The sequence below is a fragment of the Halomonas caseinilytica genome, assembly GCF_001662305.1.
Taxonomy (GTDB): domain Bacteria; phylum Pseudomonadota; class Gammaproteobacteria; order Pseudomonadales; family Halomonadaceae; genus Halomonas; species Halomonas caseinilytica.
Map to the genome: position 1 here is coordinate 171,882 of NZ_BDEP01000016.1, position 57,671 is coordinate 229,552.

Sequence of the window (57,671 nt, forward strand, 5' to 3'; positions counted from 1 at the left end):
CCTTTGAGCTTAGAGCTTATGGCTCGTCGGCCGCATCCGCGTCGCGCTTTCGCTTGATCAGCCGGCCGAACAGCAGCCCCACTTCGTAGAGCAGATACATCGGTATCGCCAACAGGCTTTGCGAAACGACGTCAGGTGGGGTCAGCAGCATGCCGATGACGAAGCAGCCGAGCACGACGTAGGGGCGTTTGCGGGACAGGCTCTCCACGGTGGTGGCGCCAGAGAGGATCAGCAGGAAGGTGGCGATGGGAATCTCGAAGGCCACGCCGAAGGCGAAGAACAGCTTGAGGACAAAGTTGAGGTACTGCTGGATGTCGGTCATCACCGCGACGTTCTCGGGCCCGGCCTGGGTAAAGAACTGGAACAGCAGCGGGAAGACCACGTAGTAGGCGAAGGCGGCGCCGGCGTAGAAAAGCGCGATGCTCGAGGCCAGCAGCGGGAGGGCCAGCTTCTTTTCGTTGTCGTACAGGCCCGGGGCGATGAAGGCCCAGGCCTGGTGGAGCACGAAAGGTACGGCAATGAAGACCGCCACCATCAGGGTCAGCTTGAACGGCGCGAGGAAGGGCGAGGCCACTTCGGTGGCGATCATCTGCGAGCCTTCCGGCAGCAGCGCCATCAAGGGGGTGGCAACGAAGGTGTAGATGTCGTTGGCGAAGGCGTAGAGCCCGAGGAATATCACCAGGATGACCACCACGGCGCGCATCAGTCGTGAGCGCAGCTCGATCAGGTGCTCGATCAGCGGGGCGTGCTTTTGCTCCTGTTGGCTCATCGGGAGGCGGCGTCCTTGTCGGCATCTTTAGAAGTGGATTCGTCGGAGCGACGCTCGATGCCTGTGTCGTGGGAGGGCTCATGGCCCGTGGAAGGGGCGTCATCGGTGCTGGGGGTGTCGGTCTTGGCGAGGCCTTCCACATCGCGCTTGACGCGATCGACACTCTCGTCGAGCTTTTTCTGCTGCTCGTCGAGCTTGCGGCGCAGCTCTTCTGCCTCGAGCTGGCTGTTGATCTCCCGCTGCATGTCGGAGACGGAACGCTTGATGCGGCCGATCCAGAGTCCAGCGGTACGGGCCGCGCGAGGCAGGCGCTCGGGACCCAGCACCAGCAGGCCGACGACGGCGAGGATCAGGAGTTCGAGAAAGCCGATGTCGAACATGGCGGCTTACTTGCGCTCGTCCTGTTCCTCTGCCTTGCGCTCGGCCTTGACGTCGTAGGTCGTGCCTTCGTCGTCGTGGCTGACGCGCGCCTGAGGATCGTCCGTGCTCTTGTCGTTGCCCTTTTCGTCCTCGTTCATCGCCTTCTTGAAGCCTTTCACGGCACCGCCCAGGTCGCCGCCCACATTGCGCAGTTTCTTGGTGCCGAAGATCAGGATGATGATGCCGAGCACGATCAGCAGTTGCCAGATACTGATACCACCTAACATGGAGACTTCCTCAGGTTTTGGCTTCGGAGCTGCCGAAGCGAAAGTGCGAATCGGGAGCGTCGATACGGCGACGGTGTCGGCGTTATCGAGCGGCCTTCTCATCGTGCCCGGAAACGCCCAAGCGCCGGGCCAGTTCGTCGAGCACCTGGCGATGATCCAGGTCCAGGTGCGAGAGCATCACCAAGCTATGAAACCACAGGTCGGCGGTCTCGGCGACCAATGCCTGGCGCTGGTCGTCCCCGCCTCCCTCGGCGTCCTTGGCCGCCAGCAGTGTCTCGGTGGCTTCCTCGCCGACTTTCTCGAGTATCTTGTTCAAGCCCTTGTGATGCAAGGCGGCCACGTAGGAGTCTTCCGGGTCTGCATGGCGACGCTGTTCGAGCACGTCATGAAGGCGTTCGAGAATATCGCTCATTGTTTAAGATTCCGTTACAGGGTGATCAGTTCCAGGCCAACAGCAAGGCGCCCAGCAGGGCGGCGCCGAGCACCGGCCAGGGCTGTCCGTCGGCCCATTCGGCCAGTGGTTGCCAGGCCAGGGCCACGGCCACCAGCAATATGCCCAGGCGCAAGCGCCGATGACGGCGGCTCTGCCGCCCGAGGCGTTGGCGGATATCATCCACGGCCTCGGACTGGCGGCGTTGATGCTGATGGCCGCGCTCGGCCCGGGCCAGCGCCTGGTGGGCCAGTACGGGAAGTTCCGGTAGCTGGCGGGAGAGCTCCGGGGCCTGGCGCTTGAGAGATTCCCAGAACCCGCGTGCGCCGGCACGCTCGCGCATCCACTGCTCGAGGAAGGGCTTGGCCGTGGCCCACAAGTCCAGGTCTGGATAAAGCTGGCGCCCGAGGCCCTCGATATTGAGCAGGGTCTTCTGCAACAGCACCAGTTGCGGCTGGACTTCCATGTTGAAGCGCCGTGCGGTCTGGAACAGGCCGAGCAGTACCTGGCCGAAGGAGATGTCCTTCAGCGGTTTCTCGAGAATCGGCTCGCAGACGGTACGCACGGCGGCGGCGAATTCGTTGGCCCGGGTGTCCTCGCCGACCCAGCCGGACTCGATGTGCAGAGCGGCGACCTCGTAGTAGTCCTGGTGGAAGAAGGCCAGCAGGTTGCGAGCCAGATAGTCCTGGTCCTCGCGGGTCAGGCTGCCGACGATGCCGCAGTCGATGGCGATGTACTGCGGATCCCGGGGTGTCTCGCGGGCCACGAAGATGTTGCCCGGGTGCATGTCGGCATGGAAGAAGTTGTCGCGAAAGACCTGGGTGAAGAAGATTTCCACACCGCGTTCGGCGAGTTTCTTGAGGTCGGTGCCCTGGGCCTCGAGTGCGGCCGTATCGGCCACGGGGACGCCGTGGATGCGTTCCTGGACCATGACCCGATGGCGGGTCAGGTCCCAGTGGATTGCCGGTACGTACAGCAGCGGCGAGTACTGGAAGTTGCGCTTGAGCTGGGAAGTATTGGCGGCTTCCTTGGTCAGGTCGAGCTCGTCGAACAGCGTCGATTCGTAGTCGCGCACCACCTCGACCGGTCGCAGGCGGCGGGCCTCGGGAATCCGTGCCAGGATGCCGGCGAGCCGGTACAGCAGCGCCATGTCCTGGCGCATGACTCTTTCGATGCCGGGGCGGATAATCTTGACTACCACATCCTCGCCGCTGTGAAGGGTCGCGGCGTGAACCTGCGCGATGGAGGCCGATGCCAGGGGCTCGGTGGCGAAGCGGGCAAAGGCCTCGTCGAGTGACATGCCGAGTTCCTGCTCGACCAGCGCGCTGGCCTGTTCGCCGGGGAAGGGCGGGACCTGGTCCTGGAGACGCTTGAGCTCATCGGCGATATCCGGCGGCAACAGGTCACGACGCGTCGACAGCACCTGGCCGAACTTGATGAAGATCGGCCCGAGGGTCTCCAGGGCCAGACGCAACCGCTCGCCGCGGCAGCGCGGGCCGGTGGGGATCAGGCGCAGCGGCGACACCAGGAAGAGCCCGCGCAGCCACCAGGGCATGCGCGTCAACGGCAGCAGGGTATCCAGCCGATAGCGGCTGATGACCCAGGTGATGCGCAGCAGGCGCGAGATCATGCCGAGGTCTCCGGGGCGGTCAGCCGACGGCGCAGCCGTTCGAGGCGCGCCTCAAGGCGATCGGTGGCGAGTTCCAGTTCGGTGAGGTGGTCTCGCATCACCTCGAACTGATGCTGTCCCGGCAACCACCTGGCCTCTTCGAAGACATACTCGGCCACGTCGGCGCGTAACTCGCGCTGGGTGCGAAGCCCCCAGCGACCGACGCTGCGCATACCCTCGGCCAGGCTATGGGCGGGCACGTCGCCGAGCCAGCGTGCCAGTTCGCCTTCCCAATCCAGGTCGAGGTCCAGCAGCAGGTCGCGGACTTCTTCCAGCAGGTGGACGCGGCCTCTGACCGAGAGCTTGCCCTGAAACATCAGGCGCTCGATGGAGGCGCCGCCGAGCAGCTCGCCGAGGGTCTCGGTGTCGAGCTCGACGATGGCATCGAAGGAGGCTTCATCGGGCTCGTCCGGGCGCAACAGGTCGATGCCGCCGGAGTGGAAGTGGGCGCTCAGCGCCAGGGAGGGAGCTTCCAGGCGCAGCAGGATGCATTTTCCGGCCAGTCGCGCCAACCGTGAGGGCGCGGCGGGGTCGCGGGCGAGCAAGGCATTGAGGGTGCGTTCGAGGCCGGCCAGCAAGAGGGTCGATGTCATCTCGGCCTCACAGTTTGATGCCGCGATGCAGGGCGACGATGCCGCCGGTGAGGTTGGTGTACTCGACGCGCTCCAGGCCGGCGGTTTCCATCATTCCCTTGAGGGTCTCCTGGTCGGGGTGCATGCGAATCGACTCGGCCAGATAGCGATAGCTGTCGGCGTCGCCGGCGACGCATTCGCCCATGCGGGGCAACAGGCGGAAGGAATACTCGTCGTAGGCTCGGTTGAGCAAGGCGCTGCGGGGCTTGGAGAACTCCAGGACCAGCAGTCGGCCACCGGGCTTGAGCACTCGTGTCATGGAACGCAGGGCGGCGTTCTGGTCGGTGACGTTGCGCAGGCCGAAGGCGATGGTGATGCAGTCGAAGCTGTTGTCGGGAAAGGGCAGGGTCTCGGCGTTGGCCTGCACGTACTCGACATTGCCGCCCACGCCGCGATCAATCAGCTTGTCACGGCCGACCCGCAGCATGGATTCGTTGATGTCGGCCAGAACCACGCGGCCACGTGGGCCGACCAGTCGCGAGAACCTGAAGGTCAAATCGCCCGTGCCGCCGGCGATATCGAGCACGTTGTGGCCGGGTCGTACGCCGGCTCGCTCGATGGTCAGGCGTTTCCAGACCCGGTGGATGCCAAAGGACATCAGGTCGTTCATCACATCATAGCGGGATGCCACCGAATGGAAGACGTCTGCCACGCGGGAGGCCTTCTCCGTGACCGGGACTTCCTGGTAGCCGAAATGCGTGGTGTGCTTGTCGCTGGTCATGCGAGGGGCTCCCGAATCAGCTGCACTGAAGGAGGCGAGGCCAGGCCTCGCTCGATGGGGCGATATTGTAGCGCCCCGTGACCGCCCTTGTCTTGACGCCGATGCCGGTCACCCAGCCGGGGAAGCGGAAGAGTTCTGGGGGCGGCAAGAACATCCTCGCTTGTCCCTACAGTTGCTTGATCTCGATGCCCATCGGCTCTCGCGAGGCGCCGGCTTCCTCCAGGCGTTTCAGGTAATCGGCCCAGTTGGCGTCACGGTGCTGGATGAGGTCGTGCAGATAGTCCCAGCTGTACAGGCCGCTGTCGTGGCCATCGTCGAAGTGCAGCTTGATCGCGTAGCGGCCGACCCGCGAAATGTTGGCCAGACCGACGTCCTTCTTGCCGACCTGCAGGGTGGCGGACTCGGGGCCACCGTGGCCCCGCACCTCGGCGGACGGCGAGAAGACGCGCAGATATTCCACCGACAGACGCTGGCTCGTGCCGTCGGCGTAGCCGAGTTCGAGCTCACGGGCCTGCTTGTGGTAGTGGATCTTGGTGGGGATCGGAGCGGACATGGGCACCTCCGGTGAGAGGAAAGACGGAAGAGGGAAGGAAGAAGAAGGGCTCCTCTTCTTCCTTCAAGGCGCGAAGCGCCGATCTTCCTTCTCTAAGCGGCGCGGCCGCAGCTTAGAGGATATACCGCGAGAGGTCTTCGTCGACGGCGAGTTCGCCGAGTTGCGAGTCGACGTAGGCGGCGTCGATGGTCAGTGTCTCACCGAGGTCGGAACCCTTGAAAGAGGCGTCCTCGAGGAGTCGCTCCATCACCGTGTGCAGGCGGCGGGCGCCGATGTTCTCGGTGCCTTCGTTGACCTTCCAGGCGATCTCGGCAATGCGCTCGATGCCGTCGTCGGTGAATGCCACCTTGAGGCCCTCGGTGGCGAGCAGTGCCTCGTACTGGCGAGTCAGGGCTGCCGAGGGTTCGGTCAGGATGCGCTTGAAGTCGTCCGGCGTCAGGGCGTTGAGCTCGACGCGGATCGGCAGTCGGCCCTGGAGTTCGGGGATCAGGTCCGAAGGACGCGACAGGTGAAAGGCGCCGGAGGCAATGAACAGGATATGGTCGGTCTTCACCATGCCGTGCTTGGTGGAGACGCTGGAGCCTTCGATAAGCGGTAGCAGGTCGCGCTGCACGCCTTCGCGGGAGACCTCACCGCCGCTGGATTGACCGCTTCCCTTGGCGACCTTGTCGAGCTCGTCGAGGAAGACGATGCCATGCTGCTCCACCGCCTCGATGGCGCGCTGCTTGATGTCGTCCTCGTTGACCAGCTTGGCGGCTTCCTCGTCGCGCAGCAGGGCGAAGGCGTCCTTGACCGCGACGCGGCGGGTCTCGGTCTTCTGCTTGCCCATGTTGGAGAACAGGCTCTGCAGCTGACTGGTCATTTCCTCCATGCCGGGCGGCGTCATGATGTCGATGCCCTGCCCCTGAGGCGTGACCTCGATATCGATTTCCTTGTCGTCGAGCTGGCCTTCACGAAGCTTCTTGCGGAAGGTCTGACGGGTCGCGTTGTCGGTGCGTGGTTGATCTTCCTGGCCGCGCGGTGGCGGCAGAAGGGCGTCGAGAATGCGATCCTCGGCGGCGTCCTCGGCCCGATGGCGCACTTCATCCTTGGCCTGTTCGCGGACCAGCTTGATGGCCGCCTCGGTGAGGTCGCGAATGATCGATTCCACGTCGCGGCCCACATAGCCCACCTCGGTGAACTTGGTCGCCTCGATCTTGATGAAGGGGGCGCCGGAGAGCTTGGCCAGGCGGCGGGCGATCTCGGTCTTGCCCACGCCGGTGGGGCCGATCATCAGGATGTTCTTGGGCGTGACTTCCTGACGCAGCTCTTCGTCGAGCTGCATGCGGCGCCAGCGGTTGCGCAGGGCGCTGGCCACGGCACGCTTGGCGTCCTGCTGGCCGATGATGTACTGGTCCAGGGCGTGGACGATCTCGCGGGGGGTCATCTGGGTCATGATCAGAGCTCTTCCAGCGTGACGTGGTGGTTGGTGAACACGCAGATGTCGCCGGCGATCTCCAGCGACTTCTCGGTGATCTCGCGGGCCGGCAGGTCGGTGTTGTCGAGCAGGGCGCGCGCCGAGGCCAGGGCATAGTTGCCGCCCGAGCCGATGGCGATGATGCCGCGCTCGGGTTCGACCACATCACCGTTGCCGGTAATGATCAGCGAGGCGTGCTTGTCGGCCACCGCCAGCAGCGCCTCGAGGCGGCGCAGGGCGCGGTCGGTTCGCCAGTCCTTGGCCAGCTCGACGGCGGACTTGACCAGATTGCCCTGATACTTCTCGAGCTGGGCCTCGAAGCGCTCGAACAGGGTGAAGGCATCGGCGGTGCCGCCGGCAAAGCCGGCCAGTACCTGGCCACGGTAGAGGCGACGCACCTTGCTGGCGTTGCCCTTCATCACGGTGTTGCCCAGAGAAACCTGGCCATCGCCGGCCAGGGCCACCTGGTCGCCGCGACGCACGGAAACGATCGTGGTCATGGAGGGGACTCCTTAGGGGAGCAGGGCTCCCGATGACTTGCGGCGCCAGCTGGCTGGCGCCGTGAGAATGCGTTGTCCGAGTAGGTGCGGGCGGGGGAGAGGAAATTCAACCGCCTGGCGGGGCGGCAGAGCCGCCGCCACTCAGTTCTGCAGTTGGATCAGCAAGGGCTCGATGCCCTGGGTGACCATCAGGTCCTGGGCTCGGGTGAGCTCGTTGCGATCAGTATAGGGACCGGCCTGGACGCGGTGCCAGGTGGTGCCGTCGCCGGTCTTGACCTCGGTGATATTGGCCAGCAGGCCGAAGTTCTTGAGGCGATCGGCGAGCTGCCTGGCGTCGGCGGTCGAGCGGAAGGAGGCGGCCTGAAGCATGTAGCGTCCATCGGCCTCGATCTCCGGTTCGTCGGCCGAGGCTTCCGAGGATTGGGTAGTATTGGCGGCGATGACCTGGGCGATGGGATCGTCCGCCGAGGCCTGTGACTCGGAGGCCTCGTCCTGCGACGTCGACTCTTTACGTTTCGGCCGTGACGGCGGTGAGTCGGGCACCTGCCCGCCCGGCGCGACCACTTCGGATTCCGGCAGCAGGGTATAGAATTCGAAGGTCGGCATGGGCGACTCGTCCGATTTTGCGTCCTGTTCCTTGGACGTGTCGTCCTCCGGCGGCGTCTCGGATGACGGGGACTCCGACCTGGCCAGGGGCGTCTCCGGCGCCTCCTGCCAGGGCGCGGTGCCATGCTGGTGCTGGGAGATCAGAAAGCCGGCCACCAGACCGGCCAGCCCCCATAGCCATCCCGGCAGGCCACGACGTGGCGCCTTGCCCTTGGACGAGCGGCGTTGGCTGGTGGCGCCGCGCTTGCGTGGCGGGGTCTTCTTGCGGGTCGCCATGGATTACATCTCCTCGGGGGCGCTGACGCCCAGCAAGTCGAGTCCGTTGCGCAGTACCTGGCGCGCGGCCAGGCCCAGAGCCAGGCGGGCGTTGCGTTGAGCATCGTCCTCGACCATCACCTTCACCGCGTTGTAGCAGGTGTGGAATTCGGCAGCGAGATCCTGGAGGTACTGGGCGATCTGCTGGGGTTCCCGGGAAAGGGCGGCGCGCTCGACGACCTCGGGGTAGCGGGCCAGCCGGTTGAGCAGGGTCTTTTCCTGTTCGGCGTCGAGCAGGGCCAGGTTGTCGATGGCGAGTTCATGATCGAAGGGACGCTCATCGGCCTCGGCCTTGCGCAGCATGCTGCAGACCCGAGCGTGGGCGTACTGGACGTAATAGACAGGGTTGTCGTTGGACTGGGAACGGGCCAGGTCGATGTCGAAGGTCAACTGGGAGTCGGCGCGACGCGCGGCGAGGAAGAAGCGTGTGGCATCGCGTCCCACCTCGTCGATCAGGTCGCGCAGCGTGACGTAGCTGCCGGCGCGCTTGGAGAGCTTCACCTCGACGCCGGAGCGGGTGACCAGCACCATCTGGTGCAGTACATAGTCGGGCCAGCCGTCGGGGATGCCGGCTTCCAGTGCCTGGAGCCCGGCACGCACCCGGGTCACCGTGGAATGGTGGTCGGCTCCCTGCTCGTTGATTACGGTGGTGAAGCCACGCTCCCACTTGTTCAGGTGATAGGCGACGTCGGGCAGGAAGTAGGTGTAGTCGCCGTCGCGCTTGCGCATCACCCGGTCCTTGTCATCACCGAAATCGGTGGTGCGCAGCCAGGTGGCGCCCTCGTGCTCGTAGGTATGCCCCTTCTCCGCCAGGCGTTCGGCGGTGGCCGCGACCTTGCCGTCTCGATACAGCGAGGATTCCAGGAAGTAGACGTCGAACTCGACGCCGAAGGCGCGCAGGTCCAGATCCTGTTCGCGGCGCAGATAGGCCACGGCGAAGTCGCGAATGGCGTCCAGGTCGTCCGGGTCGGACTTGGCGGTGACATGTCGGTCATCGGCGTGGACGGTCTCGCCGGCCAGGTAGGCCTTGGCCACGTCGGTAATATAGTCGCCCCGGTAGCCGTCGGCGGGCCAGGCGTCGTCTTCGGGGGTGACGCCCCGGGCTCGGGCCTGCACCGATAGGGCCAGGTTGGTGATCTGGGCGCCGGCGTCGTTGTAGTAGAACTCGCGGGTGACATCGAAGCCCGAGGCTTCCAGCAGCCGGCTCAGGCAGTCGCCGATCGCGGCACCGCGGCCGTGACCGACGTGCAGCGGTCCTGTCGGGTTGGCAGAGACGAACTCCACCTGGACCTTCTGTCCCTGGCCCACCAGATTGCGCCCGAAGGCATCACCGCTGTCGAGCACCTCGCGGACCACCTGGGCGGCGGCGTCGGTGGCGGCGAAGAAGTTGATGAAACCGGGGCCGGCGATCTCGACCTTGCTGACGGCCTCGCTGGCGGGCAGGGCAGCCACCAGCTTCTCGGCCAGCTCGCGGGGCTTCAGGCCGGCTGGCTTGGCCAGCATCAACGCCAGATTGGTGGCGTAGTCACCGTGGGCCTTGTCCTTGGCGGGATCGACCTTGATGGTCGGGGCGAGCTCGGAGGGCAATACCGCCTGGCGCTGGAGGTCTTCCAGGGCGCGCTCCAGAAGCGAGATGATGGTGTCTTTCATGGAAAGTCTTCGATGTCCTGTGGCGCGGGCAGTCAGGGAGTGGCTGAAGGCATTGCCCGTATGGGCATTGCGTGCAGTGTCTCCTCGGTGCTCGCCCGTTTGTGGGCAATTGGCCGCATATTATCGACAATTGTGGGGCGGCTTTAAACCCTCGTCCCGGCTTTGCCGGGAGCTAGAAGCTGGAAGAACGGCGCCAGACGCCTTTAAGAGCGAAGGAATATCTCGACATCTTGGGGGGTGTGGTGGGTTCAGCCTTTCTTCCCTCAGGCCAGCGTCTGCGGGTCGATGTCCAGCGACCAGCGCACGCGCCTTGCGCTGGGTTCGGCTTCGAGCCAAGCGATGAGCCAGGCGCCGGCTTCATGGAGCCGGCTGCGCTTGTCAGCGCCGAGCATTACCTGCATGTGGTAGCGATTCTGGCGGCGCTCCATGGGCGCGGGGACGGGGCCGAGACAGTCGACGTTCAGGCCGCGTTGCTCGATATGCTCTCGGGTCGCCTCGGCGACTCGCTCGCCGAGTGCGTTGACGTCGCTGTCGCGTGGGCTCTCCAGTCGCAGCAGGGCCAGAAAGCGAAAAGGGGGCAGGCTGGCGGCGCGCCTTTCCTCGAGCAGTTGTTCGGCCAGGGCGTCGTATCCCCGGTCCGCCAGGAGCTTGAGATTGGGGTCGTCGGGATGCAGGGTCTGCACCAGGACGCGGCCGGGATGGGAGGCCCGGCCGGCGCGGCCGGCGACCTGCTCGAGAAGCTGGGCGCTGTGCTCCAGGGCGCGGAAGTCGCTGGCATAGAGGCCGGCGTCGGCATTGACCACGACCACCAGGTTGACGTGGGGCAGATGGTGGCCCTTGGCCAGCATCTGAGTGCCTACCAATAGGCAGGGCTCGCCCCGGCGCACTTCGCCGAGGGTGCGCTCCAGGGCGTCGCGTCGCCGGGTGCTGTCGCGATCGATGCGATGCACCGGTAGGTCGGGGAAGCGTTGCGCCAGGGTTTCCTCGGTGCGTTCGGTGCCGCTGCCCAGCGGGCGGAGGTCGGCGCTGCCACAATCGGGGCAGGCGTCGGGCAGGCCCTGTCGATGGTCGCAATGGTGGCAGGCCAGCATCGCTGGCTGGCGATGCAGGGTCATGTGGGCATCACAGTGAGTACACTCGGCCAGCCAGCCACAGGCGTGGCAGGCCAGCGTGGGAGCGAAACCGCGGCGGTTGATGAATACCAGCACCTGGTGGCCGGCGTTCAGTGTCGTCGTGATGGCGTCGAGCACCGGAGCGATCAGGCCGCCTTGGCGAGGGCGGCCGCGCAGATCGACCAGTTCCAGGCGGGACGGGGCGTGGCGGCTGGCACGGCGCGTCAGGCGCAGGTGGCGATAATCGCCGGCCCGCGCGCGCTGCAGTGACTCCAGAGACGGCGTGGCGCTGCCCAGCACCACCGGAATGCCGTGGTGGTGGGCGCGGATCACCGCCAGGTCCCGAGCGTGATAGCGCAGCCCTTCCTGTTGCTTGAAGGAGCCGTCGTGTTCTTCGTCGACAATGATTGCGCCGGGGCGGGCCAGGGGGGTGAAGATCGCCGAGCGGGTGCCGATGACGATGGGCGCCCGACCGCTGGCAGCGGCTTCCCAGGCATCCAGGCGTTCATGATCGGTGAGGCCGGAGTGCAGTGCCACCACCGGTACCTGAAAGCGTTTCCGGAAGCGTTCCAGGGTCTGGGGCGTCAGTCCGATCTCAGGGACCAGGACCAGGGCCTGGCGTTGTCGTCCGACGACCGCTTCGATCAGTTGTAGGTAGACCTCGGTCTTGCCGCTGCCCGTGACACCGTGCAGCAGGCAAGGGTGGAAGCGGTCCAGCCCTTCGTGGAGCGCCGCCATGGCGGCGGCCTGCTCGCCGTTCAAGGGCAAGGCCGGCTCGGCAAGCGAGGGACCTTTCGGTGGGCCGCTGCCGGTGACGGGCTCTTCGTGACGCTCGATGAGCCCCTTGTTGACCAGTGCCTTGAGTTGGTCGCGGGTGAAGGACTGGGCCAGTACGGCCTGGGTGACCAGGCCATGCGGGTGCTGGCGCAGCATGGTCAGCAAAGCGGCCTGCCGCGGGGCGCGCTCGAGTCCTGCCGGAGCGTCGGCTTGCCCTGCCGGCGTCACGGTCCAGCGCTCGCGGGTGCGTGCCGTCAGGGCACGGCCCTGTCGCAGCAGGGCGGGCATGGCATGGTGCAGGGTATCGCCGGGGGCGTGCTGATAGTAGCGAGCGGTGAAGCGGCACAGCCATAGCCAGTCGTCGGGCAAGGGAACGTCGTCCAGGCGGGCGTCGATCGGTTTGAGGTCGGACAACGGGAGCTCGCTGTCGTCACGACATTCGATGACCACGCCGACCACCTGGCGTCGCCCGAAGGGCACGCGTACTCGCAGGCCCGGTTGCCAGCCGTCCGACGGGGCCGGCCCCGTCGGGCGATAGTCGAACAACCGGCGCAATGGCGAAGGAATGGCGACACTCAATACACGGGGCATGGAGCGGGGAGAATCGGACAATTGGCCTCCGGTGCCGGCTCTGCTAGAATGCTCCGCCGCCGCGTCACCCTGTGATGATGCGGGCAGCCGGTTTGCACGTTCCGATAAACCGTATGCGGTGCCTGGCAGAAGATCAGGTGGCGGCATACAGCTTTGCGAGGCTCAAGATGAAACAAGGTATCCACCCGAATTACAAGACGGTCAGCGCGACCTGTTCCTGCGGCGCCACCTTCGAGGTGGGCTCCACTGCCGGCCAGGAGCTGTACCTGGACGTCTGCTCTCAGTGCCATCCCTTCTACACGGGCAAGCAGAAGCAGGCCACTACCGGTGGCCGTGTCGAGCGCTTCAACAAGCGCTTTGGTGCTGCTCTCAAGCGCTGAGCCGATCCTTTGCGGCCGCTTGCCGCCGCGATGGACGAGAAGAACCCGCCCCTTGGAGGCGGGTTCTTTTTTTGCCGGTGACATCGTGTCGGCAGGTTGCGGCGCAGCAATAAAGAATGCGTTATGGCTAAGCTGTTTGTCATAAGTTTCATCAAATGGATGTCATCATCGCTGAATTGGCGGAAAAACTTGCTTAGTTTCATTAAGTTGAGAAATGGAAGTTTTTTCTATAATCTGGATATCCATTGAATCGCAGATCGGATCCTCAGCATGACAGACGCGAAGAGACAGGCAGCGCTGGACTATCACGCGAAACCCATTCCCGGGAAGCTGTCGGTGGAGTTGACCAAGCCCACCGCTACCGCACGGGATCTCGCCCTGGCCTACAGCCCGGGCGTGGCGGAGCCGGTCCGCGAGATCGCGCGAGACCCGGAAAATGCCTATCTCTATACCGGCAAGGGAAATCTCGTTGCTGTCATTTCCGACGGTAGCGCCATTCTAGGCCTGGGCAATCTCGGGCCCCTGGCCAGCAAGCCGGTCATGGAAGGCAAGGGCGTGTTGTTCAAGCGCTTCGCCGGCATCAATTCCATCGATCTCGAGGTCAATGCCGAGAGCCCCCAGGCCTTCATCGATACCGTGGCACGCATCGCCGATAGCTGGGGCGGCATCAATCTCGAGGACATCAAGGCGCCGGAATGTTTCGAGATCGAGCGCGCCCTGGTCGAGCAGTGCAACATCCCGGTATTCCACGATGACCAGCATGGCACTGCCATCGTGACCGCGGCAGGAATGCTCAATGCCCTGGACATCGCCGGCAAGTCGCTGGAGAACGCCAAGATCGTCTGCCTGGGCGCCGGTGCGGCGGCCATCGCTTGCATGAAGCTGCTGGTTGCCTGCGGGGCGCACGCCGAGAACCTGGTGATGCTGGATCGCAAGGGGGTGATCCACAGCGGTCGCGAGGATCTCAATCAGTACAAGGCGATGTTCGCCGTCGATACCGACAAGCGCACCCTGGATGACGCCATTGAAGGGGCCGATGTCTTTGTCGGGCTGTCCGGTCCTGGTCTGATGAACGAAGAGCATATCCGCCGGATGGCGGACAATCCGGTTGTGTTTGCCTGCACCAATCCCGATCCGGAGATTCATCCTGATCTGGCACGGGAGACGCGCCCGGACGTGATCATGGCCACGGGGCGCTCGGATTATCCCAATCAGGTCAATAACGTGCTGGGCTTTCCCTTCATCTTCCGGGGGGCCCTGGATGTGCGAGCGACCCGTATCAACGAGGAAATGAAGGTGGCGGCGGTCCATGCGTTGAAGGACCTGGCCCGCGAGCCCGTGCCTCAGGCGGTGCTGGAGGCCTACGACAAGGAATCCATGAGCTTTGGTCGTGACTACATCATTCCCACGCCGGTCGATGTCCGCTTGCTCGAGCGGGTTTCCTCGGCGGTCGCGCAGGCGGCGGTGGATTCCGGCGTGGCACGTCGCCCTTATCCTGCCCATTATCCGCTGAAGACGGTGGATGATGTCTATGGGTAGTACTGCTTAAACGCCTGCGCGTGCAAATCACTGGTTTATAGTCGCCATCCTTGGCGACTACCCTACGAGCCCGTCTAAAAGACGGTTCAAATTCGCTCCTGGCGAATTGGTACGCGGTGCGCGAAAGCTCGCCTAACGACATGTTATGTCTCGCTTTCTGTGCTCCGGGCACCTTGTGCTTCGCGACGCTCGGCTATTTATTCAGCATTTCCATGCGGCGGCTGACCCGTGATTCCGTGTAATGCATGTCGACGCCGCCGGCCCCAGGGCCGGTGGCGTCGTCATTATGGTTCACCAGTCGTAGACCAGCGAGGCGGTGGTGGTGTGATCGGTCTTGGCCATTGCATCCTCGGGAGGTCGAGAGTTGTGCTCGATCTCATGAGAGAGCTTGAGGGCCAGATGATCGTTGAGACTGGCGGTCAGCGAGGACAGGGCGCGCGATGTGAGGTTCTCGCGCGTGTGTTCGAGAGAGAGCTCCTGGCCGAAGGAGGCCGTCTCGGAAATCTTCCACTGATAATCCAGGGCGCCGTAGGCCACGGCCAGGTTGCGATCATCCGTATCCGGCAAGCTGTCGTGACGGTAGCCCGGCCCGACTTCCAGGGCCAGCGTCTGTCGGTCGTCGTTCAGCATGCGGCGACCATAACCGGCGATGGCGGTGATCTGGTAGTTGTAGCCACTGAAGCGATCCTTGTCCCAGCGCGTGAAACCAAACAGATAATCCGAGCCGTTGAGATCGTAGCGCTCGCGGGCGGTCGCCTGATAGCGTTCGGCACTGGTCTCGTCGTCCTGAGTGACGTGGCGTATTTCGCCGCGCAGGCTGTGCGTGAAGGGGCCTGTCAGCCAGGCCAGGTGGCCCTTGGTGATCAGTGTCTGGCTATCGGTGTTGCCGGAAAGGCTGGTGTAGCCGAGCTCAGCCGTACCACTCCAGGTGGGGGCGTCCTGCTCGGGTGGCGGTGGCGAATAGAAGGGGCGGGCGCTGGCATCGCCGACGAGCGCCAGCAATCCCAGGCCGGCCCACAGGAAATGGCGCACCTTGAGACGCATGATGATCTCCCGGTCATCGTGAATGAAAGCGGGGTGACGTCCAGGCGATGAGAGGGGCGGCGTCCTGCCGCCCCATCCATGGGTGGATCAGAAGATGGCTTCGTAGATGCCGGTACCCTGTGAGCCGCTTTCTTGCTCGACTTCCCGTTCCACGCGACGTGGCTGGTAGCCGGGCAGGTGGTCGGCGCGGAACAGCTCCGTTATGCCGCCGCCCTGGTCATCACGCAGCAGGCGGCCGGTGTCGGGGTCCACGCGTCTTTCGACGACATCCTCGGGGCGCTCGGGAATCCGCTCCGGGCGACCGTCGAGGGCCTGTCCCATGAAATCGACCCAGATCGGCAGGGCGGCCTGTGAGCCGTATTCGGCGGTGGGCGAGTTGTCGTCCTTGCCCACCCAGACGGTCGTCGCGAGGTCCATGTTGAAACCGGCGAACCAGGCGTCGCGCTGGTCGTTGGTGGTGCCGGTCTTGCCGACGATGTCTTCTCGTTCCAGGGCCAGGGCGCCTCGTGCGGTGCCGCTTTCGACCACTTCACGAAGCATGTCGCGGAGGATGTAGACCGAGGATGGAGCGGCGACGCGCGGTGCGACCCGATAAGTCTCGCCATCGATCTCGGTGGTCGTCTGGTCGGACGTGCAATCGCGGCAGGCCACCTTGGGGTCGGCCTTCTCCACCAGGGAATGGTGTTCGCCGCGGGTCACGCGCTGGATGAACCAGGGCTGGATGCGGAAGCCGCCGTTGGCGAGTGTCGCATAGGCGCGGGTCATCTCCAGGGGCGTCAGGCTGGCGCTGCCCAGGGCAAGGGAGAGGCCGTGAGGCAGGCGCTCCGGGTTGAAGCCGAATTCATCGAGGAATTCGAGGGTGCGATCGAGCCCCAGAGACTGCAGCAGGCGGATCGTGACCAGGTTGCGGGAACGGGCCAGCCCTTCGCGTAGCCGGGTCGGACCCAGGAAATCGCCGCTGGAGTTGCTGGGACGCCACAGCTCGTTGCTGCCGTCCTGCATGACCACGGGGGCATCGTTGATCACGGTGGCCGGGGTCACGTCGCCGCTGTCGAGCCCCGCCAGGTAGATGAACGGCTTGAAGATGGAGCCGGACTGGCGGCGGGCCTGAACGGCGCGATTGAACTTGCTGGCGTCGAAGTCAAAGCCGGCTTGGAGCGCCAGGATGGCCCCCGTCCGAGGATCCATGACGACCAGCGAGCCCTGAGCGTCGGGCTGCTGGGAAAGCCGCCAGCTGCCGTCCTCGCGTTGCATGATGCGCACCAGCGAGCCGGGAGCGGCGATGTCGGCGGCATTGTTGGGCGCGGCACCGCGGCTGCGCGCACTGAGGTAGGGGCGGGCCCAGTCGAGGCCGTCCCAGTCGAGGGTCTTGATCTCCTTGTCGCTGGTCAGCACGCGCATCTCGCGCCCCTCGCTCTCGACCACGATGGCCGGTTGCAGCGGACCGAGCTCAGGAGTGCGCTCGAGCACCTGCAGCCAGTTGCTGACGTCGCCTTCGATGCCTTCGACCGTGGTCTGGCTGCGTTCGGCGGCGCGACGCGCGGTCTGCATGACTTCCGGTGATTCGGAGAGTTCTTCCTCCAGTCCCTGGCGCTCCGTGCGTTCCTGGGCTTCCGCGATACTGCGGGGGATGTCGGTCTGTTCGGGACCACGCCAGCCGTGACGGGTGTCATAGGCGATCAGGCCGTTGGCCAGGGCCTGCCGGGCCATGGGCTGGAGTTTGCTGTCGAGGGTCGTCGTGATGCGGTAGCCCCCGGTGTAGGCCTTGTCGCCGAAACGCTCGGTGGCGAACTGGCGCGCCATTTCGGCAACATAGTCGGCCCGGACTTCGGCCTTGGCGACATGGCGCCGCGCGGTGATCGGTGCCTGAACGGCTTCCTCATAGGCGGCTTGATCGATGAAGCCAAGATCTCGCATGCGGTACAGGATCCAGTTGCGGCGGATCAGGGCGCGCTCGGCGTTGGCCAACGGATTGAAGGTAGAGGGAGCCTTGGGCAGACCGGCGATCATGGCCTGCTCGGCCAGGGTCAATTCGGCCAGCGGCCGATCATAGTAGACCTCGGCGGCAGCGGCGATGCCGTAGGAGCGATGGCCGAGGAAGATCTTGTTGACGTAGAGCTCGAAGATATCTTCCTTGCTGAGGATCTGTTCCATCTCCAGCGACAGCAGGATCTCGCGAACCTTGCGGATATAGGTGCGGTCGAGGGTCAGCAGGTAGTTGCGCGCGACCTGCATGGTGATGGTCGACCCGCCCGACTGAATGGCACCGCCGCTGGCGACCAGCTCGACGGCGGCGCGGGCCAGCCCCTTGGGGTCGACGCCGTGGTGGTCGAAGTAGCTGGAATCCTCGGCGGCCAGCAGGGCCTGGACCATGCCCTGGGGAATTTCGTCGAACTCCACTGGCAGGCGTCGTTCTTCACCGAACTCGCCGATCAGCTTGCCGTCGCGGGTGAAGATGCGCAGCGGGGTCTGCAGCTCGAAGTCCTCTAGCTGGCGGACGTCCGGTAGTCCCGGGGCGAAATACAGTGCCGCGCCGACCACGGCCAGCACCGAGGCGGTGGCAAGTGAAACCAGCAGCCAGAGTGCTGAGAAAACCAGGGTTCTGAGGAACTTCATGAAAACGCGGTATCCGTGCTGAGAACGAGAACGTCGTAGCGAGGTGCGAAGCGTGGTCGTGCAATGCGAAGGCCATTATAGGAAGACGATGCAGGGACCACCAGCGTTGACAGGTGGCGACAGTCTCTTTGTGCGAAATTTGCCATTTGCATCTAACCTTCTAGAACGGGCTTGCGATGGTGATCGCCGAGGCGCAGGGAGGCGCTGGAGGTCCGTGGCATGACTCGCACCGGAGGGTGTGAGCAGTGTTGCACTTCAAAACAGCCGTCAAGGGATTGATCGGTGTCGATATCGGCTCGACGGCCGTCAGGCTCGTCGAGTTGCGCTGCATGGGTGGCGAGCCACGGGTTTCGGGCCATGGTGTCGTACCCTTGCGCGCGGGTGCGGTGATCGAGCATCGTATTCAGGATGATGATGCCGTCGTCGACGCCCTGTCGCGTGCCTTGGCAGATATCTCCCCCCTCGGCAAGCGAGCCTGTGCCGCGGTGCCGGCCGAGGCCGCCATCGTCAAGACCCTGAACCTGCCCGCCTCGCTCGGCGAGGACGATATCGAGTCCCGCCTTCAACTCGAATCCGACAAGCATATTCCGTTTCCGTTCGGTGAAGTCGCCTTCGATTTTCAGCCGCTGGGGCGGCTCGACGACGATGCCGATCTGCAATCGGTGTTGCTGGTCGCTTGCCGTCGCCTTGCCGTCGAGCAGCGCGCCGAGCTGTTGACCCGTGCCGGTCTCATGCCCGTGGCCGTGGATGTCGATACCTTTGCCGTGGAACGGGCAATGACCGCGCTCGGGGCCGGCTTCGCACCGCCTGCCAATGACACGGAGGGAATGGCGCTGGTGGATGTCGGCGCCGACGGCAGCGCGTTCTATATTCTGCATCGTGGGCGCGTCGTCTACCGCCATGATATGGCGCTGGACGGGCGGGAGCTGATCGAAGAGAGGCGTATCCCCGAGGACTTTGTCGCATCCCTGGCCCGGCAGGTCGGGAGGGCCTTGCAACTCTATTACACCGCGGGGCGGTGCTGTGTCGTGCGTCGCCTTTCCCTGGTGGGGCGTGCCGGCATGTTGCCGGGGGTCGCGGAGTGTCTGGCGGAAGAAAGCGGCATGCAAGTGACGGTGCTCAATCCGCTGGATGGCGTGCGACCGCACCCGCGCGTCGATGACCGTTCGCTGGCCAGGGATGCGCCGGAGCTGTTGATCGCCCGTGGCCTGGCGATGCGGGGGCGGGCATGAGCATCGAGATCAATCTGCTGCCGTGGCGCGATTGGCGTCGGGAGCGGCGCCAACGACGCTGGCGCGTCATGCTGTTGTGCGCGCTGCTGCTCGGCGTGGCGACGGGGTATGGAGCGGAGCGCTATTACGCCTCTGTTCTCGATGCACAACGGCAGCGTCATGCCCTCATCGAGCGTCATGCCCAGGCGTTACGCCCCGCTGTCCTGGCCGCCGAGCGTCAGCGCCGGCGCATCGCGGACCTGGAGCAGCGCCAGGCGGCGTTGCAAGAGCACCTCGACAGGCGTGCGGAGGTCCTGGACATCTTCAATGGGCTGGCCGGCACGCGGGTGGATGGCGTGCGCTATTCGGCCCTCGAACAGCGGGAAGCGCTGCTGGTATTACGGGGCTCGGCCGACAGCCATCGGCGGATCGCCACGCAACTCCAGGCCCTGGAGGCGTCCTCTGTCTTTGCAGCGCCCTCCTTGTCGGAAGTGGAGCCCTTCTCGGGTGGGTGGCGTTTCCGGTTGAGCGTGGTGCTCGCCAACTGGGGAGAGCGTTCGATATGAGCTGGAAAGCCGTCAGGCAGCGTCTGGAAAGCCTGGAGTGGCGCGAGCTGGACGTTCGCGACGCCGGCCATTGGCCCCTTGGCCTGCAGGGGGTGTGCTGCGGGATCATTGCGGTCGTGCTGGGGGGCGTGAGTTATGCGTATCTGGCGGTGCCGACCATCACGGCGCTGGAGGATGCGCGTCGCGAGGAGCACGCCTTGCTGGAGGCCTATCGCGATGATGCCGAGCGCGCGGCCCACTTGCCGGAACTGCGTGAGACAGTGGCGGCGCTCGAGAAGCGGCTGGCCGATATGACGCCCCTCTTTCCCGAGTCGGCCGACATGACGTCGCTGATCGACGACATCGGGACAATGGCGCAGGAGCGTCGGTTGGATATCGAGGCGATACGGCTCGGAGCCGCCGAAGAGGCGGCGTTTGTGGTCGTTCATCCCATCTCGATTCGCGTGACGGGCTCCTATCATCGGCTCGGCGGCTTCATCGGCGATGTCGCCAATCTGCCACGCCTGGTGACCCTGCATGACGTGCGGCTGGCGATGGTCGATGGCCGGCCGAGGCTATCGGCACATGCCCGGGCTTACAGTGCCCGCATGCCGGGCGGCGGGGAGAAGAGTGAATGACACGATGGGGGCGAGTGGGACTGCTGGGGCTGGCGGTATTGTCGGCGGGCTGTCAGGACGCGGGTCTCGAAGCCCTGGAACGGCGCCTCGAGGCTTGGCGTGTCGATGCCGTTGCCCCGGCCAGGCAGGCATTGCCGGCAGCGCCTGAAGAGGAGGTCATGAGCTATCGCTTTGCCGACGCTCCGAGCCCTTTTGCGGTCCCGGAATCAGGGGAGGGGCGTGCCGATGTGGGTGAGGTGGCGTCGCGGGAGGTGTCGCGGACGCCGCTCGAGGATCTGACAATCGAGGCGCTGAATCTGGTGGGAATCCTGAGGATCGCGGACGAGGCCTGGGCGTTGGTGAGAACGCCGGAGGGGCGGGTGCACCGAGTGGGGGTTGGTGCTCGTCTCGGACGACATCGAGGTCGCATCGTCGCGATCGGCGAGGCGGAGGTTCGTCTGGTGGTGAGGCATCCCGATGGCAACGGGGATTGGAGCGAGCGTGACGTCACTCTGGCACTGGATAGCTGAGGGTTGAGTGACGGTGGCGTCGTGGTGACAGCATGGAGGCTGGCAATATGGCAAGAGTGCGAAATGGAGCGGTGGGCGCTGTCGTGCTGGTGATGATGCTCACCGCGGCGTTGTCCCGTCAGGTGTGGGCAGAGGCGGCTGCCGATGCGGCAGTTGATGATGGCGTGCCGCCGATTTCGCTCAACCTCCGGGATGTCTCGATACGTACCGCGCTGGCGGCCATTGCCGATGTCACCGGCCTCAACCTGGTGGCCAGCGACAGCGTGTCGGGGCGAGTAACCTTGAATCTGGTGGATGTGCCCTGGCAGCAGGCCTTGGCCTTGATTCTCGAAAGTCATGGATTGGCCAGTCGTCGGCGGGGCAATGTCATCATGGTGGCGCCCGCTGCGGAGCTGGCCAGGCGGGGCCGGCAGGAAGCGCTGGCTGGGAGTGCGATCGAGCCTCCCTTGGTGACCGAGCACCTGCGGATCAAGTATGCCAAGGCGATGGATCTGGCGGACATGCTGCGGGGCGAGACCGGGATCGGCCTGTTGACGCAGCGCGGTCGGGTCGCCGTGGATGCACGGACCAATACGCTGCTGGTGCAGGACACCGCCGATCGCGTTGCCGCGATTCGGCGGATGCTGGCGCGTCTCGATGTGGCGGTGCGGCAGGTGCGCATTGAGGCGCGCATCGTCATCGCTCGGGATAGTGTGGCGCGTGAGCTCGGCATCGACTGGGGAGTGTCCGCCAACGAAGGGCATTCTCCAAATGGGATCAATGCCGCTGGTGCCTCCAGCGGCATTGCCGAGGATGGAGGACTGGCCGTGGACCTTGGAAGCGCTCGTTCTCCGGGCACCACCTTCGGTTTCGGCTACTTGTCCGGGGACGTGCTGCTCGACCTGGAATTGCGCGCCCTGGAAAGCGAGGGCAAGAGCCGCATTATCTCCCAGCCTCGGGTGATCACCGCCAATCAGCGTACTGCACTGATCAAGCAGGGCACCGAGATTCCCTATCAGGAGGCGACGTCCAGCGGCGCCACCAATGTCGAGTTCAAGGAAGCCGTGCTGTCCCTGGAGGTCACGCCCCAGATCACGCCGGATGATCGCATCATCATGGAACTCGCGATCAACAACGACACCGTGGCTCAAGAGACCTTCGGTGGCGCGCCGGCCATCGATACCAACCAGATTGCCACCCAGGTACTGGTCGACGACGGCGATACCGTGGTGCTCGGCGGGATTCTCACCACCGAGCAGGTGCGCCAGTTGTTCAAGACGCCCCTGCTGGGGGATCTACCGATGCTCGGCCACTTATTTCGCTATACCGAGAACAGCAGCGATCAGGTAGAGTTGTTGGTATTCATTACGCCCCGAATACTGGACGACAACCTGGCGACTCACTGATGCCGGCATTACCCAACCTGATCCTGGTCGGTCCCATGGGGGCCGGGAAAAGTACCATCGGCCGCCTGCTGGCGGCCGACCTGTCACGAGACTTCCTCGACAGCGATCACGAGATCCAGGCGCGCTGCGGCGCCGATATTCCCTGGATCTTTGATGTGGAGGGCGAATCGGGCTTTCGCGACCGCGAGTCCCAGATGATCCGGGAGCTGGCCGAGCGTGAACAGGTGGTCATCGCGACGGGCGGCGGGGCCGTGCTGCGCGAGGAGAATCGTCGGGTGCTGCGCGAAAGCGGTACCGTGATCTATCTCTATACCACCGTGAACCAGCAGCTTCGGCGGACTGCGAAGGATCGCAATCGCCCGCTGTTGCAGCGCGACGACCGCCGCCAGGTGCTCGAGGAGATGTTCGTGCTGCGCGATCCGCTCTACCGGGCCACGTCCGACATCATCGTGCGTACCGACCGGCGGGGGCCGCGTGCCGTGGCCAGCGATATCCTGCGTCGCGTGGAGCGGCTGGTCGATCCACTCCAATGCAAGGCCTGATGCCATGACGCAATCCCATGATGCCACGCAATCCCATGATGCCCTGAGCACCCTTCGGGTGGCGTTGGGCGAACGCAGCTACCCCATCCACATAGGACCGGGTCTGCTGGGCGATTCCCGGTGGCTGACGCCCCATCTTGCCGGCCGCCAGGTGATGGTGGTCACCAACGAGACGGTGGCGCCCTTGTACCTGGACGCGTGCAAGCGCGGCCTGCCGGACGATCTGGACGTGCATGAGCTGGTGTTGCCGGACGGTGAGGCAACGAAGACGCTGGCGAGTGTCGAGCGTATCTGGGACGCTCTGCTGGCGGCCGGGTTCAATCGGCGCTGTACCCTGATCGCCCTGGGGGGCGGCGTGATCGGCGACATGGTCGGCTATGCCGCTGCCAGCTATCAGCGTGGTGTGGCCTTCATCCAGGTGCCCACGACCCTGCTGGCCCAGGTGGATTCCTCGGTCGGTGGCAAGACCGGTGTCAATCATCCTCGTGGCAAGAACATGATCGGTGCCTTCTGGCAGCCTCGGGCGGTGCTGATCGACACGGATACCCTGGCGAGCCTGCCGCCTCGTGAACTGTCTGCCGGGCTCGCCGAGGTCATCAAGTATGGCCTGATTCGGGATGCCGGCTTCCTGTCCTGGCTCGAGGAGCGGATGCCGGCGCTGCGAGGCCTGGATGCCGCTTCCCTGACAGCCGCCATCGAAAGAAGCTGCAGTCTCAAGGCCGAGATCGTCGCCGAGGACGAGACGGAGCAGGGGGTGAGGGCACTGCTCAACCTGGGGCACACCTTCGGTCATGCCATTGAGGCGCATCAGGGGTATGGGAACTGGCTGCATGGCGAGGCCGTGGGGGCCGGCATGCTGATGGCAGCGGGGTTGTCGCATCGGCTGGGTTGGCTCGAGGAGGCCGATGTAGCGCGGGTTCGTTCGATTCTCGAGGCTGCAGCATTGCCGCTGGCAGCACCGGCTGACATGGGCGAGTCGGACTTTCTGTCGCTCATGCGCCTGGACAAGAAGAATGTGGATGCGCGCTTGCGCTTGATTCTGTTGCGCCGTCTCGGCGATGCCTGCGTTCATGACGAGACGCCCCCCGAGATGCTGAAAGAGTTGCTGGAGACCTTTCCTCGTCAATAAAGCAGGAACTGGCCCGAGTGCTGTCGACGACGCCCGCGCGAATAGCGCGGGCGTCGTCGTCATGGGGGAGTGTATAGGTGGTGACTTGCAAGAATTCGCATGCCATATGCCATATCGGCATGGCGGTTCGAGGCATTGTGCGACTAAAGTCTTATTAGTGATTTTGTATCTCAAAGGGTGCTCAAGGTGTTTTGCAAGCCGTTGAGTTGGTAGGGGTTTTTTGTTGATCGTCCGTGCAAGTCACGGATTTGATGGAGAAAATGCGGAGATATAGGGGCGAAGGCCGTTGCGTCGTGGGAGGGGGCTGGCTATTCTGGTCGGCCTTTTGCCGTGCAGTATAAAGAGCCAAATAGTGGTTCTGTGTAAAAAGAAAAACATTAAAATATAACACATAAAATCTGCCAATAAAACACTCTTCGTAGCTGAGGCACGTCCATGAACCGAGGTCTCCACCAGCCCGACGAATTCCGTGACAACTGTGGGTTCGGCTTGATCGCCCACATGGAGGGGCAGGCCAGCCACGACTTGCTGAAGACTGCCATCGAGTCGCTGACCTGCATGACGCATCGCGGCGGTATCGCCGCCGATGGCAAGACCGGCGACGGCTGCGGCCTGTTGTTGAAAATGCCCGAGTCCTTCATGCGCGAGGTGGCGCAGGAGGTGCTTGGCATCGAGCTGGGCGAGCGTTTCGCTGTCGGCTCGATCTTCCTGCCCGACGACGATGCCCGGGAGGCTCGGGGCCGGGAGACGTTGGAAGCCGAATTGACCCGGCGAGGGCTCAAGGTGCTGGGCTGGCGCGAGGTGCCGGTGGACCCCAGTGTCTGCGGTCCCATGGCGCTGGATTGCCTGCCGCGTATCCGGCAGTTGTTCGTCGAGCCCGGCGAATCCACCGGTGACACCTTCGATGTCGATCTGTTCATGGCGCGCCGTCATGCCGAGCAGGCGTTGCGCGATGACGAGGACTTCTATGTCTGTTCGCTGTCGCCCGAGGTGGTGTCCTACAAGGGCCTGGTGATGCCGGTGGATCTTCCCGCCTTCTATCACGATCTGGGCGATGCGCGCCTGGAGACGGCCATCTGCGTCTTCCACCAGCGTTTCTCCACCAATACTGCACCGCGCTGGCCCCTGGCCCAGCCGTTCCGGCTGCTGGCCCACAACGGCGAGATCAATACCATCCAGGCCAACCGTGGCTGGGCCAACTCGCGCAAGGAAAACTTCACCAGCGACAGGCTGCCCGACATTGCCGAGCTCGACGAGATCGTCAATACCACCGGTTCCGACTCCTCGAGCATGGACAACATGCTCGAGGTACTGCTCACCGGCGGCATGGATCTGCATCGCGCGGTGCGTATGATGGTGCCGCCGGCCTGGCAGAACGTCGAGATCATGGACGGCGACCTGCGCGCCTTCTATGAGTACAACTCCATGCATGCCGAACCCTGGGACGGGCCGGCCGGTGTGGTCATGACCGACGGTCGCCAGGCGGTCTGCATGCTCGACAGGAACGGGTTGCGCCCGGCGCGCTGGGTCATCACCCGCAACGGCTACATCACCCTGGCCTCGGAGATCGGCACCTACGACTACAAGCCCGAGGACGTGGTGGCCAAGGGGCGGGTCGGTCCGGGACAGATCCTGGCCGTGGATACCGCGACCGGCGAAGTCCTGCACACCGAGGATATCGACTCGCGGCTCAAGTCGGCCTATCCCTACAAGCGTTGGCTCAAGCAGGAGGCCAGCTACCTGGAGTCGGCGCTCACCGAGCTGGCGCGGTTCCAGAACATGGATGCCGACGCCCTGGCCGTGCAGCAGAAGATGTTCCAGATCAGCTTCGAGGAGCGCGATCAGATCCTGCGTCCGCTGGCGGAAAGCGGTCAGGAGGCCGTGGGCTCCATGGGCGACGACACGCCCATGGCGGTGCTCTCCAGCAAGCAGCGGTTGTTGACCGACTATTTCCGGCAGAAGTTCGCCCAGGTCACCAATCCGGCCATCGACCCGCTGCGCGAGTCGATCGTGATGTCGCTGGAAAGTTGCATCGGCGCCGAGCGCAATGTCTTCAAGGCAACGCCGGAACATGCGCATCGCCTGATCCTGACCACACCGGTGCTGTCGCCGCGCAAGTTCACGGCGCTGGTCTCCCAGGAAGACCCGGCCTTTGCCAGCCATACGCTGTCGTTGGCCTATGACCCCGAGACCACGGGGCTGAAGGGGGCCTTGCAGGCGCTTTGCGCCGAGGCCGAGAAGGCTGCCCGCGGCGACAAGGTACTGCTGGTGCTGTCCGACGCCGGTCTGGAGAAGGGGCAACTGCCCATTCACGCCGCTCTGGCAGTGGGGGCGGTGCATCATCACCTTGGCCGCCTGGCGCTGCGGCCTCGCGTCAACCTGATCGTCGAGACCGGTTATGCTCGCGATGCCCATCAGATGGCGGTGCTGTTCGGGGTCGGGGCCACGGCGGTCTATCCCTGGCTGGCCTATCAGGTCATGGCCGACATGCACCGTACCGGTGAGCTGGTCGGCAATCCTGCCGATGCCCGGGAGAACTATCGCAAGGGGCTGCAGAAGGGGCTGTTCAAGATTCTCTCCAAGATGGGGATCTCGACGCTGGCCTCCTATCGTGGCTCCCAGTTGTTCGAGGCCGTGGGGCTGGCCTCCGAGGTCATGGACATGTGCTTTGCCGGCATGGCCTCGCGCATCGAGGGCACCGGCTTTGCCGAGCTGCAGTTGCAGCAGGAGTTGCTGGCCAAGGATGCCTGGAAGCCGCGCAAGAGCATCTCGCACGGTGGCTTGATGAAGTACGTGCACGGGCACGAATATCACGCCTACAACCCGGATGTGATCAAGGCGCTGCAGGAGGCCGTCCAGGAAGGCGATTACGCCAAGTGGAAGAAGTTTGCGTCGCTGGTCAACGACCGCGAGCCGGCCACCATTCGTGACCTGCTGCGGCTCAAGCCTGCCGAGACGCCGCTGCCGCTGGAGGAGGTGGAGCCCGTCGAGAACTTGCTGCCGCGCTTCGACAGTGCCGGCATGTCGCTCGGCGCCCTGTCGCCGGAGGCCCACGAGGCCCTGGCCCAGGCCATGAACGAGACCGGCGGGCGCTCCAACTCCGGCGAGGGGGGCGAGGATCCGGCCCGCTACGGCACCATCCGCAGTTCCAAGATCAAGCAGATCGCCTCCGGGCGTTTCGGCGTCACGCCGGCCTACCTGGCCAATGCCGAAGTACTGCAGATCAAGGTGGCCCAGGGCGCCAAGCCCGGGGAGGGCGGTCAGTTGCCCGGTGGCAAGGTCAACGAGCTGATCGCCCGGTTGCGCTATGCGGTGCCCGGTGTGACGCTGATCTCGCCACCGCCGCACCATGACATCTACTCCATCGAAGACCTGGCGCAGCTGATCTTCGACCTCAAGCAGGTCAATCCCGATGCCCAGGTCTCGGTCAAGCTGGTGTCCGAGCCCGGCATCGGTACCATCGCCACCGGCGTGGCCAAGGCCTATGCCGATCTGATCACCGTCTCCGGCTATGATGGCGGCACGGCGGCAAGCCCGCTGACCTCGATCAAGCACGCCGGCAGCCCTTGGGAGCTCGGCCTGCCCGAGGTCCACCAGGCGCTGCGCATCAATGGCCTGCGCGACAAGATTCGCCTGCAGACCGATGGTGGCCTGAAGACCGGACTGGACGTGATCAAGGCGGCGATCCTCGGCGCCGAGAGCTTCGGCTTCGGTACCGCCCCGATGGTTGCTCTGGGCTGCAAGTACCTGCGTATCTGCCACCTCAACAACTGCGCCACCGGTGTCGCCACTCAGCACCAGGCCCTGCGTGACGAGCATTTCCGCGGCACGGTGGACATGGTCAAGCACTACTTCCGGTTCATTGCCGAGGAAGTGCGCGAGCTGATGGCTATGCTGGGTGTGCGCCAGCTCACCGACTTGATCGGACGCACCGACCTGCTCGAGGCCATCGAGGGGGTGACGGCTTCCCAGCGCCGGCTGGACCTGTCGCCGCTGATGACCAACGACTTCGTGCCGGCCGAGGCGCCGCAGTTCTGCCGCGTCGAGCGCAACGTGCCCCATGATCCGGGGGCCAAGAACCAGGAGGTGCTTCAGGCTCTGAAGGCGGCCATCGAGGACAAGTCCGGCGGAGAGTTCGCGTTTTCCATCACCAACTGCGATCGCTCCGTGGGAGCGCTGGCCTCCGGAACCATCGCCAAGCGTTATGGTGAAGCGGGGCTCGAGGATGCGCCGGTGACCGCGCGCTTCCGTGGCGTGGCCGGCCAGAGCTTCGGGGTCTGGAATGCCCGTGGCCTCCACCTCTACCTGGAAGGCGATGCCAACGACTACGTCGGCAAGGGCATGAACGGTGGTCGGGTGGTGATCGTGCCGCCGCGCGAGAGTCGTTTCGAAAGCCACAAGACGGCGATCATCGGCAATACCTGCCTGTATGGCGCCACCGGCGGCAAGCTGTTTGCCGCCGGTACCGCCGGCGAGCGCTTCGGGGTGCGCAATTCCGGTGCCCAAGCGGTAATCGAAGGCGCCGGCGATCACTGCTGCGAATATATGACCGGTGGTCTAGTCGCCGTGCTCGGCGAGACCGGTGTCAACTTCGGCGCTGGCATGACGGGAGGCTTTGCCTACGTGCTCGACGAGGACCGCACCTTCGTCGACAAGTACAACCACGAACTGGTGGAGATCCACCGGGTCAATACCGAGGCCATGGAGGCCCATCGTCGACACCTGAGGGAAGTCATCGAAGAGTTCGTCGCCGAGACCGGCTCGCAGCGCGGCCGCGACATCCTCGAGGACTTCAGCGACTTCATTCGCCACTTCTGGCTGGTGAAACCCAAGGCGGCGAGTCTCGCCAGCCTGCTGGACCAGTCCCGGCGCCAGCCGGAGTGAATGAGGCGATCAGGTTCGTACCAGAGGAGCACAGAACATGGCCAACCGCTTGAACAACGATTTCCAGTTCATCGACGTGGGTCGTCAGGACCCCGAGAAGAAGCCGGCTCGCACTCGAGCGAAGCAGTTCGCCGAGATCTACGAGCCGTTCAAGCCCCAGGACGCGGCCGCCCAGGCGCACCGCTGCCTGCACTGCGGTAATCCCTACTGCGAGTGGAAGTGCCCGGTGCACAACTACATCCCCAACTGGCTGCAACTGGTCAGCGAGGGCAACATCCTGGAGGCCGCCGAGCTTTCCCACCGCACCAATTCGCTGCCGGAGGTGTGTGGCCGGGTCTGTCCCCAGGATCGGCTGTGCGAAGGCGACTGTACGCTCAACGACGGCTTCGGCGCGGTGACCATCGGCTCGGTGGAGAAATACATCACCGATACCGCCTTTGCCATGGGCTGGCGCCCGGACATGTCCAAGGTAGAGTGGACCGACAGGAAAGTGGCGATCATCGGGGCCGGCCCGGCAGGGCTCGGCTGTGCCGACATCCTGGTGCGCAACGGGGTCAAGCCGGTGGTGTTCGACAAGTATCCCGAGATCGGTGGCCTGCTGACCTTCGGCATTCCCGAGTTCAAGCTCGAGAAGACCGTGATGGAGCGGCGCCGGGCGGTGTTCGAAGAGATGGGCGTGGAGTTCTGCCTCGGTGTCGAGATCGGGCGCGACATGCCCTTCGAGCAACTGCTCGAGGAGTATGATGCCGTTTTCCTCGGCATGGGCACCTACAAGTACATGGAGGGTGGCTTCCCTGGCGAGGACCTGCCGGGCGTGCACAAGGCGCTCGATTATCTGATTGCCAACGTCAACCACTGCCTGGGCTTCGAGAACGACCCGGGGGACTATGTGTCCCTCGAGGGCCAGAAGGTCGTGGTGCTGGGCGGCGGCGACACCGCCATGGACTGTAATCGGACGGCCATCCGCCAGGGCGCGGCGTCCGTGACCTGCGCCTATCGCCGTGACGAGGACAACATGCCCGGCTCGCGCAAGGAAGTGGCGAACGCTCGCGAGGAAGGTGTGGAGTTCCTGTTCAACCGCCAGCCGGTGGCGGTGATCGGCGAGGATCGAGTCGAGGGCATCAAGGTGGTGCGCACTCGTCTCGGCGAGCCCGACGAGAACGGTCGCCAGCGTCCCGAGGTCGTGCCCGGCTCCGAAGAGGTGGTGCCTGCCGATGCGGTGGTCATCGCCTTCGGTTTCCAGCCGAGTCCGGCGCCCTGGTTCGAGACCGTGGGCATCGAGCTCGACGAGAAGGGCCGGGTCAAGGCGCCCGAGGAAGGTGCCTACGCCTTCCAGACCACCAACGAGAAGATCTTCGCCGGCGGCGACATGGTGCGTGGCTCGGACCTGGTGGTGACTGCCGTGTTCGAAGGCCGTCAAGCGGGCGAAGGCATCCTCGATTATCTGGATGTGTAAGCCCTGGACGCTGTTCAGGAGAGGGAAGGGGGAAAAAGAGGGAAGAACGCCCGGACGTTGTCCGGGCTGGAAGGGGGAAGAAAACCCGAACACCGAGCTGGCAGTCTGTAACTCGACGTTTGCGGCGGAAGCACTGATGGTCGGCGGCGCCGGTGGCAGTTAGGAGCGGAGGTCCTTTTCCATGGATGGAAAAGGTAGCGCCCAGGGAAGGGTTTACAGCGCCTCCGCGTAGAACTGCCGCCGGGAAGCCGTGGCAGGACAAAATTGAGCACGAGGCCGTCATCTGCTACTCTGTGGTCCCATCCTGGCGCGGCTTCCTGCCGGGCCTACCGATCACGTTTCGACAGGTTCTCCATGACACGATATATCTTCGTGACCGGCGGCGTTGTGTCCTCACTCGGCAAAGGCATCGCGTCGGCCTCGCTGGCGGCTATTCTCGAGGCGCGCGGCCTCAAGGTCACCATGCTCAAGCTCGATCCCTATATCAATGTGGATCCGGGCACCATGAGCCCATTCCAGCATGGCGAGGTATTCGTCACCGAGGATGGCGCCGAGACCGACCTCGACCTGGGGCACTACGAGCGTTTCATCCGCACGAAGATGTCCCAGGCCAACAACTTCACCACCGGCCGTGTCTATGAGCACGTGCTGCGCAAGGAGCGTCGCGGGGATTATCTCGGGGGCACCGTGCAGGTGATCCCGCACATCACCGACGAGATCAAGCGCCGTGTCTATGAGGGTGGCAAGGGCTTCGATGTGGCGCTGGTCGAGATCGGCGGCACCGTCGGCGACATCGAGTCGCTGCCGTTTCTCGAGTCGATTCGCCAGATTCGCAGTGAGCTGGGCGCCAGCCGAGCAATCTTCATGCACCTGACGCTGGTGCCCTACATCAAGACCGCCGGCGAGACCAAGACCAAGCCGACACAGCACAGTGTCAAGGAACTGCGTTCCATCGGCATCCAGCCGGATATCCTGATCTGTCGGAGCGAGGTCGATCTCGAGGAAAGCGAGCGCCGCAAGATCGCGCTGTTCACCAATGTCGAGGAACGAGCGGTCGTGCCGCTGCAGGATGCCGATACCATCTATCGTATCCCGCTGATGCTGCACGAACATGGCCTGGACGAGATCGTCTGCGACAAGCTGCGTCTGGAGGCCGGCGAGGCCGATCTCGGCGAATGGATCAGCGTGCTCGACGCCAAGCTCAATCCACTCAAGTCGATCAACATCGCCATGGTCGGCAAGTACATGGAACTGCTCGACGCCTACAAGTCGCTCAATGAAGCCTTGACCCATGCCGGCATCCAGTCCCGCATCAAGGTCAACATCGACTATGTCGATTCCGAGGACATCGAGCGCCATGGCCCCGAGCGCCTGGCCGGCAAGGATGCGATCCTGGTGCCCGGCGGCTTCGGGGAACGCGGGGTCGAGGGCAAGATCGCCACGGCCCGGTTCGCCCGGGAGAACAAGATTCCCTTCCTGGGCATCTGCCTTGGCATGCAGGTGGCGGTGATCGAGTTCGCCCGCCACATGGCCGGCTGGGAAGACGCCAATTCCACCGAGTTCACCCGCGAGACCCAGCACCCGGTGGTGGGCCTCATCACCGAATGGATCAGCCCGGAAGGCAAGATCGAGCTGCGCGACGAGGCCTCGGATTTGGGTGGTACCATGCGTCTGGGCGGGCAGGTCTGCCGCTTGGCGGCGGGAACGCGGGCTCGCGAGGCCTATGGCGACGACGAGATCGTCGAGCGTCACCGCCATCGCTTCGAGGTCAACAACCAGTTCGTCGAGGCGCTGGAAAAGGCCGGCCTGGTGGTCTCGGGCAAGAGCGTCGATGGCTCCCTCGTGGAGATGATCGAGCTGCCCGACCACCCCTGGTACGTGGCCTGTCAGTTCCATCCGGAATTCACCTCGACACCCCGTGACGGCCATCCGCTGTTCACCGGTTTCGTCAGTGCGGCGCTGGAGCACAAGGCGGTACGCAGCCGCGCTCAGTCCACCCCGCAGGAGTGATCGATGACCGATCCCGAACGCCCCATCGAATTCGCCGGCCTTCGGGTCGGCAATTCGCTGCCGCTGACCCTGTTCGGTGGCATGAACGTGCTGGAATCCCGAGAGCTGGCCCTGGAAGTCGCCGAGGCCTATGTCGAGGTCACCTCCCGGCTCGGCATGCCCTATGTGTTCAAGGCCAGCTTCGACAAGGCCAACCGCAGCTCCATCCATTCCTTCCGTGGCCCCGGCCTGGAGGATGGCGTGGCGATGCTCGCCGAGATCAAGGAGCGCTTCGGGGTTCCGGTGATCACCGATGTGCACGAGCCCTGGCAGGCCGCGCCGGTGGCGGAAGTCGCCGACGTCATCCAGTTGCCGGCCTTCCTGGCCCGCCAGACCGATCTGGTGGTGGCCATGGCCGAAACCGGCGCGGTGATCAACATCAAGAAGCCGCAGTTCCTCGCGCCCCACGAGATGCGCCATATCCTGCGCAAGTGCGAGGAAGCCGGCAATGACCGCCTGATCCTCTGTGAGCGAGGATCGAGCTTCGGCTACAACAACCTGGTGGTCGACATGCTCGGCTTCGGTGACATGAAACAGACCGGCTATCCGTTGTTGTTCGATGTCACCCACTCCCTGCAACGTCCCGGCGGCCGTGCCGATAGCGCCGATGGCCGCCGCGCCCAGGTCGCCGAGCTGGCGCGCGCCGGTGTGGCCGTGGGATTGGCGGGACTCTTTCTGGAGGCGCATCCGGACCCGGACAATGCCAAATGCGATGGTCCCTGCGCCTTGCCTCTGGACAAGCTCGAGCCCTTCCTGGCGCAACTCAAGGCACTGGATGACCTGGTGAAGGGGTTTGACCCGCTCGAGATTGCCTGATTTCTTCAACGCTGACTGACTCATATAAGGACGGCACGACCTATGACCAAGATCGTCGATATCCGCGCCCTCGAGGTGCTCGATTCACGTGGCAATCCGACCGTACAGGCCGAGGTGCGCCTGGAGAGTGGTGCCGTGGGCGAAGCCTGCGCGCCCAGCGGGGCTTCCACCGGTTCCCGTGAGGCCCTCGAGCTGCGCGACGGTGACAAGTCCCGTTATCTTGGCAAGGGCGTGTCGAAGGCCGTGGCGGCGGTCAACGGCAAGATCCGCGAGCGCCTGGTGGGCATGGACGCGCGTGACCAGGGGGGCCTGGATGGCGCCATGCTCGAGCTCGATGGCACCGACAACAAGGCACAGCTCGGCGCCAACGCCATTCTGGCCGTGTCCCTGGCAGCGGCCAAGGCGGCGGCCAATGCCAAGGGCATGCCGCTCTACGCCCACATTGCCGAGCTCTACGGCCAGCCGGGCCAGTACCTGATGCCGGTGCCGATGATGAACATCCTCAACGGTGGCGAGCATGCCGACAACAACGTCGACATCCAGGAATTCATGATCCAGCCGGTGGGGGCCGAGAGCTTCCGCGAAGCCCTGCGCATGGGAGCCGAGGTATTCCATGCCCTGAAGAAGGTGCTGGCCGGTCGTGGCCTGGCGACCGCCGTGGGCGACGAGGGCGGCTTCGCGCCGAATCTCGACTCCAATGCCGAGGCGCTGGCGGTGATCAAGCAGGCCGTGGCGGATGCCGGCTATGAGCTCGGCCGTGACGTCACCCTGGCGCTGGACTGCGCCTCCAGCGAGTTTTACCGGGATGGCCAGTACGCCCTGTCCGGCGAGGGCAAGTCTTATGATGCCGCAGGCTTTGTCGACTACCTGGCCGAACTGTGCGACCAGTACCCCATCGTCTCCATCGAGGATGGCATGGACGAGTCCGACTGGGAGGGCTGGAAGGCATTGACCGACAAGCTCGGTGACAAGGTGCAGCTTGTCGGCGATGATCTCTTCGTCACCAATACGCGGATTCTCAAGCGTGGCGTCGATGAAGGGATCGGCAACTCGATCCTGATCAAGTTCAATCAGATCGGTTCGCTGTCCGAGACGCTGGATGCCATCAAGATGGCCCAGGATGCCGGCTTCACCGCGGTTATCTCGCATCGCAGCGGCGAGACCGAGGATACCACCATCGCCGACCTGGCCGTGGGCACCAGTGCCGGCCAGATCAAGACGGGCTCTCTGTGTCGCAGTGACCGGGTGGCCAAGTACAACCGCCTGCTGGTGATCGAGCGCGATCTGGGTGAGCGTGTGGACTACCCCGGGCGTGGTGCGATCAAGGGGCAATAAGCGAACACTGTTGTTTTTGGCTCGACGTCTTGTAGGAGATTTCCTACAGATGGCCGGAGACATTGACGACAAAATTCCTACGAAGACCGGTGCCTTGCGTATCGGTCTTTTTTTATCCCGTTGATATAAAAGGATATTTTCTCATGGCTATTCACTGCCACGAGAGTGGCAGCGCAATTTGCCTCACTTGAGAAGGTTCTCAGTCATGCCACAATGTACTCGGGACAAGGGAGAGCGGAGCTCTTCCGGCAGGATGCCACGGGATGCAGTCTCGAGTGCGCTTGGTGTGACAGGAGGTCGCCTCCGAGCAAGGATTGCACTCGCAGGATGTAGAGCGAAGGGATTCGCTCAAGGATTGGCTAGGAGCGGGCGGCCTACGGGCCGCCTTTTTTTGCCTGATGTTTCTCCTTGGACATGGCAGCAGACGCAAAGATGCCGGATGTCGTGAGACATCCGGCATCTTCGTGTTCCGCCATCGGCATGGGCACGCGAGCCGGTGCTCGGTCGCCAAAGCCGACTATCGCAGGGGCATGGGCAGGCGCGCCTGCCGTGCTGGCTCAGCGTTCCAGGTATTCCAGTTTGCCTGCCTTGCCGTCCCACTGCTCGGCGTCTTCCGGCGGATCCTTCTTCTCGGTGATGTTCGGCCAGGTCTCGGAGAGCTCTGCGTTGATCTCGATGAACTGCTCCTGCCCCTCTGGTAATTCGTCTTCCGAATATATCGCTTCGGCCGGGCACTCCGGTTCGCACAGGGCGCAGTCGATGCACTCGTCGGGATGGATCACCAGAAAGTTGGGGCCTTCGTAGAAGCAGTCCACCGGGCAGACCTCGACACAGTCGGTGTACTTGCACTTGATGCAGTTTTCGGTGACGACGAATGTCATGTCTGTCTCCCTTCCTCGGGCCGGCTTGCGCCACGGCCAATCGGTCTCGTATGATGAGTTTAGGTTATAAAAACCGTTACTTTTATAATATAGTGAGCTTATTGGCCCCATTCTAGTCGGGCCGCCACGCTGACCGCAAGGCGGCTAGAGCCTTTCCTTCCAGTGATACAGCCATTCCAGTGCCTGACGCGGTGTCATGTCGTCCAGCCCCAGGTTGCCGAGGCTTTCCACCATGGGATGCGGGGCACTGGCAAAGAGATCGGCCTGTTGAGGGGCACTGTTCGAGGCAGCGTCCTCGCCCGAGGGCTGGGGGCGCTGGCCCTGATCGATCTCCTGCTGCTCGAGGCTGGCAAGCTTTTCCCGCGCACGAGCGATTACGCTGTGAGGCACGCCGGCGAGCTGGGCGACCTGCAGGCCGTAGCTCTGGCTGGCCGGGCCATCCTCGACCCGGTGCATGAAGACGATGCCGTCCTTGTGCTCCGTGGCGGTCAGGTGGACATTGGCCACGCCTACTGCCTGTTCAGCCAGCGCCGTCATCTCGAAGTAGTGGGTGGCGAACAGCGTGAATGCACGGCTACGGGTCAGTTGTTCGGCACTGGCCCAGGCCAGCGACAACCCATCGAAAGTGCTGGTGCCGCGCCCGATCTCGTCCATCAGTACCAGGCTATGATCGGTGGCATTATGCAGGATGTTGGCGGTCTCGGTCATTTCCACCATGAAGGTGGAGCGCCCGCCGGCCAGGTCGTCCGAGGAGCCGATGCGCGTGAAGATGCGATCCACGGGGCCGATCGAGGCGGCATCGGCGGGCACGAAGCTTCCGGTGTGGGCAAGCAGGGTGATCAGGGCGGCCTGGCGCATGTAGGTCGACTTGCCGCCCATGTTGGGACCGGTAATCACCAGCATGCGCCGTTCATCGTCCATGTTCAGGTCATTGGGCACGAAAGGGGCGTCGCTGACCTGTTCCACCACCGGGTGGCGGCCGCCGCGAATGGTGAACCCTGCCGTTTCGGGCAGTTCGGGGCGCACGAAGTCCAGCGCCCGAGCGCGTTCGGCCAGGGTGGCGAGCACGTCCAGCGCCGCCAGGGCCTGGCCGGTGGCCTGGAGCGTGGCGAGCTCGGCGTTGAGGTCGTCGAGCAGGCCGTCGTAGAGCAGCTTCTCGCGGGCCAGTGCGCGGGACTTGGCCGATAGTGCCTTGTCCTCGAATTCCTTGAGCTCGGGAATGATGAAGCGTTCGGCGTTCTTCAGCGTCTGGCGGCGAATGTAGTCCACCGGCGCCTCCCGGGCCTGGGCCCGGGGAATCTCGATATAGTAGCCGTGGACCCGGTTGTAGCCGACCTTGAGGCCGGTCAGGCCGGTGCGTTCGCGCTCCCGGGTTTCCAGCTCGATCAGGTAGTCGCCGGCGTGTTCGGCCAGGCCGCGATGCTCGTCGAGCTCGGCATCGAATCCCTCGGCGATCACGCCGCCGTCACGGATCACCACCGGCGGATTTTCCACCAGGGCTCGGCTCAGCGTATCGGCCAGTGTCGGGTAGGGGTGGATGCGCCGCTTGAGGTCGTCCAGGGCGGTGCCTTCCTCGAAGCGGGCAAGCTCCGTTTCGAGCTCGGGCAGGGCGTTCAGGGCGTCGCGCAGCCTGGCGAGATCCCGGGGGCGGGCGCTGTAGAGGGCGACCCGGGCCAGAATGCGTTCCACATCGCCGATTGCCTTGAGGGCCTCGCGGGGGGCGACGAAGCCATCGCCGTCGAGCAGGGCGGCAACCGCGGCCTGGCGGCCCGACACCTGGGCGCGATCGCGCAATGGCCGGTTGAGCCAGCGCTTGAGCAGGCGCGAGCCCATGGCGGTGGAGGTGGTATCGAGCACACTGGCCAGGGTGTTGTCGGTGCCGCCGCCAAGGTTGACGCCGATCTCCAGATTGCGGCGGCTGGCGGCATCGATCACCACGGCGTCGTCGCGGCTTTCCACGCCGATGGCGGTGACGTGGGGCAGTTGCGAGCGCTGGGTGTCGCGGGCGTAGTCGATCAGCACGCCGGCGGCGGTGATGGCGGATTCCAGGTGTGCACAGCCGAAGCCTCTCAAGTCCTGGACGGCGAACTGGTCGCACAGGGTGCGGGTGGCGCTTTCCAGGTCGAACAGCCAGTCGTTCTGCCGGCGAAGGCCTTGATGTGCCTCCAGGCCGGGCGGCAGGATCAGGCTTTCGGACACCAGCAGCTCGGCCGGATCCAGGCGTGTCAGCTCGGCCAGGGCTTCGGTCTCGTCTTCGACCTCGAGCACGCTGAAGCGACCGCTGGAGAGCTCCAGCCAGGCCAGCCCCCAGCGTTCGCCGGCGGCGTGCAGCGCGACCACCAGGTTATCGCGACGGGCATCGAGCAGTGCCTCGTCGTACAGGGTGCCCGGGGTGACGATGCGCACGACCTTGCGCTCCACCGGCCCCTTGGTGGTATTCGGGTCGCCCATCTGCTCGCAGATGGCCACCGACTCACCGGCAGCGACCAGTCGCGCCAGATAGCCCTCGGCGCTGTGATAGGGCACCCCGGCCATGGGAATCGGCTTGCCCGCCGACTGGCCACGCTGGGTCAGGGTGATATCAAGCAGGGCGGCGGCTCGCTTGGCATCATCGAAGAACAGCTCGTAGAAATCGCCCATCCGGTAGAAGAGCAGCACGTCTGGATGCTCGCGCTTGATCTTCAGGTACTGAGCCATCATCGGAGTATGTTGAGCGCTGGCCTGTGACATGGGCTTCCTTGGCTTGCCGGTGGTGATGGAGCGAAGAACGACAGCGGAATCATGGCGACGCACACGTCATGCATGTCGCGGACAAAGCCAGTATTCTACGCTCAAGGACGTTCGGCGTCAGGAGCGCCGTCGCTCAGTTACCAGCGGCCTGGAGGACATGCCATGGCGGTACATGCCGAAAGCTCGGAGCCCCTTGATCCGGCAAGGCTTGCCGAATACCTGGGACGCCTGTGCCGGGAACGGGGCATCGTGGTCAGTACCGCGGAGTCCTGTACCGGCGGTGGCGTGGCCAGCGCCATCACCGGGGTCGCCGGAAGCTCCGATTACTTCGAAACCGGTTACGTCACCTATGCCAATACCGCCAAGACGCGCCTGCTCGGGGTTCCCGAGACCGTGCTGGCCGAACATGGTGCGGTCAGTCGGCAGGTGGTCGAGGCCATGGTAGCCGGGGCCTGCGCCGAGAGCGGGGCCGACCTGGCCGTGGCCGTCAGTGGTGTCGCCGGCCCCGGAGGCGGCACCGACGGCAAGCCGGTGGGGACCGTCTGGCTGGCCTGGGGGAATGGATGGCAGCGCGATGCCGAGTGCCGACACTTCGCCGGCGACCGCGATGCCGTGCGCGAGGCGGCGGTGCGTGAAGCGCTGGTAGGCCTGATACGCTGGCTGACGCCGCATGGGTAGCGGACCTTCGGGGCTGGCCGAGCGGCGCTTTTTTCGTCATACTACTGTGCAATCATACAGTGAAGAGGGTGTGGTCATCGGCCATCCCTCCATCATTCGCTATCGCTTAGGAGGCCTGTCATGGCTCAGGACGAAAACCGTTCCAAGGCGCTGAACGCCGCGCTATCCCAGATCGAGCGACAGTTCGGCAAGGGAACCGTGATGCGGCTGGGTGACACGCCGCGTGTGGCGATGCCAGCGGTTTCCACCGGCTCGTTGGGTCTGGATATCGCCCTGGGCATCGGTGGCCTTCCTTATGGTCGTGTGGTGGAAGTCTTCGGCCCTGAATCCTCGGGCAAGACGACCCTGACGCTCGCGGTCATCGCCGAGGCGCAGAAACAGGGCAAGACCTGTGCCTTCATCGATGCCGAACACGCGCTCGATCCCAGCTATGCCGAGAAGCTCGGCGTCAATCTGGATGACCTGCTGGTCTCCCAGCCCGATACCGGCGAGCAGGCGCTGGAAATCTGCGACATGCTGGTGCGCTCGGGAGGGGTCGATGTGATCATCATCGACTCGGTGGCGGCCCTGACGCCGCGTGCCGAGATCGAGGGCGAGATGGGCGACTCCCACGTCGGCCTGCAGGCTCGCCTGATGTCCCAGGCCCTGCGCAAGGTGACCGGCCACATGAAGAACGCCAACTGCATGGTGGTGTTCATCAACCAGATTCGCATGAAGATCGGCGTGATGTTCGGCAGCCCCGAAACCACTACCGGTGGCAACGCCCTGAAGTTCTACTCCAGCGTGCGTCTGGACATTCGGCGCACCGGCTCGGTGAAGCAGGGCGACGAGGTCGTCGGCAACGAGACGCGGGTCAAGGTGGTCAAGAACAAGGTGTCGCCGCCATTCCGCCAGGCCGAGTTCCAGATCCTCTATGGCAAGGGCATTTACCATGCCGGCGAGGTGGTCGACCTGGGGGTTCAGTGTGGCCTGGTCAACAAGGCGGGGGCCTGGTACAGCTATCAGGGCAACAAGATCGGCCAGGGCAAGGCCAACGCGGCTCAGTTCCTCGAGGACAATCCGGAGATGATGGAGGAGATCGAAAGTCAGATTCGCGCCCAGTTGCTGGCGACGCCGGAACCTCGCGAGGAAGAGGGCGAAGCCGAGGCCGAGGCCCCGATCGGTGAAGGCGGCGAGCGTGAGGACGGCCTGCTCTAAACGATGCGCGAGACGGCCGAGAGCACACCCCGGGAAGACGCCATCCGCCTGTTGGCGAGGCGGGAGTATGCTCGACGCGAGCTGCGCGAACGCCTGACCGCGAAAGGGCATGCCGGCGAGGACGTCGATGCCTGCCTGCTAGAACTCGAAGAGCAAGGCCTGCAATCGGACGCGCGCTTTGCCGAAAGCTTCCTGCGTGCCCGGGTCGCCCGTGGGCAGGGGCCAATCAAGTTGCGCGCCGAACTCGAACGCCGGGGCATCGACGATGATACCGCGCGCCAGGCCTTTGCCGAGCTGGCGTCCGAGGTCGACTGGTTCCAGCTGGCCGGCGACGTGCTGTCGCGCCGCTTTCCGGGGCCGGGCGAGACGCCGCGGGAGCGGGCTCGGCGAGAGCGTTTCCTTGCGGGCAGAGGATTCGATTTCGAGCAGCTTCGCCACGCTCTGGCGCATGCCTGGGACGAAAACTGAGATCGCCCCGAGGCAGCCCCGCCCCTCCTGCCCTGTCGTTGTTTGATCTCTGCGCTATAATGGCTCCCTTTGCGGAGGAAGCGCTGCCGCAATGCCTGCTTGGCTCGCGGCGTTTCGATCCCTGTGCGATGGCCGCCAGCTCGATCGGAGGCGCCGAACGGGTATCGGCCTCGGTGCGAGCGCCGAATGACACGGCAAGACGCGCGCAGGCATTCGATCAGTGCTTCCCAGTGCCCCGGGCGGCGAGCCCTGTCCGGAGGGCCTCCATGCTCATCGTCACGGATATTTCATGAAAAGTGCAGACATCAGACAGGCCTTTCTGAGCTACTTCGAGGAGCGTGGGCACTCCATCGTCCCGTCGAGCTCCCTGGTACCGGACAACGACCCCACCCTGCTGTTCACCAACGCCGGCATGGTGCCGTTCAAGGATGTCTTCCTGGGACGCGATCCACGCCCCTACGTGCGTGCCACCTCGGCCCAGCGCTGCGTGCGCGCCGGTGGCAAGCACAACGACCTGGACAACGTCGGCTACACCGCGCGGCACCATACCTTCTTCGAGATGCTGGGCAACTTCAGCTTCGGGGACTACTTCAAGCGCGATGCCATTCACTTCGCCTGGAACTTTCTCACCGAGGTGCTCGGTCTGCCCAGGGAGAAGCTCTGGGTCACCGTCCATGTCAGCGATGACGAGGCCGAGCGTATCTGGAAGGACGAGGTCGGCATCGATCCCGAGCGCTTCTCCCGGCTCGACGAGGACAACTTCTGGCAGATGGGCGATACCGGCCCCTGCGGGCCGAGTTCCGAAGTCTTCTACGACCATGGCTCCGAGGTGTGGGGCGGCCCTCCCGGGAGTCCCGAGGAGGATGGCGATCGCTACATCGAGGTCTGGAACCTGGTGTTCATGCAGTACGATCGCGATGCCGCCGGCAACATGAACCCGCTGCCCAAGCCGTCCATCGATACCGGCATGGGGCTGGAGCGCATCGCCGCGGTCATGCAGGGCGTGCATTCGAACTACGAGATCGATCTGTTCCAGAATCTGCTGGCCGCTGCCGCCGAGGCGACGGGGCATGACGACACCACGGCGCCTTCGCTGCGCGTGATCGCCGATCATATCCGCTCCTGTGCCTTCCTGGTGGCCGATGGCGTGCTGCCCTCCAACGAAGGGCGCGGTTATGTGCTGCGGCGCATCATCCGGCGTGCCGTGCGCCATGGCCACAAGCTCGGTGCCCAGGGCTGCTTCTTCTACAAGCTGGTGGCGGCGCTGGACGCCGAGATGGGCGAGGCTTATCCCGAGCTGCGCGAGGCCCGGGGGCAGATCGAGCGCGTTCTGCTCAAGGAAGAGGAGCAGTTTGCGCGGACCCTGGAGCATGGCATGGGCCTGCTCGGTGAGGCGCTGGATGCGCTCGAGGGGGACACGCTGCCCGGGGAGACGGTGTTCAAGCTCTACGACACCTATGGTTTTCCCTATGACCTGACCGCCGATGTCTGCCGCGAGCGTGGCGTCTCGCTCGACGAGGCCGGTTTCGAGCGCGAGCTGGAGGCCCAGCGTCAGCGCGCCCGGGCGGCAAGTCAGTTCGGCGTCGACTATGGCGCGGCGCTGGAGCTCGAGGGTCAGACCGACTTCACCGGCTATGATCGACTCGAGGATCGCGCCACTGTGGTTGCGCTCGTCGACGAGCAGGGCAATGCCCTGGCACGGCTCGAGGCCGAGCAGCGGGGCGTGGTGGTGCTCGATCGCACACCCTTCTACGGGGAGTCCGGCGGGCAGGTCGGCGATACCGGCTATCTCGAGCTCGAGGGCGGGCGCTTCCTGGTCGAGGACACCCAGAAACAGGCCGGGCACCATCTGCATCGGGGGCGCCTGCTGGAAGGCGGACTCGAGGTCGGCGCCAGCGTGACGCCGCGTGTCGACCCGAGCCTGCGTGCCGCAACGGTGCGCAATCACTCGGCCACTCACCTGCTGCACCAGGCGTTGCGGATGGTGCTGGGCGAACATGTCCAGCAGAAGGGCTCGCTGGTGACCCCGGAGCGACTGCGTTTCGATTTCAGCCACGCCGAGCCGATGACCGCCGAGCAGCTTGCCGAGGTCGAGCGCCTGGTCAATGAACAGGTGCTGGCCAACGCGCCGACCCGCATCGAGCACATGACGCTCGACGAGGCCAAGGAAAAGGGAGCCGCGGCGTTGTTCGAGGCCAAGTATGCGGACAGCGTGCGGGTGTTGACCATCGGCGCCGACGACTTCTCCATCGAGTTGTGCGGCGGCACGCACGTGGCACGCAGCGGCGACATCGGTTGTTGTCATATCGTCGCCGAGACCGGCATCGCCAGTGGCGTGCGCCGCATCGAGGCGATCACCGGGGAGGGCGCCCTGGCCTACTTCCGCGACCAGGAAGCGCGTCTGTCCCGCATCGCTGAACGCCTCAAGGCCAAGCCCGAGCAGGTCGAGGAGCGCGTGACATCGCTGGTCGAGCGCAACCGCGACCTGGAGAAGGAACTCGAGCGCCTCAAGGCCAAGCTGGCCAGCGCCGCGGGTAGCGACATGCTCGGTGAAGCCCGCGAGGTCAAGGGCGTCAAGGTGCTGGCCAAGCGCCTCGAGGGCGTTTCCGGCAAGGAGCTGCGCGGTCTGCTCGATCAGCTCAAGAACAAGCTGGGCTCGGGCATCGTGGTGCTCGGCGTGGGTGACGAACAGGCCGGCAAGGTCAGCTTGATCGCCGGGGTCACCGACGACCTGACCGGACAGGTCAAGGCCGGTGAGCTGGTCAATCACGTGGCGTCCCAGGTCGGCGGCAAGGGCGGAGGTCGCCCCGACATGGCCCAGGCCGGTGGCCGTGATGTCCCGGCCCTGCTCGGTGCGCTGGAGAGCGTGCCCGTATGGGTCGAGTCCAAGCTCTGACGCTCATCGGGGCCGAAGGCGTGATGCCTTCGGCCCTCGGTTTATAAGGACAACCGTTTTCATTCGAACGTTAACCCGGATACGAGGGACAACGATAAATGGCACTATACGTACAGAAGTTCGGCGGCACCTCGGTGGGCTCCGTGGAGCGCATCAAGGCCGTGGCCGAGAAGGTCAAGGGCTTCCGTGACGAGGGGCACCAGGTGGTGGTCGTGGTTTCCGCGATGAGCGGCGAGACCAATCGACTGATCGGCCTGGCCAACGAGATCAACGACGAGCCGACACCGCGCGAGATGGACATGCTGGTGTCCACCGGCGAGCAGGTGACCATCTCGCTGCTGGCCATGGCGCTGCATAAGCTCGGCGTACCGGCGACCTCCTATACCGGTTCCCAGGTCGGCATCATGACCGACAGCGCCCACACCAAGGCGCGCATCCAGCGCATCGAGACCGAGGACATGCGCCAGGACCTGGACGATGGCCAGGTCGCCGTAGTGGCCGGCTTCCAGGGTGTCGACGAGGAAGGCAACATCACCACCCTCGGTCGCGGTGGCTCCGATACCACCGGCGTGGCCCTGGCCGCGGCGCTGGGCGCTGACGAGTGCCAGATCTACACCGATGTCGACGGCGTCTACACCACCGACCCGCGGGTCTGTGCCCGGGCGCAGCGCCTGGACACCATCACCGTGGAGGAGATGCTGGAACTGGCGAGCCTGGGCTCCAAGGTCCTGCAGATCCGCGCCGTCGAGTTCGCCGGCAAATACAATGTTCCGCTGCGCGTGCTGTCCAGTTTCGAGGGCGGCCCCGGCACCCTGATCGTCGCAGACTCCGACAATGACGAGGACTCCATGGAAGAACCGCTGATCTCCGGTATCGCCTTTACCGCCAACGAAGCCAAGCTGACCCTGCTCAACACGCCGGATGTGCCCGGTGTCGCCTCGAAGATTCTGGGGCCGATCGCCGATGCCAACATCGAGATCGACATGATCGTGCAGAACGTGGCACCGGCCGGTGATTACACCGATTTCACCTTCACCGTGGCCAAGAGCGACTACAAGCAGACCCTGCGCATCCTCGAGGATCAGGTGCTGCCGGCACTGGGCGAGGGCGAGGTCAAGGGCGATGACAACATCGCGAAGGTGTCGCTGGTCGGTGTCGGCATGCGCTCCCATGCCGGCGTGGCATCCAAGATGTTCCGCGTGTTGTCCGAGGAGAACATCAATATCCGCATGGTTTCCACATCCGAGATCAAGATCTCCGTGGTGATCGACGAGAAGCATATGGAACTGGCGGTTCGCGCCCTGCACACGGCCTTCGGACTCGACAAGGCCGATATCGAAAGCGAATAACGGCGCCCAGGTTCTCCGACAGCTTCTACGCTGGTAGGGAGTCCATGACACTGAAGTGAAACGGGCTTCCCTTCAACGTGGTGTTTCGGTGTCATGGTCGTTGCTATTGGCTCGGGGGCGACATCGTGCCATGGTGTCACGCGCCGTCGTCCCCGTAAGTGGCAGCATCCCGTAGCCAGAAGTCTGAAAAGGAGATCAGTCATGCTCATCCTGACCCGCCGTGTCGGCGAAACCCTGATGATCGGTGACGATATCACCGTCACCGTTCTCGGGGTAAAGGGCAACCAGGTCCGTATTGGCGTCAATGCCCCCAAGGACGTCGCCGTGCATCGTGAGGAGATCTATCAGCGTATTCAGCGCGAGAAATCCGACGACGATATCGACGACGAGACGTCATGAGACTCGTTACCGGCGTGGCTACACGCCGGTAGGCAAGAGAAAAATCCTTCGAGTGCTGGACAATGGCCTTTTAAATCGGTAGGATGCGCACCGTGCCGATGAGGGAGAGGTGGCCGAGTGGCTGAAGGCGCTCCCCTGCTAAGGGAGTAAGGGGTTAATAGCCCCTTCGAGGGTTCGAATCCCTCCCTCTCCGCCATGTTCGGCACGGTGAAGGTAAGCGCCCGTAGCTCAGCTGGATAGAGTACCTGACTACGAATCAGGCGGTCGGAGGTTCGAATCCTCCCGGGCGCGCCACTTTCCCTACAGACGAGTCCTCACTTGTCGACCCTAGGGGGATTCACCGTCAATTTCAACGAGTCAGCTCGTTGCGCAATGCGCCCGTAGCTCAGCTGGATAGAGTACCTGACTACGAATCAGGCGGTCGGAGGTTCGAATCCTCCCGGGCGCGCCAGATCCCGACCCGTCCTCCATGAGAGGGCGGGTTTTCGTTTTTTGGCAAGCTTGCCACTAGCTGGACCGCTTTCCCTGGAGGGATGAGTCCTGCGATCGTTCGAGGCGCCGTTGCTATGCAACGAGCGCCTCTTTTTTTGGTCATTCCTTTTTGGCCACCTTTTTTTGGTCATTCCTTTTTGGCCACCTTTTTTTGGTCATGCTCCGATTACGCCGTTTCGTCCGCGGTGGCGGGGCGGGGCGAGTGCTCGGGTGGCCTGGCGGGCGACATCCATGGGGTGGGAGAGGCCATGTGGGTGAGGCTCGTGCGTTCCACGACGAAGTCGACGAAGGTGCGTACCTTCGGCGAGATCAGGCGCCCTCCCGGGAAGACGGCATTGAACTCGACTTCCGGGCCTTCCCATTCCGGCAGGATGCGTTTCAGTTGGTGACCATCCGGCCCCAGGCAAGCGACGGCTTCACTGGTCAGCATCAGGCCCGAGCCGTCGAGCAACAGCCCCCGCAACACGAAGGGATCATTGGCGACGGTGACGGGGTCCAGCTCGACTTCCTGCTGTTGGGCGCCCCGGTGCAACTGCCAGAAGTAACGCTGACCACGCTGGTCGGTGCTCTTGGCCAGTGCGGGATGAAGCTTCAGGTCGGCCGGCTCTTTCGGCTCGCCGTGGCGCGCGATATAGCGGTTGCTGGCATAGATGAAGGAGCGGTATCGCGCCAGGGGGCGAGCGACCAGGCTGGAATCTGGCAGCGGGCCGATGCGCAGTGCAACGTCGATCTGCTGGGCGACCAGGTCGAGCCGTTCGTTGGAGAGTACCAGGTCGATCTTCACTTCCGGGTAGAGGGCGCGGAAATCCCGCAAGAGCGAGGAGGTGAAGTCGGTGCACATGGTGAAGGGAGCGGTGACTCGCAGCCAGCCGCGAGGGTTGCCTTCGAGCCGTTGCACGGCGCTCTCCGCCTCGCCCAGATCCTGGACGATACGATGGCAATAATCGTAATAGACGCCGCCGGCCTCGGTCAGGCTCAGTCGGCGGGTGGTGCGATTCAGCAAGCGCGCGCCCAGGCGTAACTCCAGTGCCTGAATCTTGCGGCTCACGGTGGTCTTGGGGATGCTCAGCAGTTTGGATGCTGCAGTGAAGCTGCCTTGTTCCACGACCTTGGCGAAGATCAAGGCATCGTTGAGATCTTGCTGCATCGTCATCGTCCTGTATGGGTCAGCGCACTGTCCCGGAGGTGGGACAGTATTTCCCTGATCCCCCGGCTAATCAATCCTTCCCTCAAGCTCTATGGTGATGCGCTGCATCGCATGCCGGCGTGTCGATTTTCCATCGTCCCGTGCGATTAGTAGGCATCTACGACATGTCATCCGCCATGATCTGGCGGTTGTCGGCAATCCATTCGCCGTCACGAGTTGACCGAGGGGCTACCATGAACGTCCACAAGATGTTCCCGCCGTCGTTGCGTCCGCGTCCTTTCATGGCGATCGCCGTCTGGATGGGGCTCACCTTGCTGGTTGGTTGCGACAGCCAGGCCGACAGTGCTGCTCAGCCGGAGCCACCACCTCCTCAGGTTAGCGTGGCCGAGGTCGTGGTCAAGGACGTGAATTTCTGGGATGAATTCACGGGGCGCATCAATGCGGTGGACGAGGTGGAGCTGCGCCCGAGAGTCGCGGGGTATCTCGATGAGATTCATTACGTCGAGGGCCAGACCGTGGAGAAGGGCGATGTGCTGTTCACCATCGATCCACGTCCTTATCAGGCCGATCTGGCGCGGGCCGAGGCCGAGCTTGAGCGTGCCCGTGCCCGAGCCGAGCTGGCTCGCAGCGAGGCCGCCCGGGCCGAGACCCTGGCCAAGTCCCGCTCGATTTCCCGCGAAGAGCTGGATCAACGCCGGGCTTCCGCCGCCCAGGTCGAGGCCGAGATCCTGGCCGCCCGGGCCGAGGTGGAAAGGGCGCGCCTGAACGTGGACTTCACCGAGGTTCGCGCGCCCATCTCGGGGCGCACGGGGCAAGCCTTGGTGACCGCCGGCAACCTGGTATCGGATGCCACCTTGCTGGCGACCATCGTGTCGCTGGACAAGGTTCATGTGCATTTCCACAGCGACGAGCAGACCTTCCTGAACTACGACGAACTGGCCCGTTCCGGTGAACGCTCGAGTTCACGCGAGTCGCGAACGCCGGTCCGGGTCGGGCTGGCCAATGACGCCGGCTATCCGTATCGGGGCGAGGTGGACTTCGTGGATAACCGGCTGGATGCCGCGACCGGTACCATGCTGGTCCGTGCTGTGCTGGACAACAGCGAGGGGCGCTTCACGCCCGGCATGTTCGCCCGGGTGCAGTTGCGCGGAGGCAGTGCCGAGGATGCCATCCTGATCGACGACAAGGCGGTATTGACCGATCAAGACCGCAAGTATGTCTACGTCGTCGACGATGAGGGAGTCGCACAGCGCAAGGACGTTCAGCCAGGCCGCATGGTCGATGGCCTCAGAGTGATCCAGACGGGACTGGCGCCAGCAGATCGCGTGGTAGTGCGGGGCGCGCATCGTATCTTCTTTCCTGGCATGCAGGTAGCAGCGGAAAGCGTCGACATGGAAGGCGCCTCCGCGCCTGCCGATCTGGCCGCTCACTAGGCTGCGTACGGCAACGGCCTGGTCCTTGGCCGTCGAGGCTTCACACAGCGCCTAGTCGCTTCATCAATCGATCTGCTTTCGCGATGGCCTTCCGGGTGCCGGAGGTCGATCGAGCTTCATCACCGATCTTTGCAATGGGGTGGGCGCCAGGCGTCTGGCCCGAGGGGGAAGTGTTGCCATGGATTTCGCGAAGTTCTTCGTCGACCGTCCGATCTTTGCCGCGGTACTGTCGATTCTCATCTTTGCCGCCGGGGTGATCACCATACCGCTGATGCCGGTCAGCGAATATCCGGATGTGGTGCCGCCTTCGGTGGTGGTGCGAACGGCCTACCCCGGCGCCAATCCCAAGGTCATTGCCGAGACGGTGGCGACGCCGCTGGAAGAATCGATCAACGGTGTCGAGGACATGATGTATCTCAAGTCGGTGGCCGGTTCCGATGGCGTGCTGCAGATGACCGTGACCTTTCGTCCCGGCACCGACCCGGATGACGCGGCCGTCAAGGTGCAGAACCGGGTCAGCCAGGCGCTGGCGCGGCTACCCGAGGACGTGCGCCGTCAGGGCGTGACCACGCAGAAGCAGTCGCCGACCTTCTTGATGGTCGTGCACCTGACTTCGCCGGATGGCCGCTACGATACGCTTTACCTGCGCAATTACGCACGCCTCCACGTCAAGGATGCGCTGTCGCGGATTCAGGGCGTCGGAGAGGCGCAGATCTTCGGGGGGGCGATTACGCCATGCGGGCCTGGCTCGATCCGGACAAGATCGCGGCGCGCGGGCTGACCGCTGGCGACGTGGTGCAAGCGATACGTGAGCAGAACGTCCAGGTCTCGGCCGGTCAGCTTGGCGCCGAGCCCATGCCTGACAGTGACTTCCTGACCCTGATCAATGCCCGGGGGCGGCTGACCACCGAGCAGGAATTCGGCGACATCGTGCTCAAGAGCAGTGACGACGGCGAGCTCGTGCAGTTGTCCGATGTCGCCAGGCTGGAGTTGGGCGCCGGCGACTACACCCTGCGCTCACAACTGGATGGCAAGGACGCGGTCGCCATCGGCGTCTTTCAGGCGCCGGGCGCGAATGCCCTGGAAATCCAGGAACAGGTCATCGATACCATGGATGAACGGGCCCAGTGGTTTCCGGAAGGCGTCGAGTACGAGGCGGTGTACGACACCACCATCTTCGTGCGCGATTCGATCGAGTCGGTGATCAAGACGCTGCTCGAGGCGGTATTGCTGGTGGTGCTGGTCGTCACGCTCTTCCTGTAGACTTGGCGCGCCTCGATCATTCCCCTGATTGCGGTGCCGGTCTCCGTGGTGGGGACCTTTGCCGTGCTTTACCTGCTGGGGTTCTCGATCAATACCTTGACCTTGTTCGGCCTGGTGCTGGCGATCGGCATCGTGGTCGACGACGCCATCGTGGTGGTCGAGAACGTCGAGCGCAACATCGGGGAAGGCCTGGCCCCGCTTGCCGCCGCGCACCAGGCGATGAGGGAAGTCTCGGGGCCGATCATCGCCATCGGCCTGGTGCTATGTGCGGTATTTGTGCCGATGGCGTTCCTGTCCGGTGTCACCGGGCAGTTCTATCGACAATTCGCGGCGACCATCGCCATCTCCACGGTCATCTCCACGATCAACTCCTTGACCCTGTCGCCGGCACTGGCGGCGATGCTGCTCAAGCCGCACGGCGCTTCCAGGGATCGCCTGACGCGCTTGATCGATCTGGCATTCGGCTGGGTGTTTCGTCCGTTCAATCGCTTCTTCGGCAGCAGCTCGGAAAAATACCAGGGGGCGGTGTCTCGTTCGTTGCATCGGCGGGGCGGCGTGTTTGCGATCTATGTCCTGTTGCTGGTGGCGACAGGAATGATGTTCCAGGCGGTTCCGCCGGGCTTCATTCCTACTCAGGACAAGCAGTACCTGATTGCCGGCGTCAAACTGCCGGAGGGCGCTTCTCTATCGCGTACCGATGAGCTGCTGAGCCAGGTCGGTGAGATGGCCATGGAAAGCGAGGAGGTGACGCACTCGATCGCCTTTCCGGGGCTCAATGCCTTGCAGTTCACCAATACGCCCAACAGCGGCGTGGTGTTCCTGACCTTGTCACCGTTCGAGGAACGCAGCCGCTCGGCCGCCGAGATCAATGCCGAGGTCAACCAGAAGATCGCCGGCCTGCAGGACGGCTTCACCTTCTCGTTCATGCCGCCGCCGATCCTGGGGCTGGGCAACGGCAATGGCTGGCAGATGTTCGTCGAAGACCGTGCCGGCCTGGGGTATGGGGCCTTGCAGGAGGCGGTGACGAATTTCCAGGGGGCGATTTCGCAGACCGATGGCATGGGGTTCCCGATCACCAGTTACCAGGCCAACGTGCCCCAGCTGGATGCCGAGGTCGACCGGATCAAGGCCAAATCCCAGGGCGTTCCGCTGACGGCGTTGTTCGATACCTTGCAGACGTACCTTGGCTCGACCTACGTCAATGACTTCAACCAGTTCGGTCGTACCTGGCAGGTGATCGCTCAGGCCGATGCCTCCTTCCGCGACAGTGCTGACGACATCGCCAACCTGCGTACTCGCAACGATCAAGGCGAGATGGTGCCGATCGGCTCGATGGTGACGGTCGACCAGACCTTCGGGCCAGATCCGGTGCTGCGTTACAACGGCTATCCTGCCGCCGACCTGGCCGGCGAGGCGGACCCTCGCGTGCTTTCCTCGACACAGGCGATGGAGGCGCTCGAGGAACTTGCCGCCGAGGTATTGCCCAACGGCATGGACATCGAGTGGACGGACTTGAGTTATCAGCAGGCCACGCAAGGCAATGCCGCGCTGGTGGTATTCCCGTTGTCGGTGATGCTGGTGTTCCTGGTGCTGGCCGCACTCTACGAAAGCTGGACCCTGCCGTTGGCCGTGATCCTGATCGTGCCGATGTGCATGCTGTCGGCGCTGCTTGGCGTATGGTTCATGAAAGGCGACAACAACATCTTCGTTCAGGTGGGCCTGGTGGTGTTGATCGGCCTGGCATGCAAGAACGCCATCCTGATCGTTGAGTTTGCCCGGGAGCTGGAGCGCCAGGGGCGCGGTATCGTCGAGGCCGCCCTGGAAGCCTGTCGTCTGCGCCTGCGCCCGATCATCATGACCTCGATCACCTTCACCGCCGCGGTGGTACCGCTGATGCTGGCCAGTGGTGCGGGTGCCGAGGTGCGCCAGGCTCTCGGCGTGGCCGTGTTCGCCGGCATGCTGGGCGTGACGCTGTTCGGGCTGTTTCTGACGCCGGTATTCTATGTGGCATTGCGCAAGCTGGTGACTCGCGGCGAGCGCGTACCGCTGCCGACGGCCGGTCATGAAGGGGGGAAGGGCTGAAGCGTCGAAGAGGGCGTGCCTGAGGTCGGACGCGTCCTGTCGGCAACCTGAGAGGCGCGGGCCATCGGCTCGCGCCTCGTTGGCTTCGGGGCTGCCCGTTCATGCCGTCAGAGCTGGCGCCTCTGGCGTCATCGATGCCCGCAATCCCGCCAGGAAATCCTCCAGTTCGGTGACCCGCCGCAGGGCCTGGAAGCAGCGTGCTGCCTCGGAGTCCCGCCCGCGCATGTGGTTCATCCACTGCTTTAGTCGAGCCACCACCACCTTCTGTGGAAGTATGTTACGCTGCGTTGCAGCATAATCGAGCAGCGTCTCCGCCTTGGTGGGCCAGCCGGTGGAGGGACGCCGTTCCCCGGTGGCCTGCCAGTGGCGGATGCGGGGCGCCAGGCCGGGGTCGGCCAGAGCGCCGCGGCCGAGCATGACATCGGGGCATCCCGAGAGGGTTCGGGCCTTCCAGTAATCCTCGAGGGTCCAGATGTCGCCGTTTGCCACCACGGGGATCGACAGGTGCTGGCGGATGCGTCCGATCCATTCCCAGTGCGCTGGGGGGCGATAGCCCTCGTTGCGGGTACGGGCGTGGACCACCAGTTGGCGCGCACCGCCGTCCTCGGCGGCACGGGCACAGTCCAAGGCCAGGCGGCGGTCGGCGAATCCCAGGCGGATCTTGGCCGTCACCGGAAGCGTGTCGCCCACGGCACCGTGAACGGCGGCGACGGCGGTGCGCAGGCGGTGAGGGTCGCGCAACATGGAGGCACCCCCGTCGTGGCGGTTGACCAGCTTGGCGGGGCAGCCGAAGTTGAGGTCGAGGCTCGTCGCGCCGAGCGACAACGCCTGACGCGCATTGGCCGCCAGGGCGGCAGGGTCCGAGCCGAGCAACTGCAGATGCACGGGGATGCCGCTGGGGGTACGGGGATCTCCGCTGGCCAGTTCGGGGCAGTGGCGCAGGAAGACGCGCGGCGGCAGTCGTGTGTCCACCACGCGCACGAATTCGGTCACCGTCCAGTCGATGCCTGCGGAGCGGGTCAGCAGATCTCGCGTCGCGGCATCGATGACCCCTTCCATCGGGGCTAGGCCGATGCGGCCTGAATGTAGTAAATTAACAACGTCGACTTCCACCATGGCGTCATTGTAATCCATCGCGAGGGTGGCAGGTTATAGCCTCAGCATCCATGCGCTCGTCATCGGCAAGCGAGGTGGCGGCGCAAACGAGGAGTAGACCGCATGCAGGATACACAGTTATTGAACGAAGGCTTTGCCCTGATGGGGCTCGGCATGGGGTTCGTCTTCGTCTTCCTGACCGTTCTGGTGATCACCACGACCCTGATGTCCCGGATCATCGGACGTTATTTCCCCGAACCGGCGCCGGCGAATGCTCCTTCGGTCTCCGGGCGGCACGCGCCGGCCCGCGACGACGATGTCATGGCCGCGATCAGCGCCGCCGTGCACCGCCATCGTCGCCGTCATCGCCGCTGACCAACAACGCGCCGCTGGCGGTTCGCGCTTCGCTTCATGACGACACATTTCGGTTACAACGATAAGGAAACCCGCATGACTGAGAACGTCCGTCCGCTCGGCATCACCGACGTGGTGCTGCGCGATGCCCACCAGTCGCTGTTCGCCACGCGCCTGCGCCTGGACGACATGCTGCCCATTGCCGAGAAGCTCGATCGTGTCGGCTTCTGGTCGCTGGAGTCCTGGGGTGGCGCTACCTTCGACGCCTGTATCCGCTATCTCGGCGAAGATCCGTGGGAGCGGATACGGGCGTTGAAAGAGGCCATGCCCAACACGCCTCAGCAGATGCTGTTGCGGGGCCAGAATCTGCTGGGTTACCGGCATTATGCCGATGATGTGGTCGATCGTTTCGTCGAGCGGGCCAAAACCAACGGGGTCGACGTCTTCCGCGTCTTCGACGCCATGAACGACCCGCGCAACCTGGAACGCGCCATCCGCGCGGTGCGCGCCAACGAAGGGCATGCTCAGGGCACCATCTCCTATACCGTGAGTCCGGTCCATACCATGGAGAGTTGGGTGGAACTGGCGCGTTCCATCGCCGACATGGGCGCCGATTCCCTGGCGATCAAGGACATGGCCGGCCTGCTCACGCCTTACGATGCCTTCGAACTGGTGTCGCGCCTGAAGAAGGCGCTGGACATTCCCATCCACTTGCACAGTCACGCCACCACCGGCATGTCCACGGCCACGGCGCTCAAGGCCGTGGAAGCGGGGGTCGACAACGTCGATACCGCCATTTCCTCGATGTCGATGACCTACGGCCACAGTCCGACCGAATCGCTGGTGGCCATCCTCAAGGGCACCGAGCGCGACACCGGGCTCGACCTCGAACTGCTCGAGGACATTGCCGGCTATTTCCGCGAGGTGCGCAAGAAGTACGCCGCCTTCGAGGGCGCGCTCAAGGGCATCGACTCGCGGATTCTGGTGGCGCAGGTGCCGGGTGGCATGCTCACCAACATGGAGGGCCAGCTCAAGGAGCAGGGCGCTGGCGACAAGCTCGACGACGTCCTGGCCGAGATCCCTCGGGTTCGCGAGGACCTGGGTTACATTCCCCTGGTGACGCCGACCTCGCAGATCGTCGGCACCCAGGCGGTGATGAACGTGATGATGGGCGAACGCTACAAGTCCATCTCCAAGGAAGTGCAGGCCCTGCTCAAGGGCGAGTACGGTGCCGCTCCCGCGGACTTCGACGACGCGCTTCAGTCACGCGTCCTCGATGGTACGCAGCCCATCACCGAGCGTCCGGCGGATCGCCTGTCACCGGAAATGGATCGTCTCGCCGAGGAATTGGCGAACAAGGCCGACGAGGACGGTATTCGCCTGGCCGAGGACGAGCGGCGGATCGACGATGTGCTGACCTATGCGCTCTTCCCGCAGATCGGTCTGAAATTCCTCGCCAATCGCGATGATCCCGAGGCCTTCGAGCCGGCGCCCCAGGCACCGGAGGATGAGGCCGCCTCGACGACCAGGCCGCCGGCGAAGGCTCAGGTGCCGGCCGCCGAGTCGACCGGTCCCGAGACCTATACCGTCAAGGTCAATGGCAAGGCGTACGTGGTCGAGGTCGCCGAGGGCGGTGAGATCGATCGGGTGCAGGAGCAGGGCAGCAGCCCGGCGCCTTCCGAGCCGGCCGCTTCGTCGGGCGAGGCCATCACGGCGCCCCTGGCGGGCAATATCTTCAAGGTCAACGTCAAGCCGGGAGACAGCGTTGCCGAGGGCGATGTGGTGATCATTCTCGAGGCCATGAAGATGGAGACCGAAGTGCGTGCCGCCAGTGCCGGTACGGTGTCGGAGGTCAAGGTCAGCGAGGGTGACAGCGTGGCCGTGGGCGACGAGCTGATCGTTCTCTAAGGATGGACTCATGACAGACAAGCTATTGACCCTGTGGCATGGCTCCGGGCTCTACAACCTGGACTGGGGCCAGGCCGTGATGATCCTGGTCGGGCTGGGGCTGCTCTACCTGGCGATCAACAAGAAGTTCGAGCCGTTGTTGCTGGTGCCGATCGGCTTTGGCGGCATCCTGGCCAACATTCCCGAGGCAGGGCTGGCCCTGTCGGCCGCCGAGCAGGCCGCCCATCAGGCCGGCCCCGAGGTGCTCGAGCGCCTGGCCTCGGCACTCAAGGTGACGCTGGACCCGGCCGCCGGGATCGAGGGCGCGCGACATCTGGTGAGCGAGGCGCTGCATGGCGATACCTCGCCGGCCCTGGTGAGGGCGGCGAATGACGCGGCGGCCGGTGCCGGCTACGCCCCCGGCATGCTTCATCAGTTCTACAGCGTGGCCATTGCCTCCGGCGTGGCGCCACTGGTGATCTTCATGGGTGTCGGCGCCATGACCGATTTCGGTCCGCTGCTGGCCAACCCGCGCACCCTCTTCCTGGGGGCCGCCGCGCAGTTCGGCATCTTTGCCACTCTGCTCGGTGCGGTGGGTCTCTCGGCAATGGGCGTGATGGATTTCTCGCTCAAGCAGGCCGCTGCCATCGGCATCATCGGCGGTGCCGACGGGCCGACCTCGATCTATGTTTCGAGCCTGCTGGCGCCGGAGTTGCTGGGCGCCATCGCCGTGGCGTCCTATTCCTACATGGCACTGGTCCCGCTGATCCAGCCGCCGATCATGCGCGCGCTGACCTCGAGTCGCGAGCGCGAGATCACCATGACCCAGCTGCGGCCGGTCTCCAAGCTGGAGAAGATCGTCTTTCCGCTGGCGCTGTTGATCCTGGTCGTGCTCTTCCTGCCCGATGCCGCGCCGCTGCTGGGGATGTTCTGCTTTGGCAACCTGATGCGTGAGTGCGGCGTGGTGGAGCGGCTCTCCGATACCGCCCAGAATGCCCTGATCAACACCGTGACCATCTTCCTCGGGCTTTCGGTGGGTTCCAAGCTGATGGCGGATCGTTTCCTGGCGCTGGAGACGCTGGGTATCCTCGGTCTGGGCATGGTGGCCTTTGCCATCGGTACCGCCTGCGGCATCCTCATGGCCAAGCTGCTCAACCTGGTCAGCAAGCAGTCGATCAATCCGCTGATCGGCTCCGCCGGGGTCTCGGCGGTGCCCATGGCCGCGCGGGTGTCCAACAAGGTGGGGCTGGAGTCCAATCCTCACAACTTCCTGTTGATGCACGCCATGGGGCCCAACGTGGCTGGCGTCATCGGCTCGGCCGTGGCCGCCGGGGTGATGATCAAGTACCTTGGTTGATTCCACCGCCTCTCCTTTTCCACCACCTCTCCATCGCTTGCGATGACGATACGGCGCCCATCGGGCGCCGTATCGCGTTCCGGCTCGCCATCGTCCTGTCATCTTCCGCTCCTAGCCTATAAGGCATCGGCGCTGCGGCGCCCGACTGGAGGGAGTGGCGGATGCTCGATATCGAGGAATCCCTGCTGGGCAAGGCCCCTCGAATCGCGACCTGGCCCGCTTGGGTGAGGGGAGCGCTGGTGGCTGGGCTGCGCCGACTGGTGCACGAGCGTGAGGTCAATGCCTTCCTGGCACGGTACGGGCGACTCGGCTGGCTCGAGTTCATCGACCAGGTCTTCGACTACTTCCGGTTCGGCTATACCCTGTCGTCCCGGGATCGCGACAACATTCCCGCCACCGGCCGGGTGGTCATCGTGGCGAATCATCCCCTGGGGGCCCTGGATGGTCTGGCCCTGCTCCGGATGGTCGCCGAGCTACGACCCGATGTGCGGATCCTCGCCAGCGACCTGTTGCTGCAGATCGCTCCCCTGCGGGAGGTGATCCTGCCGGTGGATAACCTGACCCGGAAGGGCTTTCGCCGCAGCCTCGAGCGCATGATCGGCGCGCTCGAGGAAGACCGTGCGGTGATCGTCTTCCCTGCCGGTGAGGTTTCCCGGGCGGGGCCTGCCGGCGTTCGCGACGGCAAGTGGCTGTCGGGGTTTCTGCATGCCGCGCGTCGTACCAATGCACCGATCCTGCCGGTACATGTCGGGGGCCGCAATTCATCGCGTTTCTATAGCCTGTCGTCAATGCGCGGGCCGCTGGGTACCTTGATGCTGCCCAGCGAAATGTTTCGCCAGCGCGACCGACAGATTCCCTTGCGAGTCGGGGGCCTGATTCCGCTGGCACGCTTCGACCGGGACGACCTGACCACGCCGGTCAAGCTGAAGCTGCTGCGCAAGCATGTCTATCGGCTCGGGCGTGGTCGCAAGGGCGTGTTTGTCAGCGAGACCGGCATCGCCCGTCCGGAAAATCGCCAGCGCCTGCGGGAGGAACTGCGCGAGGCGCGTTGCCTGGGCGAGACGGCGGACGGCAAGCGGATCCTGCTGTTCGACAGCCGGCCCGACTCGGCGGTGATGCGCGAGATCGGCCGCCTGCGCGAGATCACCTTTCGTCGCGTCGGCGAGGGAACCGGAAACAAGCGCGATCTGGACGACTTTGACAACCACTATCGCCACTTGATCCTGTGGGACGATCAGGACCTGGAGATTGCGGGCGCCTACCGGCTCGGCGAGGTCGGCGAGATTCTCGATCGGCTGGGCGTGTCGGGGCTTTACAGCTCGACGATCTTCCAGCTCGAGCCGGCACCCTGGTCGCAGTGGCGTCATGGCCTGGAGCTGGGGCGAAGCTTCGTGCAGCCACGCTACTGGGGGCGCCGCAGCCTAGATTATCTCTGGGTCGGCCTCGGTGCTTACCTG

Annotated in this window: 44 protein-coding genes, 3 tRNA genes and 1 pseudogene (1 of these 48 only partly in view); 29 read left to right on the top strand and 19 right to left on the bottom strand. The window is 64.4% G+C overall.

Annotated elements, in window-relative coordinates; genetic code table 11:
• Positions 1-16 precede the first annotated feature (16 nt).
• The 13 genes from tatC to A9O65_RS10870 form a co-directional block, all read right to left on the bottom strand.
• Positions 17-769 (bottom strand): twin-arginine translocase subunit TatC, encoded by a 753-nt coding sequence (tatC, locus tag A9O65_RS10810; protein WP_064699629.1) that lies wholly within the window; start codon positions 767-769, stop codon positions 17-19.
• Positions 766-1,149 (bottom strand): Sec-independent protein translocase protein TatB, encoded by a 384-nt coding sequence (tatB, locus tag A9O65_RS10815; protein WP_064699628.1) that lies wholly within the window; start codon positions 1,147-1,149, stop codon positions 766-768. The genes tatC and tatB overlap by 4 nt, the downstream gene beginning before the upstream one ends.
• 6 nt (positions 1,150-1,155) lie before the next feature.
• Positions 1,156-1,416, bottom strand: coding sequence for a Sec-independent protein translocase subunit TatA (gene tatA, locus A9O65_RS10820; protein ID WP_064699627.1), 261 nt, complete (start codon positions 1,414-1,416; stop codon positions 1,156-1,158).
• Positions 1,417-1,498: 82 nt separating this feature from the next.
• Positions 1,499-1,828, bottom strand: a complete 330-nt coding sequence (locus tag A9O65_RS10825) for a phosphoribosyl-ATP diphosphatase (protein ID WP_064699626.1) — start codon at positions 1,826-1,828, stop codon at positions 1,499-1,501.
• Between the two features lie 25 nt (positions 1,829-1,853).
• Entirely contained in the window at positions 1,854-3,476 is a 1,623-nt protein-coding gene (ubiB, locus tag A9O65_RS10830) for a ubiquinone biosynthesis regulatory protein kinase UbiB (protein ID WP_064702119.1), read from the bottom strand.
• Positions 3,473-4,108, bottom strand: a complete 636-nt coding sequence (locus A9O65_RS10835; protein WP_064702120.1) for a ubiquinone biosynthesis accessory factor UbiJ — start codon at positions 4,106-4,108, stop codon at positions 3,473-3,475. Before A9O65_RS10835 ends, ubiB begins: the two co-directional genes overlap by 4 nt.
• Positions 4,109-4,115: 7 nt before the next feature.
• Complete coding sequence (gene ubiE / locus A9O65_RS10840; protein ID WP_064699623.1) at positions 4,116-4,868, bottom strand: bifunctional demethylmenaquinone methyltransferase/2-methoxy-6-polyprenyl-1,4-benzoquinol methylase UbiE; 753 nt, start codon at positions 4,866-4,868, stop codon at positions 4,116-4,118.
• Between the two features lie 166 nt (positions 4,869-5,034).
• The gene (locus tag A9O65_RS10845) at positions 5,035-5,421 is read right to left on the bottom strand and encodes a gamma-butyrobetaine hydroxylase family protein (protein ID WP_064702121.1); all 387 of its coding nucleotides are present in this window, start codon (positions 5,419-5,421) and stop codon (positions 5,035-5,037) included.
• Between the two features lie 112 nt (positions 5,422-5,533).
• Positions 5,534-6,856, bottom strand: a complete 1,323-nt coding sequence (gene hslU, locus A9O65_RS10850; protein WP_064699621.1) for an ATP-dependent protease ATPase subunit HslU — start codon at positions 6,854-6,856, stop codon at positions 5,534-5,536.
• A 2-nt stretch (positions 6,857-6,858) separates the two neighbouring features.
• A complete protein-coding gene (hslV, locus tag A9O65_RS10855) occupies positions 6,859-7,377 on the bottom strand; it encodes an ATP-dependent protease subunit HslV (RefSeq protein WP_064699620.1) in 519 nt (172 codons plus the stop codon).
• A 141-nt stretch (positions 7,378-7,518) separates the two neighbouring features.
• Positions 7,519-8,259: an SPOR domain-containing protein gene (locus tag A9O65_RS10860; RefSeq protein WP_064699619.1), complete on the bottom strand. Its 741-nt coding sequence runs from the start codon at positions 8,257-8,259 to the stop codon at positions 7,519-7,521.
• Between the two features lie 3 nt (positions 8,260-8,262).
• Positions 8,263-9,948 carry an arginine--tRNA ligase gene (gene argS / locus A9O65_RS10865; protein ID WP_064702122.1) on the bottom strand — a complete coding sequence of 562 codons (1,686 nt, stop codon included), beginning with the start codon at positions 9,946-9,948 and terminating at the stop codon, positions 8,263-8,265.
• A gap of 263 nt (positions 9,949-10,211) precedes the next feature.
• The gene (locus A9O65_RS10870) at positions 10,212-12,428 is read right to left on the bottom strand and encodes a primosomal protein N' (RefSeq protein ID WP_175473442.1); all 2,217 of its coding nucleotides are present in this window, start codon (positions 12,426-12,428) and stop codon (positions 10,212-10,214) included.
• Between the two features lie 167 nt (positions 12,429-12,595).
• Here A9O65_RS10870 and rpmE point away from each other — a divergent pair, with 167 nt between their 5' ends.
• Positions 12,596-12,808, top strand: coding sequence for a 50S ribosomal protein L31 (rpmE, locus tag A9O65_RS10875; protein WP_064699616.1), 213 nt, complete (start codon positions 12,596-12,598; stop codon positions 12,806-12,808).
• 270 nt (positions 12,809-13,078) lie between these two features.
• On the top strand, positions 13,079-14,347 hold the full coding sequence (locus A9O65_RS10880; RefSeq protein WP_064702124.1) for a malic enzyme-like NAD(P)-binding protein: 1,269 nt from the start codon (positions 13,079-13,081) through the stop codon (positions 14,345-14,347).
• A 291-nt stretch (positions 14,348-14,638) separates the two neighbouring features.
• On the opposite strand, the gene A9O65_RS10885 is transcribed toward A9O65_RS10880, so the two are convergent.
• Complete coding sequence (locus A9O65_RS10885) at positions 14,639-15,391, bottom strand: DUF481 domain-containing protein (RefSeq protein ID WP_064699614.1); 753 nt, start codon at positions 15,389-15,391, stop codon at positions 14,639-14,641.
• An 87-nt stretch (positions 15,392-15,478) separates the two neighbouring features.
• On the bottom strand, positions 15,479-18,007 hold the full coding sequence (locus A9O65_RS10890) for a penicillin-binding protein 1A (RefSeq protein ID WP_064702125.1): 2,529 nt from the start codon (positions 18,005-18,007) through the stop codon (positions 15,479-15,481).
• 245 nt (positions 18,008-18,252) lie between these two features.
• Here A9O65_RS10890 and pilM point away from each other — a divergent pair, with 245 nt between their 5' ends.
• From pilM to eno, 12 genes are all read left to right on the top strand, one after another.
• Complete coding sequence (gene pilM, locus A9O65_RS10895; RefSeq protein WP_254783074.1) at positions 18,253-19,239, top strand: type IV pilus biogenesis protein PilM; 987 nt, start codon at positions 18,253-18,255, stop codon at positions 19,237-19,239.
• Complete coding sequence (locus tag A9O65_RS10900; protein ID WP_064699612.1) at positions 19,236-19,784, top strand: PilN domain-containing protein; 549 nt, start codon at positions 19,236-19,238, stop codon at positions 19,782-19,784. The genes pilM and A9O65_RS10900 overlap by 4 nt, the downstream gene beginning before the upstream one ends.
• The gene (locus A9O65_RS10905) at positions 19,781-20,401 is read left to right on the top strand and encodes a type IV pilus inner membrane component PilO (RefSeq protein ID WP_064702126.1); all 621 of its coding nucleotides are present in this window, start codon (positions 19,781-19,783) and stop codon (positions 20,399-20,401) included. Before A9O65_RS10900 ends, A9O65_RS10905 begins: the two co-directional genes overlap by 4 nt.
• Positions 20,398-20,910, top strand: coding sequence for a pilus assembly protein PilP (locus A9O65_RS10910; protein ID WP_064699610.1), 513 nt, complete (start codon positions 20,398-20,400; stop codon positions 20,908-20,910). Before A9O65_RS10905 ends, A9O65_RS10910 begins: the two co-directional genes overlap by 4 nt.
• 47 nt (positions 20,911-20,957) lie before the next feature.
• Complete coding sequence (locus A9O65_RS10915) at positions 20,958-22,295, top strand: type IV pilus secretin PilQ (protein WP_064699609.1); 1,338 nt, start codon at positions 20,958-20,960, stop codon at positions 22,293-22,295.
• Positions 22,295-22,837, top strand: a complete 543-nt coding sequence (gene aroK, locus A9O65_RS10920; RefSeq protein ID WP_064699608.1) for a shikimate kinase AroK — start codon at positions 22,295-22,297, stop codon at positions 22,835-22,837. Before A9O65_RS10915 ends, aroK begins: the two co-directional genes overlap by 1 nt.
• A 4-nt stretch (positions 22,838-22,841) precedes the next feature.
• On the top strand, positions 22,842-23,966 hold the full coding sequence (gene aroB, locus A9O65_RS10925) for a 3-dehydroquinate synthase (protein WP_064699607.1): 1,125 nt from the start codon (positions 22,842-22,844) through the stop codon (positions 23,964-23,966).
• A gap of 435 nt (positions 23,967-24,401) precedes the next feature.
• Positions 24,402-28,850, top strand: coding sequence for a glutamate synthase large subunit (gene gltB / locus A9O65_RS10930; protein WP_064702127.1), 4,449 nt, complete (start codon positions 24,402-24,404; stop codon positions 28,848-28,850).
• A gap of 37 nt (positions 28,851-28,887) precedes the next feature.
• A complete protein-coding gene (locus A9O65_RS10935) occupies positions 28,888-30,306 on the top strand; it encodes an FAD-dependent oxidoreductase (protein ID WP_064699605.1) in 1,419 nt (472 codons plus the stop codon).
• Between the two features lie 354 nt (positions 30,307-30,660).
• Positions 30,661-32,316: a CTP synthase gene (gene pyrG, locus A9O65_RS10940; RefSeq protein ID WP_064699604.1), complete on the top strand. Its 1,656-nt coding sequence runs from the start codon at positions 30,661-30,663 to the stop codon at positions 32,314-32,316.
• A 3-nt stretch (positions 32,317-32,319) separates the two neighbouring features.
• Complete coding sequence (kdsA, locus tag A9O65_RS10945; RefSeq protein ID WP_064699603.1) at positions 32,320-33,171, top strand: 3-deoxy-8-phosphooctulonate synthase; 852 nt, start codon at positions 32,320-32,322, stop codon at positions 33,169-33,171.
• Positions 33,172-33,213: 42 nt separating this feature from the next.
• Positions 33,214-34,506, top strand: a complete 1,293-nt coding sequence (gene eno / locus A9O65_RS10950; RefSeq protein WP_064702128.1) for a phosphopyruvate hydratase — start codon at positions 33,214-33,216, stop codon at positions 34,504-34,506.
• A gap of 557 nt (positions 34,507-35,063) precedes the next feature.
• Here eno and fdxA read toward each other — a convergent pair.
• Positions 35,064-35,387: a ferredoxin FdxA gene (gene fdxA / locus A9O65_RS10955; protein WP_064699601.1), complete on the bottom strand. Its 324-nt coding sequence runs from the start codon at positions 35,385-35,387 to the stop codon at positions 35,064-35,066.
• Between the two features lie 144 nt (positions 35,388-35,531).
• The gene (gene mutS / locus A9O65_RS10960) at positions 35,532-38,117 is read right to left on the bottom strand and encodes a DNA mismatch repair protein MutS (RefSeq protein WP_064702129.1); all 2,586 of its coding nucleotides are present in this window, start codon (positions 38,115-38,117) and stop codon (positions 35,532-35,534) included.
• Between the two features lie 162 nt (positions 38,118-38,279).
• Here mutS and A9O65_RS10965 point away from each other — a divergent pair, with 162 nt between their 5' ends.
• The 9 genes from A9O65_RS10965 (at position 38,280) to A9O65_RS11005 (ending at position 45,555) form a co-directional block, all read left to right on the top strand.
• Positions 38,280-38,795 (top strand): CinA family protein, encoded by a 516-nt coding sequence (locus A9O65_RS10965; protein ID WP_064699599.1) that lies wholly within the window; start codon positions 38,280-38,282, stop codon positions 38,793-38,795.
• A gap of 120 nt (positions 38,796-38,915) precedes the next feature.
• On the top strand, positions 38,916-39,992 hold the full coding sequence (gene recA / locus A9O65_RS10970) for a recombinase RecA (protein ID WP_064699598.1): 1,077 nt from the start codon (positions 38,916-38,918) through the stop codon (positions 39,990-39,992).
• A gap of 3 nt (positions 39,993-39,995) precedes the next feature.
• On the top strand, positions 39,996-40,460 hold the full coding sequence (locus A9O65_RS10975; protein WP_064699597.1) for a regulatory protein RecX: 465 nt from the start codon (positions 39,996-39,998) through the stop codon (positions 40,458-40,460).
• 289 nt (positions 40,461-40,749) lie between these two features.
• Positions 40,750-43,356 (top strand): alanine--tRNA ligase, encoded by a 2,607-nt coding sequence (gene alaS / locus A9O65_RS10980; RefSeq protein ID WP_064702130.1) that lies wholly within the window; start codon positions 40,750-40,752, stop codon positions 43,354-43,356.
• 98 nt (positions 43,357-43,454) lie between these two features.
• Complete coding sequence (locus A9O65_RS10985) at positions 43,455-44,705, top strand: aspartate kinase (RefSeq protein WP_064699595.1); 1,251 nt, start codon at positions 43,455-43,457, stop codon at positions 44,703-44,705.
• A gap of 201 nt (positions 44,706-44,906) precedes the next feature.
• Positions 44,907-45,104, top strand: a complete 198-nt coding sequence (gene csrA / locus A9O65_RS10990) for a carbon storage regulator CsrA (protein WP_064699594.1) — start codon at positions 44,907-44,909, stop codon at positions 45,102-45,104.
• 103 nt (positions 45,105-45,207) lie between these two features.
• Positions 45,208-45,300: transfer RNA gene (locus A9O65_RS10995), tRNA-Ser, on the top strand.
• 21 nt (positions 45,301-45,321) lie between these two features.
• Positions 45,322-45,398: transfer RNA gene (locus tag A9O65_RS11000), tRNA-Arg, on the top strand.
• Between the two features lie 80 nt (positions 45,399-45,478).
• A tRNA-Arg gene (locus tag A9O65_RS11005) sits at positions 45,479-45,555 on the top strand.
• A 207-nt stretch (positions 45,556-45,762) separates the two neighbouring features.
• Here the strand turns inward: A9O65_RS11005 and A9O65_RS11010 are convergent.
• Complete coding sequence (locus A9O65_RS11010; RefSeq protein ID WP_064699593.1) at positions 45,763-46,743, bottom strand: LysR family transcriptional regulator; 981 nt, start codon at positions 46,741-46,743, stop codon at positions 45,763-45,765.
• A 248-nt stretch (positions 46,744-46,991) separates the two neighbouring features.
• Here A9O65_RS11010 and A9O65_RS11015 point away from each other — a divergent pair, with 248 nt between their 5' ends.
• Complete coding sequence (locus A9O65_RS11015) at positions 46,992-48,176, top strand: efflux RND transporter periplasmic adaptor subunit (RefSeq protein ID WP_437438253.1); 1,185 nt, start codon at positions 46,992-46,994, stop codon at positions 48,174-48,176.
• Between the two features lie 178 nt (positions 48,177-48,354).
• A pseudogene (locus A9O65_RS11020) lies at positions 48,355-51,521 on the top strand (efflux RND transporter permease subunit).
• 99 nt (positions 51,522-51,620) lie between these two features.
• Here the strand turns inward: A9O65_RS11020 and A9O65_RS11025 are convergent.
• On the bottom strand, positions 51,621-52,580 hold the full coding sequence (locus A9O65_RS11025) for a tRNA dihydrouridine synthase (RefSeq protein WP_064702197.1): 960 nt from the start codon (positions 52,578-52,580) through the stop codon (positions 51,621-51,623).
• Between the two features lie 159 nt (positions 52,581-52,739).
• Here A9O65_RS11025 and A9O65_RS11030 point away from each other — a divergent pair, with 159 nt between their 5' ends.
• The 4 genes from A9O65_RS11030 to olsF all read left to right on the top strand — a co-directional run.
• Positions 52,740-52,991, top strand: a complete 252-nt coding sequence (locus A9O65_RS11030) for an OadG family protein (RefSeq protein WP_064699589.1) — start codon at positions 52,740-52,742, stop codon at positions 52,989-52,991.
• A gap of 75 nt (positions 52,992-53,066) precedes the next feature.
• Entirely contained in the window at positions 53,067-54,878 is a 1,812-nt protein-coding gene (oadA, locus tag A9O65_RS11035; RefSeq protein ID WP_064702132.1) for a sodium-extruding oxaloacetate decarboxylase subunit alpha, read from the top strand.
• Positions 54,879-54,888: 10 nt separating this feature from the next.
• Entirely contained in the window at positions 54,889-56,214 is a 1,326-nt protein-coding gene (locus A9O65_RS11040) for a sodium ion-translocating decarboxylase subunit beta (protein WP_064699587.1), read from the top strand.
• Between the two features lie 161 nt (positions 56,215-56,375).
• Positions 56,376-57,671, top strand: partial view of a bifunctional ornithine lipid synthase OlsF gene (gene olsF / locus A9O65_RS11045; protein WP_064702133.1) — the 5' portion only. Its footprint extends 492 nt past the window's final position; 1,296 of the gene's 1,788 nt are visible here — the first part of the coding sequence; its start codon is at positions 56,376-56,378; its stop codon lies beyond the right edge, outside the window.

What these genes read in the sequence shown, in the direction of transcription:
- tatC (WP_064699629.1), bottom strand. Translation starts at nt 769, where the DNA reads ATGAGCCAACAGGAGCAAAAGCACGCCCCGCTGATCGAGCACCTGATC.
- tatB (WP_064699628.1), bottom strand. Translation starts at nt 1,149, where the DNA reads ATGTTCGACATCGGCTTTCTCGAACTCCTGATCCTCGCCGTCGTCGGC.
- tatA (WP_064699627.1), bottom strand. Translation starts at nt 1,416, where the DNA reads ATGTTAGGTGGTATCAGTATCTGGCAACTGCTGATCGTGCTCGGCATC.
- A9O65_RS10825 (WP_064699626.1), bottom strand. Translation starts at nt 1,828, where the DNA reads ATGAGCGATATTCTCGAACGCCTTCATGACGTGCTCGAACAGCGTCGC.
- ubiB (WP_064702119.1), bottom strand. Translation starts at nt 3,476, where the DNA reads ATGATCTCGCGCCTGCTGCGCATCACCTGGGTCATCAGCCGCTATCGG.
- A9O65_RS10835 (WP_064702120.1), bottom strand. Translation starts at nt 4,108, where the DNA reads ATGACATCGACCCTCTTGCTGGCCGGCCTCGAACGCACCCTCAATGCC.
- ubiE (WP_064699623.1), bottom strand. Translation starts at nt 4,868, where the DNA reads ATGACCAGCGACAAGCACACCACGCATTTCGGCTACCAGGAAGTCCCG.
- A9O65_RS10845 (WP_064702121.1), bottom strand. Translation starts at nt 5,421, where the DNA reads ATGTCCGCTCCGATCCCCACCAAGATCCACTACCACAAGCAGGCCCGT.
- hslU (WP_064699621.1), bottom strand. Translation starts at nt 6,856, where the DNA reads ATGACCCAGATGACCCCCCGCGAGATCGTCCACGCCCTGGACCAGTAC.
- hslV (WP_064699620.1), bottom strand. Translation starts at nt 7,377, where the DNA reads ATGACCACGATCGTTTCCGTGCGTCGCGGCGACCAGGTGGCCCTGGCC.
- A9O65_RS10860 (WP_064699619.1), bottom strand. Translation starts at nt 8,259, where the DNA reads ATGGCGACCCGCAAGAAGACCCCGCCACGCAAGCGCGGCGCCACCAGC.
- argS (WP_064702122.1), bottom strand. Translation starts at nt 9,948, where the DNA reads ATGAAAGACACCATCATCTCGCTTCTGGAGCGCGCCCTGGAAGACCTC.
- A9O65_RS10870 (WP_175473442.1), bottom strand. Translation starts at nt 12,428, where the DNA reads ATGCCCCGTGTATTGAGTGTCGCCATTCCTTCGCCATTGCGCCGGTTG.
- rpmE (WP_064699616.1), top strand. Translation starts at nt 12,596, where the DNA reads ATGAAACAAGGTATCCACCCGAATTACAAGACGGTCAGCGCGACCTGT.
- A9O65_RS10880 (WP_064702124.1), top strand. Translation starts at nt 13,079, where the DNA reads ATGACAGACGCGAAGAGACAGGCAGCGCTGGACTATCACGCGAAACCC.
- A9O65_RS10885 (WP_064699614.1), bottom strand. Translation starts at nt 15,391, where the DNA reads ATGCGTCTCAAGGTGCGCCATTTCCTGTGGGCCGGCCTGGGATTGCTG.
- A9O65_RS10890 (WP_064702125.1), bottom strand. Translation starts at nt 18,007, where the DNA reads ATGAAGTTCCTCAGAACCCTGGTTTTCTCAGCACTCTGGCTGCTGGTT.
- A9O65_RS10900 (WP_064699612.1), top strand. Translation starts at nt 19,236, where the DNA reads ATGAGCATCGAGATCAATCTGCTGCCGTGGCGCGATTGGCGTCGGGAG.
- A9O65_RS10905 (WP_064702126.1), top strand. Translation starts at nt 19,781, where the DNA reads ATGAGCTGGAAAGCCGTCAGGCAGCGTCTGGAAAGCCTGGAGTGGCGC.
- A9O65_RS10910 (WP_064699610.1), top strand. Translation starts at nt 20,398, where the DNA reads ATGACACGATGGGGGCGAGTGGGACTGCTGGGGCTGGCGGTATTGTCG.
- A9O65_RS10915 (WP_064699609.1), top strand. Translation starts at nt 20,958, where the DNA reads ATGGCAAGAGTGCGAAATGGAGCGGTGGGCGCTGTCGTGCTGGTGATG.
- aroK (WP_064699608.1), top strand. Translation starts at nt 22,295, where the DNA reads ATGCCGGCATTACCCAACCTGATCCTGGTCGGTCCCATGGGGGCCGGG.
- aroB (WP_064699607.1), top strand. Translation starts at nt 22,842, where the DNA reads ATGACGCAATCCCATGATGCCACGCAATCCCATGATGCCCTGAGCACC.
- gltB (WP_064702127.1), top strand. Translation starts at nt 24,402, where the DNA reads ATGAACCGAGGTCTCCACCAGCCCGACGAATTCCGTGACAACTGTGGG.
- A9O65_RS10935 (WP_064699605.1), top strand. Translation starts at nt 28,888, where the DNA reads ATGGCCAACCGCTTGAACAACGATTTCCAGTTCATCGACGTGGGTCGT.
- pyrG (WP_064699604.1), top strand. Translation starts at nt 30,661, where the DNA reads ATGACACGATATATCTTCGTGACCGGCGGCGTTGTGTCCTCACTCGGC.
- kdsA (WP_064699603.1), top strand. Translation starts at nt 32,320, where the DNA reads ATGACCGATCCCGAACGCCCCATCGAATTCGCCGGCCTTCGGGTCGGC.
- eno (WP_064702128.1), top strand. Translation starts at nt 33,214, where the DNA reads ATGACCAAGATCGTCGATATCCGCGCCCTCGAGGTGCTCGATTCACGT.
- fdxA (WP_064699601.1), bottom strand. Translation starts at nt 35,387, where the DNA reads ATGACATTCGTCGTCACCGAAAACTGCATCAAGTGCAAGTACACCGAC.
- mutS (WP_064702129.1), bottom strand. Translation starts at nt 38,117, where the DNA reads ATGTCACAGGCCAGCGCTCAACATACTCCGATGATGGCTCAGTACCTG.
- A9O65_RS10965 (WP_064699599.1), top strand. Translation starts at nt 38,280, where the DNA reads ATGGCGGTACATGCCGAAAGCTCGGAGCCCCTTGATCCGGCAAGGCTT.
- recA (WP_064699598.1), top strand. Translation starts at nt 38,916, where the DNA reads ATGGCTCAGGACGAAAACCGTTCCAAGGCGCTGAACGCCGCGCTATCC.
- A9O65_RS10975 (WP_064699597.1), top strand. Translation starts at nt 39,996, where the DNA reads ATGCGCGAGACGGCCGAGAGCACACCCCGGGAAGACGCCATCCGCCTG.
- alaS (WP_064702130.1), top strand. Translation starts at nt 40,750, where the DNA reads ATGAAAAGTGCAGACATCAGACAGGCCTTTCTGAGCTACTTCGAGGAG.
- A9O65_RS10985 (WP_064699595.1), top strand. Translation starts at nt 43,455, where the DNA reads ATGGCACTATACGTACAGAAGTTCGGCGGCACCTCGGTGGGCTCCGTG.
- csrA (WP_064699594.1), top strand. Translation starts at nt 44,907, where the DNA reads ATGCTCATCCTGACCCGCCGTGTCGGCGAAACCCTGATGATCGGTGAC.
- A9O65_RS11010 (WP_064699593.1), bottom strand. Translation starts at nt 46,743, where the DNA reads ATGCAGCAAGATCTCAACGATGCCTTGATCTTCGCCAAGGTCGTGGAA.
- A9O65_RS11015 (WP_437438253.1), top strand. Translation starts at nt 46,992, where the DNA reads ATGTTCCCGCCGTCGTTGCGTCCGCGTCCTTTCATGGCGATCGCCGTC.
- A9O65_RS11025 (WP_064702197.1), bottom strand. Translation starts at nt 52,580, where the DNA reads ATGGAAGGGGTCATCGATGCCGCGACGCGAGATCTGCTGACCCGCTCC.
- A9O65_RS11030 (WP_064699589.1), top strand. Translation starts at nt 52,740, where the DNA reads ATGCAGGATACACAGTTATTGAACGAAGGCTTTGCCCTGATGGGGCTC.
- oadA (WP_064702132.1), top strand. Translation starts at nt 53,067, where the DNA reads ATGACTGAGAACGTCCGTCCGCTCGGCATCACCGACGTGGTGCTGCGC.
- A9O65_RS11040 (WP_064699587.1), top strand. Translation starts at nt 54,889, where the DNA reads ATGACAGACAAGCTATTGACCCTGTGGCATGGCTCCGGGCTCTACAAC.